The following is a 57,671-nucleotide window of genomic DNA, read 5'->3' as shown; positions in this document are numbered from 1 at the left end:
CCGAGATCCGCCGCCGGGTCGGCATCGTCTTCCAGGACCCCGACGACCAGCTCTTCATGCCGACGGTCCGCGAGGACGTCGCGTTCGGCCCGGCGGCGGCCGGGCTGCGCGGCCCGGAGCTGGCGGACAGGGTCGTACGGGCGCTGGAACGCGTCGGCATGGCGGCCTACGCGGCCCGGCCGCCGCACCACCTCTCCTTCGGCCAGCGGCGGCGCGTGGCGGTCGCCACGGTGCTCGCCATGGAGCCGGAGATCCTGGTCCTGGATGAGCCCTCCTCCAACCTCGACCCCGCCTCCCGGCGTGAACTCGCCGACATCGTGCGGTCGTTGGACGTGACGGTGCTGATGGTCACGCACGATCTGCCGTACGCGCTGGAGCTGTGCCCGCGCGCCGCCGTGCTCAGCGACGGCGTCATCGCGGCCGACGGCACCACCCAGGAGCTGCTGTGCGACGACGCCCTGATGCGTGCCCACCGCTTGGAACTGCCCTTCGGATTCGACCCGCGTTCGGTTACCGTGCCGGTGCGCTGACCCCGGTCCGCGAGGAGCCGCGGGCGCGTTGCACCATGGAGGTGTAAACAAGGCAACCAGAAGCAATCGACAGTAATCGGTACACGCGGTACGCGCACGGTCGTGCGGGCTGCTACCGGCACGGGCACAAGTGGGAGCGCGGTTCAGTGGTGGACGTCCAGGGCACGGTGGCGGACGGTTTCGAACCCGTCCGGGACGCCTTCGCGGCGAACTTCGCGCGGCGCGGCGAGCGCGGGGCCGCCGTCGTCGTCTACCGGGACGGCCGCAAGGTCGTGGACCTGTGGGGCGGGGCGCGGGACGCCGACGCCGAGCGGCCCGGCGCGGCGCCCTGGGAGCGGGGCACCGCCCAGGTCGTACGGTCCGCCACCAAGGGCGTCGCCGCCGCCGCGCCGCTCCTGCTGCACCAGCGCGGCCTCGTCGACCTGGACGCCCCGGTGGGCCGGTACTGGCCCGAGTTCAAGGAGAACGGCAAGGAGCGGGTGCTCGTACGGCACCTGCTCGCGCACCGCGCCGGGCTGCCCGTCCTCGACCGCCCGCTGGCCCTCGCCGAGGCCGTCGACGGCGTCAGTGGGCCGCGCGCCGTCGCCGCCCAGGCGCCCGCCTGGGCGCCGGGCACGGCGCACGGCTACCACGCCCAGACCTATAGCTGGCTGATCGGCGAGCTGGTGCGGCGGGTGACGGGCCGGACCATCGGCGGCTGGGTGGCCGACGAGATAGCAGGGCCGCTCGGCCTCGACCTGTGGATCGGGCTGCCGGAGGCCGAGCGCGGCCGGGTCGGCCGGCTCGCCCCCGTCGAGGCCCCGGCGCCCCCGGCCTCGCAGGGGCTGCGGGTGCGCCCCAAGAAGTCGGTGACCGACGCGTACGGCGACCCGGACTCGCTCACCCGCCGGGCGTTCGGCGCCATCGACCCGCCGCCGGACGAGAACGACCCCGCCTACGCCGCCGCCGAACTGCCCGCCTCCGCGGGCGTCGCCACCGCCGAGGCCCTGGCCCGCTTCTACGCGGCGCTCATCGGCCAAGTGGACGGCCGCCCAAGGCTGTTCGCGCCCGCGACGCTCACCCTGGCCCGTACGGAGGAGTCCGCGGGCCCGGACCGCGTCCTCGTCGTGAACACTCGCTTCGGCCTCGGCCACATGCTGCACGGCCCGGCCTGCCCGCTGCTGTCCCCCGGCTCCTTCGGCCACCCCGGCCGCGGCGGCTCCCTCGCCTTCGCCGACCCGGAGTCCGCCACCGCCTTCGGCTACGTCACCAACGGCATGCAACGCAACGTCACCGCCGACCCCCGCGCCCAGGCACTGGTACGAGCCGTCGCGACATCCCTGGAGGCCCAGCCGTAAACACCCCCTCCACGGGGGACACTGAGGACACCTCACGCAACACCCAGCAGCACTCATCACAGAGGAGTCCGCGGTGCACAGGTTCGAGGGACACGCAGTCATCGTCACCGGCGCCGGCCGCGGCATCGGCGCCGCCACCGCCGGCCGGTTCGCCGCCGAGGGGGCGCGCGTGCTGCTCACCGATCTCGACGGCGAACGCGCGGCGGGCGCGGCCGCCGCGCTCCGCGCGACCGGCGCCGACGCCGAGGCCCTGGCCTGCGACGTCGGGGACCAGGCGGCCGTGGACGCGGCCGTCGCGCACGCCGTGGACCGGTTCGGCCGGCTCGACGTCCTCGTCAACAACGCCATGTCCTGCCACCCCGACGCCCCGCTCATCGAGGACGAGGACGAGGAGCACTGGCAGCGGGACCTCGACACCACTCTGACCGGCGCGTTCCGCTGCGCCCGCGCCGCGATGCCGCATCTGGCCGCCGCCGGCGGGCGCGGCGCGATCGTCAACGTGGGCTCCGTCAACGGCGAGCAGGACTTCGGCAACCACGCCTACAGCGCCGCGAAGGCGGGCCTGGCCAGCCTGACCCGTACCCTGGCGGGCCGGTCGGCGGCGCGCGGCGTCCGCGTCAACCTCGTCGCCCCGGGCACGATCCGCACCCCCAACTGGCGTGGCCGGGAAGACGTGTTGGAGCGGGCGGCGCTGCTCTACCCGCTCGGCCGGGTCGGCGAGCCGGAGGACGTGGCGGCGGCGGTGGCCTTCCTCGCCTCACGGGACGCGTCCTGGATCACCGGCATCACGCTCCCCGTGGACGGCGGCATCCTCAGCGGCAACACCTCTCTGCGCGGCGTCCTCAAGGGGGAGTGAGCGGCGCGCCCCTCGCGAGGGCCCTCGAAAACGGTCCGCGAGGGGCCCTGCGCGACCCCCTGCGCACCCCCTCTGACCTGCGGAATCGGCTGCACCGATGGGGTCATCGTTTCTGTCCCCCAAGCGAGCGTGGACCCGGGGGTGCCGCGGCCCGTAACTTCATATGCGTCGGAGTTACCGAGGCAGGGATTCAAAATGGAAACGATATCCCTGGCACGCAGCGGACGATTCGTCGTCACCAGCGTGTCATCAGATGCCCATATGTGGAACCTGGTCTTTCTCCAGCTTTTGCTGGAAGAACGAGGAGGGGAGGTGATCAATCTCGGTGCCTGCGTTCCCGACGAGGTAATCCTCGCCGAATGCCGGCTCGCCAGACCTGATGCCTTGGTGGTGAGCACCGTCAACGGCCACGGCCACCTGGACGGGCTCCGTCTTATCCGAAAGATTCGGTCCGATGCCGAACTCGCCGACCTCCGCGTCGTCATCGGCGGGAAGCTCGGCGTACGAGGAGCGGCGAACGCGCAGTTCAGCGCCGAGCTGGTGGACGCCGGCTTCGACGCGGCCTTCGAGTCCGAGGCCGGACTCGCTGAATTTGATTCTTTTCTTGGTGCCTTGCCGAACAACGACACTCACCGGCGCGAGCTGGCCGGAGCGGCGGAAGGAGGTGCGAAATGAACGGCGTCACGGCGGCGATTACCGGAGCGGAGACCGTAGGCGTAGGACGGGGCCGGCGGATACAGGGCAGCCCGCAGGGACGCTTCTCCCGATTCGTCCGGCGCAACAGCGAACAGGGCAAGCTCGTCGTGCAGCCCCGCATGGGATTCGCGGACACGGCCACGATGCGCTCGGGCCTGGAGGCGGTGAAGGCCGCCCGCGGCGCCACCATCGGCACGGTCACGGTCGACAGCTACACCCGCGTCAACGACCACGACGCGGCCCGGCGGGCGCTGCGCGACGGCGACGACCTCAACGGCTTCCCCGTCGTGGCGCACGGCCGGGACACCACGCGGGCGCTGCTGGACGGCGTGGCGGGGGAGGACTTTCCCGTGCAGTTCCGGCACGGCTCGGCGCTGCCGCAGGAGCTGTTCCGGGCGCTGGTCGAGTCCGGCGCGGACGCCACGGAGGGCGGCCCCGTCTCGTACTGCCTGCCCTACAGCCGGGTGCCGCTGCCCGAGGCGACCGCCGCGTGGGCCGAGTGCTGCCGCATCCTGGCCGACCAGCCGGAACCGGTGCACCTGGAGACCTTCGGCGGCTGCATGCTCGGCCAGCTCTGCCCGCCCAGTCTGCTGGTCGCGCTCAGCGTCCTGGAGGCGATGTTCTTCCGGCAGCACGGGGTGCGCTCCATCTCCGTCAGCTATGCCCAGCAGACCCACCCGGACCAGGACCTGGAGGCCCTCGCCGCGCTGCGCAGGCTCGCCGGGGAGTGGCTGGGGCCCGTCGACTGGCACGTGGTCCTCTACACGTACATGGGCGTCTTCCCGCGCACCGTGATCGGCGCGTTCCGGATGCTGGAGGACAGCGCGCGGCTCGCCGTGAGCAGCGGCACCGAGCGGCTGATCGTGAAGACGGCGGTGGAGGCGCACCGCATACCGACGATCGCGGAGAACGTGGACGCGCTGGAGTTCGCGGCGGCGGTCGCCGAGGACGAGGCGCGCAACCCCCGGCCCGTCGCCGCGGTGGCCCGGACCGGCGTCTACGAGGAGGCGCGGATGCTCATCGCCTCGACGCTCCAGTTCGGCGACGACGTCGGCGCGGCCCTGGTGAACGCCTTCGCCCGCGGCCACCTCGATGTGCCGTACTGCCTGCACCGCGACAACGCCAACCGCTCGCGGGCCGGCATCGAGCCCGGCGGCGACCTGAGGTGGTCCAACCCCGGCTCGATGCCGGTCGCGGACACCGGCGGCGACCGGCGGCCGGTCAGCGCGCGCGGTCTGATCGACATGCTCGGCTACAACGAACGCCGTTTCGACCGGGAGCAGTTGGTCGGACCCACCGTGAGGAGCCTGCTGTGAACGCGATGTCCACGATGAATACGACGCACGCGATGCACACGACGGTGACCGACCCGATGACGACCGACCCGATGACACCGATGGCAACGGATGCGACGGCGACAGGCGCGGCGAACACGGCGGCGGTGCGGGAGCGGTCGAGGGCGCCCGGCCCCGATACGGCCGAGCGCGTCCGCCGCGAGGGGCGGCTGCGGGCCGTCGTCAGCCGGGGCATCCGCGGCCTGTCGGCGCTTGAGGCCGACGGCCGGTGGCGCGGCCTGGACGTGGACGTCAGCCGGGCGGTGGCCGCCGCGGTGCTGGGCGACGCCGACGCCGTGGACTGGCTGCCGACCGATCCGGCCGACCGGCTGGAGCGGCTGGCGGCGGGCGACGCGGACCTGGTGGCCTGCAACCTGTCCTGGACGCTCGGCCGGGAGACCGGCGGCCCGGTGCTGTTCGCCGGGGTCACCTGCTACGACGGCGAGGGCTTCCTGGTCCGTACGGCCGCCGGGTTCACGGACCCGGCCGAGCTGGCCGGCCGGCGGCTCGCGGTGCAGGCCGGCACGACCAGCGCGGCCAACCTGGCCGCCTGGTACGGGGCGCGGGGCCTGGCCGTCGAGCCCGTGGCCTACCCGACGCCGGGGGAGGCGCTGGCCGCCTACGCGGCGGGCGACTGCGCGGCCTACGTGCTCGACCGCATCGCCCTGGCCGGGGCCCGCGCCGAACTGGCCGACCCCTCGGCGCACTCGCTGCTGGAGACGACGATCTCGCGGGAGCCGATGGCGCTGGCCGTGCGGGACGACGACGCGGGGTGGTTCCGGATCTGCCGCTGGGTGTTCCAGTTCCTCCTCACGGCCGAACACGCGGCGCACGGCGCGGAGAACGCGGAGGCCGCGGCGGGCGCGAGCGCGGAGGCCGCCCGTACGGCGGACGCGCTGGGCCCCGCGCTCGGCCTCGACGACGGCTGGGCCACCCGCATCCTGCGGTCCGTGGGGACGTACGGCGACATCTACGAACGCAACCTCGGGCCGGCCTCCGGCCTGGCCGTGCCGCGCGGACTGAACGCGCTGTGGCTCGACGGCGGCCTGCACTACGCCATCCCCGCGTACTGACCGCGCGGACCCCAAATGTGACGCCCCGTCAGGCGAGGCACGTGACGCCCGCCGGGCCAGGGCCGCACCACCCGCACCACCACCCCTGAAACCCGCTGTTCCCCGACCCGTATCACCCCCAGAGAAGGAGTATGGCATGAGCACGTCAACCACGCCCTCCCCGGCGTCGACGGCGACACCGTCGGCACCGGCGGCGCCCGCACCAGCGTCCGCACCGGCCGCGTCCGCACCGGCCGCACCAGCATCGGCGTCGGCGCCCGCGCCCGCCGCCGCCCCGGCGCACAAGGAGTCGCGCGGAGCCATCGAGCTCACCGCCGCGATGCTCCTGTCCGGCACCCTCGGCGTCTTCGTCGTGCAGTCCGGCGCCTCACCGTTCAACGTGGTCTTCTTCCGCTGCGTCTTCGGCGCCGTCTTCCTCGGCCTCTACTGCCTGATCCGCGGCCTCTTCAAGAACCACGGCTTCACCCCCAAGAAGCTCGGACTCGCCGCGCTCGGCGGTGTGTTCATCGTCTTCAACTGGGCGTTCCTGTTCGAGTCCTACCAGGCCACCTCGATCTCGGTGGCGACCGTCGTCTACCACACACAGCCGTTCTTCGTGGTGCTCCTGGGCGCCATCCTCTTCCGCGACAAGATCACCGCGCACAAGGCCGGCTGGCTGGCCGTCGCGTTCATCGGACTCATCCTGGTCGCCGGCGTCTCCTCGTCCGACCTCCGCGGCGGCAGCACGTACATGATCGGCCTCGGCTACGCGCTCCTGGCGGCCCTCTTCTACGGCCTGTCCACCGTCATCACCAAGCGCGTCACCGGCGTCAAGCCGCACCTGATCGCCCTCGTCCAGGTCGTCCTCGGCATCCCGCTGCTGCTCCCCTTCGCCACCCTGAGCGAGAGCGCGCACTTCGGCAGCGGCTGGGCCTGGCTGGTCGGCCTCGGCCTCATCCACACCGGCGTCATGTACGTCCTGATGTACTCCGCCTACCAGAAGCTGCCCACCTCGAAGATCGCCGTCCTGGCCTTCATCTACCCGGCCGCCGCCATGGTCGCCGACTGGGCCGTCTACGGACACCACATCAGTTGGATCCAGGCCCTGGGCATCCCGCTCATCGTCGGCGCCTCGCTCGGCATCAACCTCGGCTGGCACCCCCGGCTGCGCCGCACCCCGGCCGGCTACGAGCCCGCCGCCGCCAAGGCCCTCCGGGCCGAGGCCCCCAGCACCCCCGCCGCCAGGCGCACCAACGGCTGAACGGGGCCCGCGGGCCCGGAGAAGGACCCGCAGGCGCCGCCCGCACCACCTGGCTCAGCAAACGCATCACCGCCCAAGAAACCCGCACTGCCCACCGATATCGCGCACCGCAGGCTGAGAGCCCGCACCCCCAGCCGAAAGCCCCGCACCCTCACCCGAAAGCCCCGCACCACCACCCGAAAGCCCCGCACCACCACCCGAAGACCCCCGCACCACCGTCTGAGAAGGACCCGCACAGAGCCCCACGCACCTCAGAGCCCCGACGTCCGAGGAGGACACCATGCCGCTCGTCAACGACACCACAGCCCCCCGCATCGCACTCGTCGGCGCCACCGGCGTCGTCGGCACCACCCTCATCCAGCTCATCGAGGAGCGCGGCTTCCGCTACCGCGCCATCGACCTCGTCGCCTCCGCCCGCTCCGCCGGCCGCGAGGTGAGCGTGGAGGGCCGCGACCACCGGGTGCACGACCTCGACGGCTTCGACTTCTCCCGCACCGACGTCGCCTTCTTCTCGGCCGGCGGCTCCGTCTCCACCACCTGGGTGCCCAAGGCGGTCGCCCAGGGGGCGCTGGTCATCGACAACACCAGCGCCTTCCGGATGGACCCGGCCACGCCCCTGGTCGTCCCCCAGGTCAACGCCCACGAGCTCGAACAGCGCCCGGCCAGCGGCATCATCGCCAACCCCAACTGCTCCACCATCCCCCTGGTCCGCCTGTTGCGGGCGGTGGAGGACCGCTGGGGCATCCGGCAGGCCGTCGTCAGCACGTACCAAGCGGCCTCCGGCGCGGGCTACTCGGGCATCGACGAGCTGCGCGAGGGCGTCCGGACCGTCCTGGAGGACCCCGACAGCCCAGGCGTCTCGAAGACCTTCAGCCCCTCGCTGGCCTTCGACGTCATCCCCAGCATCGACCGGAGACTCGACGACGGATTCACCTTCGAGGAACAGAAGATGCTCCAGGAGTCCCGGAAGATTCTGGGCCTGCCCCATCTGGACATCACCGCCACCTGCGTCCGCGTGCCCGTCGTCAACAGCCACTCGGAGGCCGCCTGGATCGAGTGCGACGCCCCCGTCGACCGCGACGAGCTGGTACGGGCCCTGGCCGCGCTCGACGAGGTCACCGTCCACGACCGGGAGGAGTTGGGCGCCTTCCCCACCCCGCGCACCGCGGGCGACCCCAACCGCGTCCACGTCGGACGAATCCGCGTGACCCGCACCAACCCGCGCGCCTTCTGGCTCTGGGCCGTGGCCGACAACGTGCGCATCGGGGCGGCGCTCAACGCCCTGCAGATCGCCGAGGCTCTCGTCGAGCGAGGTGTGCTGTGACCGCAGAGACGACCGACACCGCCGTGACCGTGAACGCTAGGAACCCCGTGAACGCCACACCCATCGCCCTGAAGTTCGGTGGCTCCACCTTCGCCACCCACCAGTCCTACCCGGAGCTCGCCCAGGCGCTCGCCGCCCGGTCGGCGAGCGAGCGCCGGCCGCTGGCCGTCGTCGTCAGCGCCATGCCGGGCGAGACGGAGCGGCTGCGCGAACGCCTCCACCAGGTCAACGAGCACCCCGAGGACGCGAGCGTCGCCGGACTGCTGACCCTCGCCGACACCGTCAGCGCCCACCTGCTGACCACCGCCCTCCACCAGCGGGGCCTCAAGGCCACCGTGCTGGCGGGCCACCAACTGGGCCTGACCACCGACAGCACGTACATGTGGGCCAAGGTCCGCGACCTCGACCCGCGGCCCCTGCGGCAGGCGCTGGAGGACCACGACATCGTGGTGGTGCCCGGCGGCCAGGCCGCCGACAGCGAGGGCCGGCCCACCTGGCTCGGCAAGAACAGCTCGGACCTCTCGGCGGTCCTCGTCGCCGCGGCCGTCGGCGCCGACCGGTGCGAGATCCACTCCGACGTCGACGGCGTCTACAGCGCCGACCCCAACCTGGTCACCGGAGTCCGGCTGCTGCGGGAGATGGCGTACGACGCCGCCTCGCTGATGTCTCTGCACGGCGCCAAGGTGCTGCACCGCCGCGCGGTGCGGACCGCCAAGAAGCACGGCATCACCCTCGTCTGCCGGCGCAACCGGGCCCCCTACGAGGAGGGCACCGTCATCGGCCCGGAGGGCGCCCCCGCCGCCGCCGTCATCCTCAACCGGCACTCCCGCGTCCTGGCCTACGCCGACGCCGCGGACGCCGACCGGGCGCACAGCATCTTCCACACCCAGGGCGTGGACACGGTGCGGCTGGAGGACGGCCCGCACCTGGCCCTGATCGGCGGCTATCTCGACCTCGACCACTTCCAGCGGCAGCACGGCCTGCCGGAGTCGCGGCCGGTGGGCATCCCCGTCGCCGAGATCACGGGCAGCCGGGTGACCACCCACATCGCCGCCGACGACATCGAGGCGCAGGAACTCGCCCAGAAGCTGCACGACTCGCTGCCCGTACCGCGGGAGGGCATCCGGGCGCTGTGAGCCCGGCCCCGCCGCCCCGTCCCCGTTCAGCCTTTAGCACCGCCCATTGAGCACCTCCCTCGCACGATCATCCGCACCGATCATCCGAACCGAAGGAGAACAGCCATGAGCACGCCCGTCGTCGACAACCGCCCCGCCGCCGAGAACCTGCCGAGCGCCCGTCCGGCCACCGCCGCCCAGCCGCCGGTCAAGACCCTCGGACACATGGTGCTGCCGGACGCGGTGCGCGATGCCATCGGCCGGCGACTGGCGGCCGAACCCGATCCGAACGAGAACATCGACCGGGCGATGGCCCGGTACCACCAGATCTTCGCCACCCTGCCGATCGACCTGCTCCAGGAGATCCTCGACTTCGGCCGGCACACCGACACCCCGGGCGTCGGCTACGTGCAGAACCTCCCCGTCGACGCCGCGCTCCCCGCGACGCCCGGCGACGGCGGCCCCTCCCGGGACAAGCCGACCTTCGTGGCCGAGGGCGTGCTGCTGGCGCTGTCGGGGCTGCTGGGCGAGCCGGTCGGCTTCCTCACCGAGAAGAACGGACAGCTCGTCCACGACGTCATCCCCGTGCCCGGCGGCGCCATGACGCAGACCAACCAGGGCTCCACCGTCTTCCTCAATTTCCACAACGACATCGTTCACGACCTCATCGGCCGCTATGACGTCAGCAACCCCGATTTCCTCGTCCTGAGCTGCCTGCGCGCCGATCACGAGGGGATCGCCGCCACCCATTACGCGGACGCCCGGGACATCGTCCGGGTGCTGGACGACCGCACCATCGAACTGCTGCGGAGCCCGCTGTTCCGGCTGAACGCGCCGGGCAGTTACGTACGGGACGTGGCCGGCGACGCCGAGGTGCTCTCCGATCCGGTGGCGATCATCAGCGGCCCCGAGGACACCCCGGAGATCTCCTCGTCGGCCAATGGAGTGCGCGCCATGACGAGTGCGGCGCAGGCGGCGCTGGACCGGGTGCAGTCGGCCTGCCGCGAGGTCGCCCACGAGGTCTTCCTGCGGCCCGGCGAGGCGCTGCTCATCAACAACCGCAAGGGGCTGCACGCCCGTACCCAGTTCACCGCCCGCTACGACGGCAAGGACCGCTGGCTCCAGCGCACGTACGTCCGCCGCAACCAGTGGAGCATCCGCTACCGCCAGACCCCGGAGAACCGCCGCGTCCACTACTGATACCGATTCGCCCTCTACACCCAGGCATTCATATTGACCACAGCGACAGGCCGAGGGGCCCTGGAACGGTCGGACCGACCGTCTCGGGGCCCCTCGGCCGTACGGGCGTGAGCCTGACCACTCCGAAAGCCACAGCGCGGCCGGCGGGCACGGGGCGCGGCGGCGGTCAGCAGGCCGTGGCGGACGGCTCCTCCTTCATGAGGCGGGCCGTCTGGTCGATGAACAGCTTCATCTCGCGCGACAGCCGCTTCCCGCGCCGCCAGGCGAGTTGGGTGAAGACCTTGAACGGCGGCTGCCAGGGCAGCACCGTCATCTCCCCGCGGGCCAGCTCGGCGGCCACCGTGATCTTCGGGAGCAGCGAGACCCCGAGCCCGGCCATCACCCCCCGCTTGATCGCCTCGATGGTCCCGAACTCCAGGAACGAGGCCATCTCCGCGCCCTTCAGCTCCTCCTCGAAGAGGTCGCGGTAGGCGCAGCCGGCCTCCGTCGCCACCACCGAGGCGCCCCGCAGGTCGTCCAGCGTCAGCTCGCGCATCGCGGTCATCGGGTGGTCGGGCGCGGCCACCAGCACCAGCGGCTCCTCAGCGAGCATCATCGTCTCCAGGCCCGGCCGGTCGGTCTCCTCCTCCATGAGGAAGCCGACGTCGAAGGTGCCCTGCCGCAGCGCGTGGCAGGTTTCCGCGCAGAGGCTGGGGCGCAGCGAGAGCTGGAGCCGGGGGTAGCGGTGGTGGAAGAGTTCCAGGAGCGGCGGCATACGGTAGGAGGTGATGCTCTCCATCGTGCCGATCACCAGCGTGCCGGCCGGTCCGTCGCGGCCCGCGACGTCCGAGCGGGCCTCGTCGGCGAGGGCGAGGATCTGCTCCGCGTACTCCAGCAGCCGCTCACCCGCCTCCGTCAGCCTGATCCGGCCGCCCAGCCGGTCGAACAGCTCGACGTCCAGCGACGTCTCCAGCGCGCGGATCTGACTCGTCACGCTCGACTGGGCGTAGCTCAACTCCTCGGCGGCGCGCGTGAAGCTCATTAACGACGCCACTTTTTGAAACGTGATCAGCTGACGGAATTCCATCGCACCCCCTGGCCCGAAACCTTCACCGGGATCATGCACACGGCATGTCTTGAAGTGAACTACTGCAACCCCGGCATTTCCCTCACCGGGTGGCGAGTTGCTCCGCAGGGTGTTGTGATACATGTCACCTTTTTGAAAAAAGGCGGGGTTCGGGCGGGCCCGCGCGGTGGTCGGGCCGCCACCGGGCTGATACGGGCACGAGCCTCAACTGGCGTGCAGCATAAGGCCGATGCCCACCACCATCAGCCCCGCCGCCGCGACCCGGGGCGCGCCGAACCGCTCCTTGAAGAAGAGCGCCCCGATGGCCGCCCCCACGATGATCGACGATTCCCGCAGCGCGGCGATCGGCGCCAGCTCCGCCCGCGTCTGCGCCCACAGCACCAGCCCGTACGCGAAGACCGACAGCAGTCCGCCGGCCAGCCCGCGGACCGCGTACGGCCGCAGTTGCGCCCTCAGCCCGCCGCGCCGGGAGGCCAGCGCGTACGCGGGTATCGCGACGCCCTCCAGGATCATCAGCCAGGCGATGTAGCCGAGCGAGGTGCCCGAGGCCCGTACGCCGACGCCGTCGACGACCGTGTACGAGGCGATGGCCAGGCCGGTGGCGACGGCGGCGGCGATCGCCGGCCAGTGCGGGCGCGCGCCGCGGATGCCCCACAGGGCGACGCCCAGCAGCCCGGCGGAGGCCACCACGACCCCGGCCGCCTGCCAGTCGTCCGGCATCTCCCCGACGAAGACGGCCGCGAGCACGGTCACCACCAGCGGCGCGGTGCCGCGCGCTATCGGATACACCTGCCCGAAGTCGCCGAGCGAGAAGGAGCGCATCAAGAGCGCCTGGTAGACGACGTGCAGCAGCGCGGAGGCGATGAGATACGGCCACGCCCCGGACGCGGGCAGCGGCGTGCAGCAGGCCAGTACGGCGCCGATGACCGCCCCGCCGCCGCTCACCAGGGTGAAGGCGACGAGCTGGTCCTTGATGCCGTGGGCGATGGCGTTCCAACTGGCGTGCGTGATGGCGGCCAGGAGCACCGCCGCCGCGATCAGCGGCGTCACGCGGCGCGCCCGCGGGCGTCCCCGGCGGCCCCGTTCGCGTACGGGGCGGGCGGCTCGAAGCGGAGGGCGGCGGCGTCGGCGGATCGGGCGCGGGCGGTGTCAGGTGTGCTCATATCCCGACGCTAGCGCCGGTCGTGACGGCCACGCGAGGCCGTCTTCGCACGTGGCGGGGGCGGGGCGGGGCGCACCGTCCGCACGCCCCGGCTCCCGGCACGTCACCCGGCGCGTCCCCGCCGCGTCACCCGGCGCGCAGTACGGCCGCGACGATCGGCCCGGCCGAGTCGCCGCCGTGGCCGCCCTTGGGGACGACGGCGGCGGCCGCGACATCGCCCCGGTAGGCGGTGAACCAGCCGTTGGGCCGGGACTGGTTGTCGACCTCGGCGGAGCCGGTCTTGGCCCCGACGTCCGAGCCGAGCCCGGCCATCGCGCCCTGGCCCGTGCCCTGGGTCGCGGTCAGCTTCATCATCGACCGCAGGTCCTTGGCGACCGGACCGGACAGCGACCGGGGGGCCTTGGCGAGTTCGCGGTCGTCGACGGAGGGCGCGACGATGTAGGGCTGGTGGAAGGAGCCGGTACGGGCGGTGGCGGCGACGGAGGCCATGGTGAGCGGGTTCATCTGCACCCGCCCCTGCCCGATCATCGCGGCGGCCTTGCCCGCGCCGCTGTCGCTCGGCACGCTGCCGTCAAAGGTCGCGAGGCCGGTCTTCCAGTTCAGCCCGATGCCGAAGACGTCCTTGGCGACGCTCGGCACCGCGTCGTCCGGGATGTCCTCGGCGAGCGAGATGAAGGCGGTGTTGCAGGACGCCGCGAAGTCCTGGGCGAAGGTCGCGCCGGGGTTCGCGGCGCCCTCCACGTTGTGGAACTTCATGCCGTACGTCTCGTACTTGGGGCAGGGCAGCGCCTTGTCGGGCGCCGTCTTGCCCCGCTCCAGCAGGGTCGCCGCCGTGATGACCTTCATCGTGGAGCCGGGCGCGGTCTGCCCCATCAGCGCCGGGTTGAACGCGGTCTTCTGGGAGTTGGCGATCGCCAGGATCTCGCCGGTGCTCGGCTGCACCGCGACCACAGAGGCTTCCTTCTGTGCCTTCACCGCCTTCTCGGCGGCCTGCTGGGCTGCCGCGTCCAGCGTGGTCCGGAGCTTGCCGGGCTTGCCCTTGGAGACCGTGAACAGGGTCGGGCCGAGGGTGTGCTGGCCGTCCGGCTCGATGGACACCTCCACCCCGGCCTCGCCGCCCGTCTTGTCCCCGAACTTCTCCCGCAACTGGGGGAGCACGGCGACGAGCGACGGATAGTCCTTGTCGTTCAGCTCCTTGCCGTGCCGGTCGACGGCGGTGATCCGGGGGTGGGAGCCGCCGGTCGTCAGGTGCTGGCCGACCTGGAGCTTGGGGTGGATCACGGCGGGCTTCCAGTCGACGAGCGCCCGCCCGCTGTTCTTGCCGCGGTGCACGGTGAGCGCGGAGTCGTACGTCCACGTGGCGTGGTGCTCCCCGGAGGAGACCTCGGCGGTCACCGTGAACGGCACCTTGGAGCCGACGACGGCGCCCGGTTTGAAGGACACCTTCTTCACATGGGCGTCCTCGCGGTATCCGGTGAGCGCGGTCACCGCCTGCGCCGCGTTGTCCGTGTAGTCCGCCGCCTTCTCCGGGTCGCCGGCCGCCCACGCGGCGAGGAAGTCCTTGGCGGTCTCGTGGATCTCGTCCGTGCTGGGCGGCCCGGTGCGCGCCGGTTCGCTGTGCGCCGCGTTCGAGCTGCCCGAAGCTCCCTCGATCATGTTGTAGGCGCCGTACCCGGCAACCCCGACCACCGCGGCGATTGTCCCGCCGACGGCGATCTTGACACCAGTGCGCAAATCCCAGCCCCCCTTAGGCCCCACGGGTTTTTAATCATGTGATTAAAACCTGACGGCGCGCACTCTACGCGACGTGAGAGGCGCGTGGTGTGAGTCGGTGCGGCCCCCGCGGACGGCCCTCAGATCCAACTGTCGAACCACATCCGATCGCGCCACGCGTCCAGCGGAAGCGCCTGCCCCGTATAGATCGGGAAGAAGTAGATGAAATTCCACACAATCAGCAGGACCAGCGCCCCCGCGCCCACCGCGCCCGCCACCCGCCGGCGCTCCGAGGAGCCGGCCGGCCCCAGCAGCGCCCCGATCATCATCGCCAGCGCCAGACACAGGAAGGGCAGGAAGACCACCGCGTAGAACAGGAAGATGGTCCGCTCCTGGTAGTTGAACCACGGCAGATAGCCCGCCGCGACCCCGCACAGGATCGCGCCCGCCCGCCAGTCCCGCTTGAACGCCCAGCGGTAGAGCAGATACAGCAGCGCGAAGCACGCCGCCCACCACAGCAGCGGCGTGCCCAGGGCCAGCACCTCGCGGGCGCACTTGCCCACCGCGTCCTTGGGACAGCCGTCCTGGCCGGGCCCCGGGGACTCGTAGAAGTACGACACCGGGCGGCCCTGGACCAGCCAGCTCCACGGGTTCGACTGGTACGTGTGCGGCGACGTGAGGCCGGTGTTGAACTTCCAGACCTCCGTCTCGTAATGCCACAGGCTGCGCAGCGGATTGAGCACCCCGGCCAGGAAACCGTCCGCGCTGTAGCCGCCCTCCGTCTCCGCCCAGTGCCGGAAATAGCCGCTGTGCTGCCAGCCGGCCGTCCTGCTGTACGTACCGCTCTTGGCGAACCAGCCCGTCCACGACGCCAGATAGACGCAGACCGAGACCACCACCGTGGACAGGAACGCCCACGGCACATCGCGCCGCAGCACCGAGCGGTACGGGCGATGGGCGCCCGCCAGCCGCCGCGAGCCGACATCCCACAGGACCACCATGAGGCCGAACGCCGCCAGATAGACCGCGCCGTTCCACTTCGTCGCGAACGCCAGCCCCAGGCACACCCCCGCCGCCAGCCGCCACGGCCGCCACCCCAGCTTCAGCCGGTCGCCGACCTCCGCGTCCGGGCGGGCCAGCCCGTCCGCGCCAACCGGCAGCGCCGCCGCGATCCGCGCCCGCGTCCGGTCCCGGTCCAGCAGCACGCAGCCGAAGGCCGCCACCACGAAGAAGACCAGCACCGAGTCGAGCAGCGAGGTGCGGCTCATCACGAACGCCAGCCCGTCCACCGCCATGAACAGGCCCGCCAGGCACCCCAGGAACGTGGAGCGCAGCAGCCGCCGCCCGATCCGGCACAGCATCAGCACACACGCCGTCCCCAGCAGCGCCACCATGCACCGCCAGCCGAACGGCGTCAGCCCGAAGACCTGCTCCCCGAGGCCGATGACCCACTTGCCGACCGGCGGATGCACCACGTACGACGCGGCGTCGCTGACCGGGATGTGCTGCGGCGACTGGAGGATCTGGTCATTGGCGTCCTTCGGCCAGGACGCCTCGAACCCGTACTTCCACAGCGACCAGGCGTCCTTCGCGTAGTACGTCTCGTCGAATATCACCGAGCGCGGCGACCCGAGCTGCCAGAACCGCAGCAGCCCCGCGAGGAGCGTGACGAGCAGCGGACCGCCCCAGCCCGTGCAGCGCGCCAGCCGCGCCGCGGCCCCGGGGCGGACGCCGAGCGCGGTCCACAGCCGCACCCCCGGCTCGGGGAACGGCGGCACGAGCCGCTCCCGCAGATCCGTCCGCGGCCGGCCCGCGTAGCCGAACCGGCGCAGCCCCCGCCGCCAGTTCCGCTGCTGTTCGTCGGCGGCCCGGCCCTGCTGGGCTTGCGTGGCGGTATCACTGGTCACCGCGCCATCGTAGGGAACTCGTCTGTGCGCGTCGCGGGGCGGCGCACGGCTCGGCGTGGGACGCCGCGGCACGGCGCGGAGGAGGTCGCCGCGGCCGGGCGGACCGAGAGCCCCTGCGAGGATGGAACGGTGAACGCCGCATCCACTGACACCCCCGCCCCCGCCGTGCTCGTCCTCGCCGGCACGCCCATCGGCGACGTCGCCGACGCCCCGCCCCGGCTGGCCGCCGAGCTGGCCGCCGCCGACGTGATCGCCGCCGAGGACACCCGCCGGCTGCGCCGCCTCACCCAGGCCCTCGGCGTCCACACCACCGGCCGCGTCGTCTCCTACTTCGAGGGCAACGAATCGGCCCGTACCCCCGAACTGATCGAGGCGCTGGCCGGCGGCGCGCGGGTGCTGCTGGTCACCGACGCGGGGATGCCGTCCGTCTCGGACCCCGGCTACCGCCTCGTCGCCGCCGCCGTCGAGCGCGGCGTCAAGGTCACCGCCGTCCCCGGCCCGTCCGCCGTGCTGACCGCGCTCGCCGTCTCCGGGCTGCCCGTCGACCGGTTCTGCTTCGAGGGGTTCCTGCCCCGCAAGGCGGGCGAGCGCCTCGGCCGGCTCCGCGAGGCCGCCGACGAGCGCCGCACCCTCGTCTACTTCGAGGCCCCGCACCGCCTCGACGACACCCTCGCCGCCATGGCCGAGGTCTTCGGCGACGACCGCCGCGCCGCCGTCTGCCGCGAGCTGACCAAGACGTACGAGGAGGTCCGGCGCGGCCCGCTGGGCGAGCTGGCCGCGTGGGCCGCCGAGGGCGTACGGGGCGAGATCACCGTCGTCGTCGAGGGCGCCCCGGCCGCCGGCCCCGCCGACCTGGACCCCGCCGAGCTGGTCGAGCGGGTGCGCGTACGGGAGGAGGCGGGGGAGCGGCGCAAGGAGGCCATCGCCGCCGTCGCCGCGGCCGCCGGGCTGCCGAAGCGCGAGGTGTTCGACGCGGTCGTCGCCGCGAAGAACGCCGCTCGCCAGGGCCCACCGGCAGGCAAAGGACTTTCGTAGAACCTTAAAGCTCAGGCATCGATGCCGGGCGTTTGCGATATCAAGTCGCCAATTTTTTCCCAATACGGGGAACGGCGCTCGCATCGCCGCCGGGAAAGGCGTTCTCTGGGAGGTGGGACGTCCGTTCCCGGAGAGACTTGTCTGCGGACAAGAGGAGCTGCCATGAGCGAGATCGCAGGAACCTCAAGTGGTGTCCACCCCATCGCCCACCCGAGGCATCCGTCCGACCAGAACGCGCATGAGGCGTATGCCTTCGCGTGCATGAAGTGCGGACACGGGTGGGAGCAGAGCTACGAGATAGAGCACCACGTGGACTCCCATGGGCGGACCTTCGTCGTCTACATCGCCGACGGCGCCCGGGTCCCGTCCCCGCTGACCACCCCGACCTGCACGAACTGCGGCGCGCACGTCGTGCGCATCATGGGTTCCGGCCGGGTCTCCATGGTCACCGAGGCCCTGCACAGCCCCCCGCACGCCGCGCAGGGCGCCGCCGTCGCGAGCGGTGCCGACGCCGCGCCGCTCGGGGGACTCGACGCGCCCGACGAGCGCCGCGAGCGCCCCGCCGAGCCCGCCGGCCACCCCGGCGACCACCACTGGCACCTCGCCGACCTGCTGAAGCCCTTCCACCACCGGAAGTGAGCCGAGCCGCGACCGGCGCGGGTGCCTGAGCGGCGGAATCGTAGAACCGTAGAATTACGATCATGGCGGCAACACCAGCGAAGAACGGCAAGCAGAGCGGCGACCGCAAGGATCAGGACGTCCCGCCGCCGCTCCCGGCCCCCCTCGACGTGCCCGTCGCCGACTCGCACACCCATCTGGACATGCAGCGGGGCACCGTCGAGGAGGCCCTGGCCAAGGCCGCGTCCGTCGGCGTACGGACCGTGATCCAGGTGGGCTGCGACCTGGCCGGGTCCCGCTGGGCCGCCGAGACCGCCGCCGCCCACGAGAACGTCCACGCGACCGTGGCGCTGCACCCCAACGAGGCGCCCCGCATCGTCCTCGGCGACCCCGACGGCTGGTCCCGCCAGGGCGCCCGGGAGGCGGGCGGCGACGCGGCCCTGGACGCCGCCCTCGCCGAGATCGACCGGCTCGCCGCCCTCCCGCACGTACGCGGCGTCGGCGAGACCGGCCTCGACCACTTCCGCACCGGGCCCGAGGGCAGGGCCGCCCAGGAACGTTCCTTCCGCCACCACATCGACATCGCCAAGCGCCACGGCAAGGCCCTCGTCATCCACGACCGCGAGGCCCATGCCGACGTGCTGCGCGTCCTCGACGAGGAAGGCGCCCCCGACACCGTCGTCTTCCACTGCTACTCCGGCGACGCCGAGATGGCCAAGGTCTGCACGGCGGCCGGGTACTACATGTCCTTCGCGGGGAACGTCACCTTCAAGAACGCGCAGCCACTGCGCGACGCCCTCGCCGTCGCCCCCGAGGAGCTGATCCTCGTCGAGACGGACGCGCCGTTCCTGACCCCCATGCCCTACCGGGGCCGCCCGAACGCCCCGTACCTCATCCCCGTCACGCTCCGTGCCATGGCCGCCGTCAAGGGCGTGCACGAGGGCGACCTCGCCGCCGCCGTGGCCCGGAACACCGCCCGCGCCTTCGGCTACCCGCAGTGACCGCGCCACACTGTGTGACCGGCCGACTTTGGTGAGTGACGCGGCGCTCCGCTAGATTCCCCGCCAGAGCCGGGACTGGAGCCGGGCCGGGAGCCGGACCAGCGGTCGGACCCAGTGGAGCGTCGCGTGAGTCAAGCACAGGGCAGCCACCGAGCCGCGTACCGCGGCGCCGAACCCCCCGCCCGCCCCTCCGAGCCGTACCTGCCCCGGCAGTCGGCGGGCGCGGCCGCCTACGGACAGCACTGGCCGCAGTGGCACGAGGAGCCCCACGGCCACGCCGGACCCGGCGGCGGCCCGGGGACCCCCGAGCCCCAGGGCCCCGGCCCGTACGAAACCCCGCACCCGGACCCGTACGCGCAGTGGACCGCGCCGCACCCCGGCCCGTACGACAACCCGTACGCCGCCCCGCACCCGGGCCCGTACGAGCCGCCCGCCGCCGACCCGGGGCCCGCCCTCCCCGGCGCGGGCGGCGGCGGGCGGGCCGCCCAGCGCCGCGCCGCCCGCCGCCGCAAGCGCTCCGCCGACCGCCCCCAGGGGCTGCTCCGCCTCGTGCCCCGCGCCCTCGTCGTCGCCTTCCTCGCCGGCGGCACCTCCGCTTTCGTCGCCAGCGACAAGGCCGTACGGATCGACGTCGACGGCGCGCCCCGCACCCTGCACACCTTCGCCGACGACGTCGACGAACTCCTCGCCGAGCAGGGCGTGCCCCTCGGCGCCCACGACGAGGTCGCGCCCGGCCGCGACCACGGGCTCGTCACCGGCGACGACATCACCATCCGCTACGGCCGGCCGCTGAGCCTCGACGTGGACGGCGAGCGCCGCCGGGTCTGGACCACCGCCCGCACCGTCGCCGGGGCGCTGCGCCAGCTCGGGGTGCGCGCCGAGGGCGCCCACCTCTCCGTCGCCGGGTCGCGCGCCATCGCCCGCGGCGGCCTCGACCTGGCCGTACGCACCGAGCGCACCGTCACCTTCATGGCCGACGGCCGCGAGCACACCGTCGTCACCAACGCGGCCACCGTCCGCGAGGCCCTCCAGGCGGCCGGCATCACCCTGCGCGGCCAGGACGCCACCTCCGTGCCCCCCGACAGCTTCCCGCGCGACGGCCAGACCATCTCCGTGCTGCGCATCACCGGCGGCGAGGAGGCGCGCGAGGAGCCCATCCCCTTCGCCACGGAGCGGCGCGAGGACCCGACGCTCTTCAAGGGCACCGAGACCGTCGAGGAGCCCGGCCGGCAGGGCGTCCGGCGCGTCACCTACGAGCTGCGCAGCGTCAACGGCGTCCGGCAGAAGCCGCGGAAGATCCGCACGGAGACCCTCCGGGCGTCCCGCGCCCAGATCGTGCGGGTCGGCACCAAACCCCAGCCCAAAGGCGTCGCCGGGGCCGATGGCCTCGACTGGCGCGGCCTCGCCCAGTGCGAGGCGGGCGGCCGGCCCGACGCCGTCGACCCCTCCGGCACCTACGGCGGCCTCTACCAGTTCGACACCCGCACCTGGCACTCGCTCGGCGGCAAGGGACGGCCGCAGGACGCCCCCGCCGACGAACAGACCTACCGGGCCAAGAAGCTCTACATCAGCCGGGGGGCGAGTCCCTGGCCCGTATGCGGCCGTAAACTCAAGGGGTGAGCTCCAGCCCCACCCCAGACGATCCCGGCCCCCTCCTGGGCCCCGCCGACATCCGCCGACTCGCCGCCGAACTGGGCGTCCGCCCCACGAAGCAGCGCGGCCAGAACTTCGTCATCGACGCCAACACCGTCCGCCGGATCGTCCGGGCCGCCGGCGTCCGCCCCGACGACGTCGTCGTCGAGGTCGGCCCCGGGCTCGGGTCCCTGACCCTGGCCCTGCTGGAGGCCGCCGACCGGGTCACCGCCGTCGAGATCGACGACGTGCTGGCCGCGGCGCTCCCCACCACGGTCGCGGCGCGCCTCCCCGAGCGCGCCGACCGCTTCGAGCTCGTCCACTCCGACGCCATGCGCGTCACCGAACTGCCCGGCCCCGCGCCGACCGCGCTCGTCGCCAACCTCCCCTACAACGTCGCCGTGCCGGTGCTGCTGCACATGCTCGCCACGTTCCCGACCATCGAACGGACCCTCGTCATGGTCCAGGCCGAGGTCGCCGACCGGCTCGCCGCGCGGCCCGGCTCCAAGGTGTACGGCGTGCCCTCCGTGAAAGCCGCCTGGTACGCCGACGTCAAGCGCGCCGGCGCCATCGGCCGCAACGTCTTCTGGCCCGCCCCCAACGTCGACTCCGGCCTCGTCTCCCTGGTCCGCCACCCCGAGCCGCGCGAGACCGGCGCCGCCCAGCGCGATGTCTTCGCCGTCGTCGACGCCGCCTTCGCCCAGCGCCGCAAGACGCTGCGCGCCGCCCTCGCCGGCTGGGCCGGCTCCGCCGCAGCCGCCGAGGCGGCCCTGCTCGCCGCGGGCGTCTCCCCGCGGGCCCGCGGCGAATCCCTCACCATCGAGGAGTTCATCGCCATCGCCGAACAGAAGCCCGCGGCGACCGGCTCGGACGGCGCCTGGACGGGCAGCCGCACATACGCCGCACCCGCCGCACCCGCCACAGCCACCGCCGACACCACCGCCGACGCCGACCCGGAGGGCGACCGATGAACACCCCCGCCCGCCCGGCCCCCGGCCCCGGCGTCACCGTGCGCGTCCCCGCCAAGGTCAACGTGCAGCTCGCCGTCGGCGGGCGCAGGCCCGACGGCTTCCACGGCCTCGCCAACGTCTTCCTCGCCGTCGGCCTCTACGACGAGATCACGGTGACGCCCGCCGACGCCCTGCGCGTCACCTGCTCCGGCCCCGACACCCACCACGTGCCCCTGGACGCCACCAACCTGGCCGCCCGCGCCGCGACCGCCCTCGCCCGGCGCCACGGGCGCGAGCCCGACGTCCATATCCACATCGCCAAGGACATCCCCGTCGCCGGCGGCATGGCCGGCGGCAGCGCGGACGCCGCGGGCGCCCTCGCCGCCTGCGACGCCCTGTGGGGAACGGGCGCGGACCGGGCCGAACTCCTCGGCATCTGCGCCGAGCTGGGCAGCGACGTGCCCTTCAGCCTGCTCGGCGGCGCCGCGCTCGGCCGCGGCCGCGGCGAACTCCTCACCCCCCTCGACGTCGGCGGCGCGTTCCACTGGGCCTTCGCCGTCGCGGACGGCGGCCTGTCCACGCCCGCCGTCTACGGCGAGTGCGACCGGCTCCGCGAAGCGTCCGGTACGGGCGCCACGACCGCCGACCTCCCCGCCGACCCCGACCCGTCCCCGGCCCTCCTCGACGCCCTCCGCGACGGCGACCCCGCCGCCCTGGCGGCGGCCGTCAGCAACGACCTCCAGCCCGCCGCCGTCTCGCTGCGCCCCTCCCTCGCCGCCACCCTCGCCGCGGGCACGGCCGCCGGCGCCCTGGCCGCACTGGTCTCCGGCTCCGGACCGACCACCGCGTTCCTGGCCAAGGACGCCACCGAGGCCCGTACGGTCGCCGACGCCCTGCTGGCCTCCGGCACCTGCCGCACGGCGCGCGTCGCCACCGGCCCCGCGCCGGGCGCCACCGTGCTGCGCACCGGCTGAGACGCCGGCCTCGGCCCCGCGGTGAGTACGGGTACTCAGCCGACTTGAGTACCCGCACCGTGCCGTACGGGCCCCCTGCCGGGCGATCGTGCCCGTATGAGAACCCGCAGGACCCCACGGGAACCGGCCGCGGACCGCACGGGCGTACGCGCACTCGCCGAGGCCACGCCCAGCGGCCGCGACCGCTACATCGACCTGCTCCGCGTCGCCTCGCTCGGCACGGTCGTCCTCGGCCACTGGCTGATGGCCGCCGTCACCGTCGACGGCAACGGCGCGGCCCAGGTGGGCAACCTGCTCGCCGTCGAACCCGGGCTCCAGCCGCTGACCTGGCTGCTCCAGATCATGCCCGTCTTCTTCTTCGTCGGCGGCTTCTCGCACGCCCTGTCCTACCGCTCCCTCGCCCGCCGCGCCGCACCCGGCGGCTCCCTCTACGCCGCCTTCCTGCGCGCCCGCCTCCAGCGGCTGCTCCGCCCCACCATGGTCTTCATCGGCGTCTGGGGCGCGGGCGCGCTCGCCGTCCAACTCCTCGGCGCGGACGGCTCGCTGACCGGCCTCGCCGCCCGGCTCGTCGCACAGCCCCTCTGGTTCATCGGCATCTACCTCGCGATGGTCGCCTTCACCCCGCCGCTGCTGCGCCTGAACGAACGCTACGGCTGGGGCGCGTTCGCCGCCCTCGTCGCGGCGGCCGCCGCCGTCGACGTCCTGCGCTTCGCCCTCGGCGTGCCGTATGTGGAGTTCCTGAACTTCGCCTTCGTCTGGCTCGCCGTCCACCAGCTCGGCTTCCTGCGCGCCGACGGCCGCCTCGCGGCGCGCGGCCCGCGGGTGCCGGCGGCGCTGGCCCTCACCGGGCTCGCGGGCGCCGTCGCCCTCGTCGCCGCCGGCCCGTACCCGCTGTCCATGGTCGGCATGCCCGGCGAGAAGATCAGCAACATGGCCCCGCCGACGCTGGCGCTGCTCTGCCACGGCCTGTGGCTCGTCGGCGCCGTCGAGCTGCTGCGCGGCCCGGCCGGGCGGCTGCTGGCCCGCCCCCGCGTATGGCGCGGCGTGATCGCCGCCAACGGCGTCGCGATGACGGCGTTCCTGTGGCACCTCACCGCGATGCTCGGCGTGTACGGGGCCCTCATCGCCCTGCGCGTACCGCTGCCCGCACCCGCGAGCGGCGCGTGGTGGGCCCAGGTCCCCCCGCGGCTCGCGGTCGCCGCCGCCGTCACGGCGCTGCTCGTCGCCGCCTTCCGGCGCGTGGAACGCCCGCCCGCCGCCCGCGGCCTCTCCGCCCCGGGTCCGGCCTCCGGCCCCCTGGCCGCCCTCGGCGTCACCCTCTGCCTCTTCGGCGTCCTCGGCCTGTCCATGGTCGGCTTCGGCGGCCTCCTGGAAGGCCGCACCGCCCTGCTCGTCGCCGTCCGCGTCTCCGCCCCGGTGGCCGTCCTCGCCGCCGTCGCGGGCTGGTTCCTGGTCGAGAGGGCCGGCGGTCCCGCGCGGACGCCGCGCCGCTGACGGCCGCGACCCTCCTGAAGGGCAGCGGCCCCCAGGCGGGTCGGGGGGTGCCCCCGCGGGCGATTACGCTGGGAAGCCGGTCGATCCGAGCAGCGGGAGTGAGATGGCAGTGGCAGCCAACCTGGTCAATCTGGAAGCCGTCGGCAAGGTGTACGGCACGCGTGCGCTGCTCGACGGCGTCTCCCTCGGCGTCAACGAGGGCGACCGGATCGGCGTGGTCGGCCGCAACGGCGACGGCAAGACCACCCTCATCCGCATCCTCGCCAAGCTGGAGGAACCCGACACCGGCCGCGTCACCCAGACCGGCGACCTGCGCCTCGGCGTCCTCACCCAGCACGACTCGCTCGACCCCGCCGCCACCATCCGGCACGAGGTCATCGGCGACCTCGCCGACCACGAGTGGGCCGGCGACGCCAAGATCCGCGACGTGCTGACCGGCCTGTTCGGCGGCCTCGACCTGCCCGGCTTCGGGCAGGGCCTGGACACCGTCATCGGCCCGCTCTCCGGCGGCGAGCGCCGCCGCATCGCCCTGGCCAAGCTTCTCATCGCCGAACAGGACCTCATCGTCCTCGACGAGCCCACCAACCACCTCGACGTCGAGGGCATCTCCTGGCTGGCCGGCCACCTGCGGGCGCGGCGCTCCGCGCTCGTCGTCGTCACCCACGACCGCTGGTTCCTCGACCAGGTCGCCACCCGCATGTGGGACGTGCAGCGCGGCGACGTCTACGAGTACGAGGGCGGCTACTCCGACTACGTCTTCGCCCGCGCCGAACGCGAACGGATCGCCGCGACGGAGGAGACCAAGCGGCAGAACCTGATGCGCAAGGAACTGGCCTGGCTGCGCCGCGGCGCCCCGGCCCGCACCAGCAAGCCGCGCTTCCGCATCGAGGCGGCCAACGAGCTGATCGCCGACGTGCCGCCGCCGCGCGACGACGCCGAGCTGATGAAGTTCGCCAGCAGCCGGCTCGGCAAGACCGTCTTCGACCTGGAGGACGTGACCGTACAGGCCGGCCCGAAGACGCTGATCGAGCACCTCACCTGGCAGCTCGGCCCCGGCGACCGGATCGGCCTGGTCGGCGTCAACGGCGCCGGCAAGACCTCGCTGCTCCGCGCCCTCGAACGGGCCGCCCGCACGGACGGCGACGAGCAGCCCGCCGCCGGCAAGATCGTCGTCGGCAAGACCGTGAAGCTGGCCTACCTCTCCCAGGAGGTCGCCGAACTCGACCCGGCCAAGCGCGTGCTGGAGGCCGTCCAGCAGGTGCGCGACCGCGTCGACCTCGGCAAGGGCCGGGAGATGACGGCCGGGCAGCTCTGCGAGAAGTTCGGCTTCACCAAGGAGAAGCAGTGGACGCCCGTAGGCGACCTCTCCGGCGGTGAACGCCGCCGCCTGCAGATCCTGCGGCTGCTGATGGACGAGCCCAACGTCCTCTTCCTCGACGAGCCCACCAACGACCTCGACATCGAGACCCTGACCCAGTTGGAGGACCTGCTCGACGGCTGGCCCGGCTCGATGATCGTCATCAGCCACGACCGCTACTTCATCGAGCGCACCACCGACCGCGTCTTCGCCCTCCTCGGCGACGCCACGCTGCGCATGCTGCCGCGCGGCCTCGACGAATACCTGGAGCGCCGCCAACGCGTCATCGACGCCGCCACCCCCGCCGCCGCCCCGCCCCCCGCCAAGCAGAAGCCGTCCGTCGACGCCCGCGCCGCCAAAAAGGAACTCCAGAAGATCGAGCGCCGCCTCGACCGCATCAGCGACTCCGAGTCCAGACTCCACACCCAGATCGCCGACCACGCCACCGACTTCGAAAAGGTCGCCGGCCTCGACGCCGAACTCCGCGAACTCGCCGCCGAACGCGACGAATTGGAAATGCGCTGGCTGGAACTGGCCGAAGACGCCTGACCGGCCGCGCGGCGCGAACGGGATGACCGAGGAGCCCCTGCCCGGCGGGGCCGTGCGCGAGGTGGTGCGGGTGGGCGACACCGTACGCCGCACCGCCTCGGCGAACACGCCGTTCGTGGCGGAGCTGCTGACGCTGCTGGAGGCGCGCGGCTGGACGGGCGCCCCGCCCTGGCTCGGCGTGGACGACGAGGGCCGGGAAACCCTCGGCCACCTCGACGGCCACGTCGCCTGGGAGCCGGCGCCCCGGCAGCCCGCCGCCGTGCACGCCGACGAGAGCCTGGTGCGGGTCGCCCGGCTCGTCCGGGAATTCCACGACCTGACGGCGGGTACCGCCCTGGCCGGCGACCGTGCCGTCGTGTGCCACAACGACCTCGCCCCCAAGAACACCGTCTACCGCGCCGTCGGCGGGGTCCTGCGCCCGGTCGCCTTCCTCGACTGGGACCTGGCCGCGCCCGGCGAGCGGAGCCACGACGTCGCCCATGTCTGCTGGCAGTACCTCGACCTCGGCCCGCGGACGCCGGACGTCGCCGAAGCGGCCCGCCGGATGCGGCTGATCGCAGACGCCTACGGCCTGGACGGGCGGGCGCGCGGCGAACTCGTGGCCACGGTCCGGTGGTGGCAGGACAGGAGCCTGCGCGGCATCGAGGCGGGCGCGGCCGCCGGTGACCCCGCGATGGTCCGGCTGCGCGCGGCGGGCGCGACGCGGGAGATCCGGGCCGCCCGGGAATGGGTCGCGGAGCAACGGGCGACGCTGGAGCGCGCGTTGTCCTGAGGGGCGGCCGGGCAGCCTCCGGGCGCCGCGCGATCCGCCCATGCACCCCGGCGCGTTGTCGCAAAACGTTCGGTGGGGCTGTGGGGCGAGGTGGGGGGGACGGGTCTGTCACGGGGTGGTCTCAGGTGGTTGTGGGGGGCTTTGTTGGGCGGTGGGGTGTCGGGGGCGGGTGGTAGAAAGAATGTCCGCTCGTCTGTCATCGACTGGCGGGTTTCGCGCCCGGTTCGCTCCTTCCCGGTGGATATTCAGTCGATATCCGGCCACCGGGAGTGCGGGGGAGACGGATCGGCGCCGCGGGCCCGCGTAAAGAGGAACGCTGATGTCCCAGCCGCCCCAACCGCCGAACGAGCCGCCGAAGGGCGGCTTCGGCCCGCCGCAGGACCCCTCGTACGGCTATCCGCCCGCCCAGCCGCCGCAGCCGCCCCAGCAGCCACCGCAGGGGCAGCCCGGCTACGGCTATCCGCAGGCGCCGCCCCCTCCGCCGCCCCTGCCTCCTGGTACGCCGCCCCCGCCGCCCGGTTACGGCTACCCGGCGCAGCCGGGGCCGCAGGACTTTCCGACCCAGCCGTACGGCACGGGGCCCGGACCGCAGCAAGGGCAGGGGCAGCCCGGTCCGTACGGGCAGCAGCCCTACGGCGCGTACCCGCCGCCGCCCGCGCGGTTCCCCGGCGGAGCGCCCGGCGGCGGCAGGTCCAAGCAGCGCCTGACCGTCATCGTCAGCGCGGTCGTGGTGCTCGCCCTCGCCATCGGCGGCGGCGTCTGGTTCGCCACGAAGGACGACGGCGGGAAGGACGGGAAGAGCCTGGCCAAGTCCGACGAGAAGGGCGACCGGGACAAGGACGGGAAGGACGGCGGCGGCGGGGCGAAGCCCGAGACCGTCGACGGCAAGCTGCTCTTCGGCAAGGAGCAGGAGCGCGTCCCCGACCTCGTCACGACCAAGGGCCTCTGGGCGACCGACAAGTACGTCGTCAAGTCCGACGTCTACAAGCTGGTCGGGTACGGGCTCTCCGGCGGCCGCAAGTGGGAGGTCCCGCTCGACGGGGAGATCTGCTGGGCGTCCCAGCGGACCACGGCCGACGGCAAGACCGCGGTGCTCTTCAAGAACGCCCGGCCGACCCCTGAGAAGAAGTACCCGAGCTGCGACCAGGTCGCCGCGATCGACCTCAACGCCGGCAAGAAGCTGTGGCAGCACACCGCCAAGCTCGGCGACGAGGACATCCGCTTCGACGAGGTCACCGTCGGCGGCGGCACCGTCGCCGCGGGCGGCACGTCCGGCGGCGCCGCCTGGTCCCTGGACGGCGGCAAGGAGCTGTGGAAGCCCAAGAGCGGCGACTCCTGCAAGGACGCCGGTTACGGGGGCGGCGACAAGCTCGTCGCGGTGCGGCGCTGCGGCGCGTACAACCGGCCGTCCCTGGAGGTCCAGACGCTGAACCCGGCGACGGGCGCGGTGAAGTCGGCGTTCCGGGTGCCCTCCGGCATCAGTTGGGCGCACATCGCCTCCACCGACCCGCTGGTCGTCGGCCTCGACGCGGCGGGCTCGGCGGGCAACGGCGTCTCCGACTTCATGGCCGTCGACGACAGCGCCAAGGCCGGCCGGCTGCGCAGCAAGATCTCGACGCAGGGCGGCGTCTACACGCCGAAGTGCGACGCGACGAACGTCGAGGGCTGCGTCAAGCTCGCGGTCTCCAAGGACACCCTGTACCTGCCGACCAAGGAGCACACGAGCGGCAAGTCCACCGTCTCGGGCGAGGTCAACGAGGTCGTCGGCTTCGATCTGGCCAGCGGCCGGTCCAAGGGCAAGGCGGAGGGCACGCCCGGCTCCCTGCTGCTGCCCCTGTCGATGGGCGAGGACGGCCACGTCATCGCCTACCAGCTCCCGACGTACCAGTCGGGCGGCTCGGTGGTGCGCATCGACCCCGCGACGTACGGCAAGGACGTGCTGCTGAGGAACCCGGCGGCCACGCACGAGGCGGAGAACGCGCTCTCGCCGGACTACCAGGAGGGTCTGTACGCTCAGGGGCGGCTCTTCCTCGGCAACCACTACGCCGACAAGCCGCGTTCCTCGCACAGCGGCAAGACGTACACGCTGCTGATCTTCGGCGGCAGTTGAACCCGTGCCGGACCGGCCGCCGCACCCGCGGCCCCGGCCCGGCGGCCCGCGCCCCGGCCCCGCTCGTACGCCCGTACGGACGGGGCCGCGGACGTGCTGGAACGTTCCACTCCGACCGCGAACTACGCGAGATGCGGCGGGATTTCGGCATTCCGGGGGACTTCTCGCCGGTAGGGGGCGCGCGATGGCGGGCGAGCGTGTAGCTTCCGGGGGCAAGGGGCTCAGGGAGACGTACGCAAACGACCAGGGGAGGGAGCCTGACAAGGCCGGAAGGGCCGGTACGTAGGTCTCTTGGGGGGACAGGGGGGTAGGTCATGGGCGTGCGGCTCATGGTGGTCGACGATCACCGTCTGCTGGCCGAGGCGCTCGCTTCGGCGTTGAAATTGCGCGGGCACAGGGTGCTGGCCGCGGCGGCTCCGAGCGCCGGGGCGGCCGAGCTGGTGGTGAGCAGGGCGCCGGAGGTCTGTCTGCTGGGCACGGCGACGCCCGCCGAGCCGGGCGTGTTCGAGCCGGTGGTACGGATCAAGCGCGAGCGGCCGCAGGTCGCGGTGGTGGTGCTCGGTCCGGTGCCGAGCCCGCACGGCATCGCGGCGGCCTTCGCGGCCGGCGCGTCCGGCTACGTACGGCACAACGAGCGCATCGAGGGCGTCGAGCGGGCCATGGTGAAGGCGCGCGCCGGGGAGTCCGCGATCGAACCGCAGCTCCTGCAGAACGCCTTCGCCGAGCTGCTCAATCCGGCGGCGCAGCCGGACGACGAGGGCGCGCGGCTGCTGCACATGCTGACGCCGCGCGAGGTGGAGGTGCTGATGCGGGTGGCGGAGGGGGAGGACACCCGGCTGATCGCGGCGGGCATGGGCATCGCCCCGAGCACGGCCCGTACGCACGTACAGCGGGTGCTGATGAAGCTGGGCGTGACGTCCCGGCTGGAGGCGGCGGCGCTGGCGGCCCGTACGGGGCTGCTGGACCGCGCCGCGACCAGCGCGTCGAACCACGCGGCGGAGCCGGGCGCGGCGCGGCCGTCCTGACTCCGCCGCTGGCCGTCCCGGCTCGGCCGTCTTGTCGGGGCGGTGGCCTCGGGCCGCGGTCAGCCCTGGTCGTCCGCGGGCTCGTCGGGCGCGGGCGGCACGGTCGGCCGCAGCTTGAGCCAGATCAGGAAGAGGAGGCCGAGGACGAGCATGCCCAGGCCCGTCCAGAGGTTGATGTTGATGTCCTGGGCCTTCTTGATGTCGGCGTCGGAGGCGGTGATCCCGGCGATGGTGACGATGACGCCGTAGACCACGAAGAGGCCGCCGATGATGCGCCGTACGTCGAAGAGGCGCGCGGCGGTGGTGGACTCGCGCTCCAGTTCTTCGACTTCGCGCTGGTAGTCGCTCATGGTGCGTGCTTCTTTCGCTCGGTCCGTCGGGGCTGGTGGTCGGTGCTCATGATGCGCGCGGTGCCGCTGGTGCGCTGCCCGGCGCTAGAAGGAGAACGGGACGTAGCAGGCGGCGGCGAGCACGATCGCGCCCCAGCCGAGCAGCGCGGGCCTGCGGTACCAGGCGTCGTCGCCCTCGCCGGGCAGCTCCGTCATGCCGGGAGAGCGGGTGCCGTAGACCAGGCCGGCCAGCGACTCGGCGGACTTGGACTTGGTGAACATCGTGACGACGACCATCACGGCGGCGCCGACGACGAACGCGACGATGGAGGAGACGAAGTTGGCGCCCTGGTCGGAGGGGATGGTGATGACGCCCTGCTTGTAGAACCAGAAGTAGTTGACCATCGCCGCGACGGTGCCCGACAGGAGCCCCCAGAACCCGGCCGCGGCCGTGGTGCGCTTCCAGAACATGCCGATGATGAAGACGACGAACAGCGGCACGTTGAAGAAGGAGAACAGGGTCTGGAGGTAGTTCATGATGTTGCTGAAGGAGGAGGCGATGAACGCGGTGCCCATGCCGATCAGCACGCCGACGGCCGTGACCCAGCGGCCGGTCTTCAGGTAGTAGGCGTCCTCGCGGTTCTTCTTCAGGTACGCGGCCCAGATGTCGTTGGTGAAGACGGTGTTGAAGGACGACACGTTGGCGGCCATGCCCGCCATGAAGGCGGCGAGGAGCCCGGTGACGGCGATGCCGAGGACGCCGTTGGGCAGCAGGTCGCGCATGAGGACCGGGATGGCGTCGTTGTATTGGAGCCCGTCCTTGCCGGCCTTGCCGAGCGAGGGCTCCATGACCAGGGCGATCAGGCCGGGGACGACGACGACCAGCGGGATGAAGATCTTGGGGAAGGCGGCGATGAGCGGGGTGCGCTTGGCGGCGCTGAGGTTCTTCGCGGACAGCGCGCGCTGCACCTCGGCGAAGTTGGTGGTCCAGTAGCCGAAGCTCATGACGAAGCCGAGCCCCAGGACGATGGTCAGCCAGTTGGCGCCCAGCGGGTTGGACTCGCCGATGCCGGTGCCCTTCCACGCGGTGAGGAAAGCGTCGCCGTGCGAGCCGGAGAGCGAGTCGGTGAGCCCGTTCCAGCCGCCGACCCGCTTGAGGCCGACGATGGTCAGCGGGATCAGGGCGGCGAGGATCACGAAGAACTGGAGGACCTCGTTGTAGATCGCGGAGGAGAGCCCGCCGAGGGTGATGTAGGCGAGGACGAAGAATCCGGCGACGACGATGGCGACCCACTGCGGCCAGCCGAGCAGCGCCTGCAGCACGATCGCCATCGCGTACAGGTTGACGCCCGCGATCAGCACGGACGATACGGCGAAGATGATCGAGGAGAGCAGGTGCGAGGACGGCCCGAAGCGGTGCAGCAGGAATTCGGGGACGGAGCGCACCTTCGAGCCGTAGTAGAACGGCATCATCACCAGGCCGAGGAAGACCATGGCGGGGATCGCGCCGATCCAGTACCAGTGCACGGTGTACGCGCCGTACTGCGCGCCGTTGGCCGCCATGCCCAGGATCTCGGTGGCGCCGAGGTTGGCGGCGACGAAGGCGAGGCCGGTGACCCAGGCGGGCAGTGAGCGGCCGGAGAGGAAGAAGTCGAGGCTGGTCTTCACGGAGCGCCGGGCCGCGAATCCGATGCCGAGGACGACGGCGAAGTAGATCCCGAGGATGGCGTAGTCGAGCCCGTTGGTGGGGAGCCGAAGCCCTTCGGCCAGATTCTGCATGGGGTGCTCTTTTCGGGTGGCACGGGGGTTGGGGTGACACGGGGGCTGCGCGGATCGCACAGCAACGTACGCTCAGCCGGTCCGAAAATGAACACTTCTGTTGGGTGTCTTTGTTGGATTGTGATGTTGACGGCGCTGTTGGCTCGTGGTTCATTATGTTTGGTTATGTTTGTTAGGTCGCGGCAGCGGCCATGCGCACGGACAGGGCGAGGAGCAGCCAGGTGAAGAAGACGGCGACCCGACTCGCGGACGGCAGGGAGCTCATCTACTACGACGCGCGCGACGACGCGGTCCGCGACGCCGTCGACCAACGACCCCTCGACCCCATCTCCACCACCTCCGAGATCCGCCGCGACCCGCTCCTCGGCGACTGTGTCGCCGTCGCCTCCCACCGCCAGGGCCGCACCTACCACCCGCCGGCCGACGCCTGCCCGCTCTGCCCCTCCCGCGACGGCAAACACACCGAGATCCCCGCCGCCGACTACGACGTCGCCGTCTTCGAGAACCGCTTCCCCTCCCTGGCCGGCGACTCCGGCCGCTGCGAGGTCGTCTGCTTCACCTCCGACCACGACGCGTCCTTCGCCGACCTCACCGAGGAACAGGCCGCCCTCGTCCTCGACGCCTGGACCGACCGCACCGCCGAACTCTCCCAGCTCCCCGGCGTCGAACAGGTCTTCTGCTTCGAGAACCGCGGCGCCGAGATCGGCGTCACCCTCGGCCACCCGCACGGCCAGATCTACGCCTACCCCTTCACCACCCCCCGCACCGAACGGATGCTCGCCTCCCTCGCCGCGCACCGCGAGACCACCGGCGGCCGCAACCTCTTCGACGACGTCCTCGCCGACGAACACGCCGACGGCCGCCGCATCGTCCTCGACGCCGAGCACTGGACCGCCTTCGTCCCGTACGCCGCCCACTGGCCGTACGAGGTCCACCTCTACCCCAAGCGGCGCGTCCCCGACCTCCTCGCCCTCGACGACGCCGCGCGCACCGAGTTCCCACAGGTCTATCTGGAAGTCTTGCGGCGCTTCGACCGGATCTTCGGCGAGGCGGAGCCCCCCACGCCGTACATCGCGGCCTGGCACCAGGCGCCCCTCACCGCCCCGGACCGCGCCGACTTCGCCCTCCATCTGGAGCTTTTCACCATCCGCCGCACTTCCGGCAAGCTGAAGTTCCTCGCGGGTTCCGAATCCGGCATGAATGTGTTCATCAACGACGTGCCGCCGGAACGAGCGGCCGAGCGACTGCGGGAGGTAGCGGGTAAGTGAGCAGCAAATACCTGGTCACAGGCGGAGCGGGCTATGTCGGAAGCGTCGTCGCGGCCCATCTGCTGGAGGCCGGGCACCGGGTGACCGTCCTCGACGACCTCTCCACCGGACACCGCGAAGGCGTCCCCGCCGGCGCCGAGTTCATCGAGGGCCGCATCCAGTCCGCCGCCGACCACCTCGACCCCACCTTCGACGCCGTCCTGCACTTCGCCGCGTACTCCCAGGTCGGCGAGTCCGTCACCGACCCCGACAAGTACTGGCGCAACAACGTCGGCGGCACCACCGAACTGCTCGCCGCCATGCGCGCCGCCGACGTCCGCACCCTCGTCTTCTCCTCCACCGCCGCCGTCTACGGCGAACCCGCCACCGTCCCCATCACCGAGGACGCCCCCACCGCCCCCACCAACCCCTACGGCGCCACGAAACTCGCCGTCGACCACATGATCAGCGGCGAATGCGCCGCCCACGGCCTCGCCGCCGTCTCCCTGCGCTACTTCAACGTCGCCGGCGCCCACGGAGCCCAGGGCGAACGCCACGACCCCGAATCCCACCTCATCCCCCTCATCCTCCAAGTCGCCCAGGGCAGGCGCGAGTCGATCTCCGTCTACGGCGACGACTACCCCACCCCCGACGGCACCTGCGTCCGCGACTACATCCACGTCGCCGACCTCGCCGACGCCCACCTCCTCGCCCTCGCCGCCGCCAAGGCCGGCGAACACCTCGTGTGCAACCTCGGCAACGGCAACGGCTTCTCCGTCCACGAAGTCATCGACACCGTCCGCCAGGTCACCGGCCGCCCCATCCCCCAGCACACCGCCCCGCGCCGGGCCGGCGACCCCGCCGTCCTCGTCGCCTCCGCCGAACGCGCCAAGCAGCGCCTCGGCTGGCGCCCCGCCCGCGCCGCCCTCACCGACATCGTCGCGGACGCCTGGGCCTTCGCCCAGAGCGCCGCACCACAGCAGGAGGAACGACAGCAGTGAGTGCCGAGCGCGCGGCCACGGCCTTCGCCGAGGTGTACGGAACCCCGCCCACCGGCGTCTGGGCGGCCCCCGGCCGGGTCAACCTGATCGGCGAGTACACCGACTTCAACGACGGCTTCGTGATGCCGCTCGCGCTCCCGCACACCACCCACGCGGCCGCCTCGCCGCGCACCGACGGCGTGCTGCGCCTGCACTCCGCCGACGGCGACGGCAAAGTCGTCGAACTGCGCACCGACGACCTCGCACCGGCCCGCACCACAGGCGGGGACGGCGGCGGCTGGGCCGCCTACCCCGCCGGCGTCCTGTGGGCCCTGCGCGAGGCCGGCCACCCCCTGCCCGGCGCGGACCTGCACTACGAGTCCACCGTGCCCACCGGCGCCGGCCTCTCCTCCTCCGCCGCCCTCGAAGTCGCCACCGCGCTCGCCCTCGACGACCTGTACGGGCTGGGCATCGAAGCGCCGCGGCTCGCCCGCATCGCCCAGCACGCCGAGAACGACTTCGTCGGCGTCCCCTGCGGGATCATGGACCAGATGGCCGCCGCCTGCTGCGCCGAGGGCCACGCCCTGTACCTCGACACCCGCGACCTCACCCAGCGCCACGTACCGTTCGATTTGGCGGCCCACGGGCTGACCCTCCTCGTCGTGGACACCCGCGTCAAACACGAACTGGGAGACGGCGCGTACGCGCGACGGCGCGCCGGCTGCGAGGCGGGCGCGCGGGCGCTCGGCGTACGCGCGCTGCGCGATGTGCCCTACGAGCAACTGCCCAACGCCCTCGACCAATTGGACGACGACACGATCCGCCGCTACGTACGCCACGTCGTGACCGAGGACCACCGCGTCGAGCAAGTCATCGCCCTCCTCGACGCCGGATACGCCCGCGCCGTCGGCCCCGTCCTGAGCGCCGGCCACGCCTCCCTCCGCGACGATCTCGGCGTCTCCTGCGCCGAGTTGGACCTGGTCGTCGAGGCCGCGTGCGACGCGGGCGCGCTCGGCGCCCGGATGACCGGCGGCGGCTTCGGCGGCTCCGCCGTCGTCCTGGCCGCCGAGAGCGACGCGGAGGCGGTCACCAAGGCCGTGCGCGACGCCTTCGCGACAGCCGGATACCGCGCGCCGCGCGTCTTCCCGGCGGTGCCCAGCGGGGGCGCGCGACGCGTCGCCTGACCGAGCCCCTCCGCGTGCGCTGTGCTCCAACTCGCTTGCTTCGGAAGCCTTTTGGCCTCGGGAACGGATCAATTCGCGTCGTTCTGCGCCCTGAACCGCCCCAGGACCGCACAGGAAACACACCGTGAACACGGGGAGCGGGCAGTTTTGTGAATCGCCTTCCGTTGTCGTACCCCCGCCGTACTCTGATGCACAGCGTCGGTGGGGGCCGACGCCGATCAGGGGGCGAGACAGGCAGGTACGACGCCCGGGGGCGGGTAGACGTCACAGCACGGCGGCGGCCGTGCGGCGGTGGCGACCCCTGAACCGGGCGCCGTACCCGCACTGGTTTCTCCGCGATCCACCGACATCTGGCCTGTCTGACATGGGGGTGGCTGTGGCACGTATTCGGGTACTGGTGGTCGACGACCACCGCATCTTCGCCGAGTCCCTCGCCGCAGCGCTCGCGGCCGAGCAGGACGTGGAGGTCGCGGCCGCGGGCAGCGGGCCGGCGGCGCTGCGCTCACTGGAGCGCGCCGCCGCGGAGGGCCGCCGCTTCGACGTGCTCCTCGTCGACGCCGACCTCGGCGCCGCGACCAGCGATGTCGCGCGCGTACCGGGCCCCGCGCACCTCCAGGGCCGGGACGCCGCGGACAGCGCCGTGGACGGCATCTCGCTGGTGGCGGGCGTCCGCTCCGGGCAGCCGGCCGTACGGACCGTGGTGCTCGCCGAGCGGGACGACGCGCGCCGGGCGGCGGCGGCGCTCCAGGCCGGGGCCTCCGGCTGGGTCGCCAAGGACTGCTCGCTCTCCCGGCTGCTCGCCGTCATCCGGGGCGTCCTGCGGGACGAGACGCACCTGCCGCCCGCGCTGCTGACCGGCGTGCTGCGGGAGCTGACGGCCGCCCGCAAGCACCGCACGGAGAGCGAGCGGCTGGTCGAGTCGCTGACCCCGCGCGAGCGCGAGGTGCTGCGCTGCATGGTCGCGGGGCTCGGCCGCAAGGCGGTCGCCGAGCGGCTCTACCTCTCCCCGCACACGGTCCGTACGCACATGCAGAACGTGCTGGGCAAGCTCGGCGTGCACTCCACGCTCGCCGCCGTGGCGCTGGCCCGCCGCGCCGGGGTGGGCCCGGTGGACCTAGCCGGGGATGTTGTCGAACGGGGCGGTCAGTTGGCGTAGCAGGTCGGCCAGTTCACGGCGCTGCGGCCGGGACAGTTCGACGAGGATCGCGCGCTCCTGCGCGAGCAGCCCGGCGAGCGCCTGGTCCGCCCGGTCGCGCCCCTCGGGGGTGAGCCGGACCAGCACGCCGCGCCGGTCGCTGGGGTCCGGCAGCCGCTCGACGAGGCCCTTCTTGGCGAGCCGGTCGATGCGGTTGGTCATCGTGCCCGAGGTGACCAGCGTCTGGGTGAGCAACTGGCCGGGGGAGAGCTGGTACGGGGCCCCGGCGCGCCGCAGCGAGGTCAGGACGTCGAACTCCCAGGGCTCCAGTTGATGCTCGGAGAAGGCGATCCGGCGCGCCCGGTCGAGATGGCGCGCGAGTCTGGAGACGCGGCTGAGCACCTCCAGCGGTTCCACGTCGAGGTCCGGGCGCTCGCGGCGCCATGCTGCGACCAGTCGATCGACCTCGTCCTCCATAGCGATCAGTGTAAAGGGTCTGTCGACATGAAGTCTCTTGACATCAAGATATATTTGCGGGGAAGCTGGGCATCGTTCGCGGGAAGCGCCGTCCCGCTTCGAACCGTCCGTACCTGCAAGGGGGCTCGAACATGCACCGCGCACCAACCTGGGATCCGCAGCAGTACCTCCGCCACGCCAGCCACCGGACCCGCCCCTTCCACGATCTCCTCGCCCGCATACCAGCCCTCCCCGCCGCCGGCCGCCCCGCCCGCATCGCCGACCTCGGCTGCGGCCCCGGCAACGTCACCGCGCTGCTCGCCGACCGCTGGCCCGACGCCCACATCACCGGCCTCGACAACTCCGCCGAGATGCTCGCCGAAGCCGCCACCCGCGAAGGCCCCACCCCCGGCGGCGGACACCTCGACTTCGCCCCCGCGGACGCCGCCGACTGGGTCCCCGACGAGCCCTACGACCTGATCGTCTCCAACGCCGCCCTCCAATGGGTGCCCAACCACCCCGACTCCCTCGAAACCTGGGTCGACGCCCTCCACCCCGGCGGCACCCTCGCCTTCCAGGTCCCCGGCAACTTCACCTCGCCCAGCCACGCCATACTCGGCGAACTCTGCGACACCCCCCACTGGCGCCGACGCCTCGACGGCCACGGCCGCCGCTTCGTCCACATCCTCGACCCCGCCGACTACCTCGAACGGCTCACCGGCCTCGGCTGCGAGGTCGACGCCTGGGAGACCACCTACGTCCAGCTCCTCACCGGCGCCGACCCCGTACTCGACTGGGTCAAGGGCACCGCGCTGCGGCCCGTACTGACCGCCCTGGAAGGCGACGACGAAGCCATCGAGGAATTCCTCGCCGAATACCGCGACCTCCTCCGCAAGGCCTACCCCACCGGCCCGCACGGCACCGTCTTCCCCTTCCGCCGCATCTTCGTCGTCGCCCGCAGCCTCGCCGGGAACCCGCAGTGATCACCGCACTCGACCACGTCCAGCTCGCCGCGCCGCCCGGCAGCGAGGACCAGCTCCGGACCTACTACGTGGACATCCTCGGCATGACGGAGACCCCCAAACCGCCGGCCCTCGCCCCACACGGCGGCTGCTGGTTCGCCTCCGGCGACGCCCAGCTCCACATCGGCGTCGAAACGGACTTCAAGCCCGCCCACAAGGCCCATCCGGGCCTGCGCGTCCAGCACATCGAGAGCTACGCCGCCCGGCTCGCCCAGCACGGCGCCCAGGTCAAGTGGGACGAGAACCTGCCGGGCCACCGGCGCTTCTACTCCCAGGACCCGGCGGGCAACCGCCTGGAATTCCTCGAACCCCTCACCTGACCCCGCCAGGCGGGGCGACACCACACCGCCCGGACGCTACGGCCCGTAGCGTCCGGGCTCCTTTGCACCTGGCACCGACGGCGCGGCGGCCGGGCGGTACCGGGACGGGCCGTACCGCCCGCCGACGCCCGGCAGCCGGGCGGCACCGGGATGGGCCGTGCCGCCAGCGCGCGGCGGCCAGGCGGCACCGGGACAGGCCGTGCCGTCAGCGCGCGGCGGCCGGGCGCGCGTCACGCCCGGCGATGGCCTATCAGCCGGGGCTTCGGCTCCAAACCATCCAGACCGTGCCACGCCAGATTCACCAGATGCGCCGCCACCTCAGCCTTCTTCGGCTTGCGCACATCCAGCCACCATTGACCCGTCAGCGCCACCATGCCCACCAGCGCCTGCGCGTACAGCGGCGCCAGCTTCGCGTCGAACCCCCGGGCCTTGAACTCCAGCCCCAGAATGTCCTCGACCTGTGTGGCGATATCACTGATCAGCGACGCGAACGTGCCCGTCGACTGCGCCACCGGCGAATCCCGCACCAGAATCCGGAAACCGTCCGTATACGACTCGATGTAATCCAGCAGCGCGAACGCCGCCTGCTCCAGCAGCTCACGCGGATGGCCCGCCGTCAGCGCCCCCGTCACCATGTCCAGGAGCTGCCGCATCTCCCGGTCCACCACCACCGCGTACAGCCCCTCCTTGCCGCCGAAGTGCTCGTACACCACCGGCTTGGAGACCCCGGCCTTCGCCGCGATCTCCTCCACCGACGTGCCCTCGAACCCCCGCTCGGCGAAGAGCGTGCGGCCGACGTCCAGCAACTGCTCGCGCCGCTCCTTGCCGGTCATCCGGACACGGCGAGTGCGGCGGGCCCCCGGCGCGGGGGTCCGGTCCTTGCCATTGCTCGTGCTGCTGTCGATCGCCACGCCTCAATCATGCCGCCTGCGCGGCACTGCCCTTCCCCGCCGCCCCGCCGGGCCCGGCGCCCCCGCCATCGCCCCCGCCGTCACCATCACCACGCGGCGGCTCACCAGCGGACCCGCCGGACCGGCCGGCGCCGTCCGCGCCCGTCTCGGCCGGCTTGCGGCGCGACGCGATACGGGCCGCGTCCGGCCAGCGCACGTCATACGCCCACCCCGCCCGCTCGCACCAGCGGATCAGCCGGGCACTGGAATCCACCTGCCCCCGCATCACACCGTGCCGCGCGCTCGTCGGGTCCGCGTGATGCAGGTTGTGCCACGACTCGCCGCACGACAGCACCGCCAGCCACCACACATTGCCCGACCGGTCCCGCGACTTGAACGGCCGCTTACCCACCGCGTGACAGATCGAATTGATCGACCACGTCACGTGGTGCAGCAGCGCCACCCGCACCAGCGAACCCCAGAAGAACGCCGTCGCGGCCCCCGCCCACGACCACGTCACCAGACCGCCGACCAGCGGCGGAATCAGCAGCGAGACCACCGTCCACAGCACGAACTGGCGCGAGATCCGACGGATCGCCGGGTCCTTGATCAGATCCGGCGCGTACTTGTGCTGCGGCGTCTGCTCCTCATCGAACATCCAGCCGATATGGGCCCACCACAGGCCCTTCAACAACGCCGGCACCGACTCACCGAACCGCCACGGCGAATGCGGATCCCCCTCCGCGTCCGAGAACCGGTGATGCCGGCGGTGATCCGCCACCCAGCGCACCAACGGCCCCTCGACCGCCAACGACCCCATCACCGCCAGCACGATCCGCAACGGCCGCTTCGCCTTGAACGCACCATGCGTGAAATAGCGGTGAAAACCGATCGTGATGCCATGGCAGCCGATGTAATACATCACCACCAGCAACCCCAGATCCAGCCACGACACCCCCCACCCCCACGCCAAGGGCACCGCGGCGACCAACGCCACGAACGGCACCGTGATGAACAGCAACAGCGCGATCTGCTCGATCGACCGCTTGTCGTCGCCACCGAGAGTGGCAGAGGCGGGCATCGGGTCCTGGGCCTTCGGCGCGTCTTCGATCACGTCGGGGCTTGCAGTCATGGCATCCCTCATGGGGGTTCGACACACGGCTACGGTTCCGTAACCTACGGCTACGTAAGTATGGCAGGGCTCGCGTATCGGGCAATAGGGCTGTGGATGACAGCGCGTCGCGGCCACCTATCCTGGGTCGCGGTCGGACAGCGCGGTCCGCAACCTCTCCAGACGTGCTCAGAACACTGCAAGGAGCCGCCCCCGTGAGCAGTGCCGACAACACCCGTCCCGCCGCCTACGGCGCCGTCACCGACACCACCGACGACACCGGCACCACCAACGGCGAAGCGACCAACGCCGCCCTGCGCGCCGACATCCGCCGCCTCGGCGACCTCCTCGGCGAGACCCTCGTCCGCCAGGAAGGCCCCGAACTCCTCGACCTCGTCGAACGCGTACGAGCCCTCACCCGCACCGACGGCGAAGCCGCCGCCGACCTCCTCGGCGCCACCGACCTGCCCACCGCCGCCAAGCTCGTACGGGCCTTCTCCACCTACTTCCACCTCGCCAACGTCACCGAGCAGGTCCACCGCGGCCGCGAGCTGCGCACCCGCCGCGCCGCCGAAGGATCGATCCTCACCCGCACCGCCGACCAGCTCAAGGACGCCGACCCCGAACACCTCAAGCAGACCGTCCACAACCTCGGCGTCCGCCCCGTCTTCACCGCACACCCCACCGAAGCCGCCCGCCGCTCCGTACTCAACAAACTCCGCCGCATCGCGGAACTCCTCGACACCGTCGCCGCCGACGACAAGCGCCGCACCGACCTGCGCCTCGCCGAGAACATCGACCTGCTCTGGCAGACCGACGAACTCCGCGTCGTCCGCCCCGAACCCGCCGACGAAGCCCGCAACGCCATCTACTACCTCGACGAACTCCACACCAACGCCGTCGGCGACGTCCTCGAAGACCTCGCCGCCGAACTCGCCCGCGTCGGCGCCCCCCTCCCCGCCACCACCCGCCCCCTCACCTTCGGCACCTGGATCGGCGGCGACCGCGACGGCAACCCCAACGTCACCCCCCAAGTCACCTGGGACGTCCTCCTCCTCCAACACGAACACGGCATCACCGACGCCCTCGACGTCCTCGACCACCTCCGCGCCGCCCTCTCCAACTCCATCCGCAACTGCGGCGCCACCGAAGAACTCCTCACCTCCCTCCAGCACGACCTCGAACTCCTCCCCGAGATCAGCCCCCGCTACAAGCGCCTCAACGCCGAAGAGCCCTACCGCCTCAAGGCCACCTGCATCCGGCAGAAACTCGTCAACACCCGCGAACGCCTCGCCGCCGGAGCACCCCACCAAAACGGCCGCGACTACCTCGGCACCCCCGAACTCCTCGCCGACCTCCAACTCCTCCAGGACTCCCTGCGCGCCCACCGCGGCGAACTCATCGCCGACGGCCGCCTCGAACGCGCCATCCGCACCCTCGCCGCCTTCGGCCTCCAACTCGCCACCATGGACGTACGCGAACACGCCGACGCCCACCACCACGCCCTCGGCCAGCTCTTCGACCGACTCGGCGAGGAAACCTGGCGCTACACCGACATGCCCCGCGACTACCGGCGCAAGCTCCTCGCCAAGGAACTCCGCTCCCGCCGCCCCCTCGCCCCCAGCCCCGCCCCCCTCGACGCCGCCGGCGCCAAAACCCTCGGCGTCTTCCAGACCATCCACAAAGCCATGGAAAGCTTCGGACCCGACGTCATCGAGTCCTACATCATCTCCATGTGCCAAGGCTCCGACGACGTCTTCGCCGCCGCCGTCCTCGCCCGCGAAGCCGGCCTCCTCGACCTCCACGCCGGCTGGGCCAAAATCGGCATCGTCCCCCTCCTGGAAACCACCGACGAACTCAAAGAAGCCGACCGCATCCTCGACGAAATGCTCGCCGACCCCTCCTACCGACGCCTCGTAGCGCTCCGCGGCGACGTCCAGGAAGTCATGCTCGGCTACTCCGACTCCTCCAAATTCGGCGGCATCACCACCTCCCAGTGGGAAATCCACCGCGCACAACGCCGACTGCGCGACGTAGCCCACCGCTACGGCGTCCGCCTCCGCCTCTTCCACGGCCGCGGCGGCACCGTCGGCCGCGGCGGCGGCCCCACCCACGACGCCATCCTCGCCCAGCCCTGGGGCACCCTCGAAGGCGAAATCAAGGTCACCGAACAAGGCGAGGTCATCTCCGACAAATACCTCGTCCCCTCCCTCGCCCGCGAAAACCTCGAACTCACCGTCGCCGCCACCCTCCAGGCATCCGCCCTGCACACCGCCCCCCGCCAGTCCCAAGAAGCCCTCGCCCGCTGGGACGCGGCCATGGACACCGTCTCCGACGCCGCCCACACCGCCTACCGCCGACTCGTCGAAGACCCCGACCTCCCCGCCTACTTCTTCGCCTCCACCCCCGTCGACCAACTCGCCGAACTCCACCTCGGCTCCCGCCCCTCCCGACGCCCCGACAGCGGCGCCGGCCTCGACGGACTCCGCGCCATCCCCTGGGTCTTCGGCTGGACCCAATCCCGCCAGATCGTCCCCGGCTGGTACGGCGTCGGCTCAGGGCTCAAAGCCGCCCGCGAAGCCGGCCTCGACACCGTCATCGACGAAATGCACGAACACTGGCACTTCTTCCAGAACTTCCTGTCCAACGTCGAAATGACCCTCGCCAAAACCGACCTGCGCATCGCCCGGCACTACGTCGACACCCTCGTACCCGACAACCTCAAGCACGTCTTCGCCACCATCGAAGCCGAACACGAACTCACCGTCCGCGAAGTCCTGCGCATCACCGGCGAAAACGACCTCCTCGACGCCAACCCGGAACTCCGCCAGACCTTCCGCGTCCGCGACGCCTACCTCGACCCCATCTCCTACCTCCAAGTCACCCTCCTGCACCGCCAGCGCGAAGCCGCCGGCCGCGGCGAAGAACCCGACCCCGTACTCGGCCGCGCCCTCCTCCTGACCGTCAACGGCGTCGCCGCCGGCCTCCGCAACACCGGCTGACCCCCACCCTCCGCACAACACGACGGCGGCCCCCCACCGAAGGATCGGTGAGGGGCCGCCGCCATGAAAGCGCTCAGGAGTCGTACGTACTCCGCGCCCGCCTGCTCAGGAGTCGTACGTACGCCGCGCCCGCCCGCTCAAGAGTTGTACGTACTCTGCGCCCGCTCCAGACCATCCACGACCAGCGACTCCACCGCATCCGCCGCCCGGTCCACGAAATAGTCCAGCTCCTTGCGCTCCGCCGACGAGAAATCCTTCAACACGAAATCCGCCACCTGCATACGACCCGGCGGACGCCCGATCCCGAACCGCACCCGGTGATAATCCGGCCCCAACGACTTCGTCATCGACTTCAACCCGTTGTGCCCATTGTCACCACCGCCCAACTTCAGCCGCAGCGCCCCGTAATCAATGTCCAACTCGTCATGAACCGCGACGATCCGCTCCACCGGCACCTTGTAGAAATCACGCAGCGCGGTCACCGGACCACCCGACAGATTCATGAACGACATCGGCTTCGCCACGATCACCCGACGGTTCGACGGACCCGGCGCACCGATCCGCCCCTCCACCACCTGCGCCCGCGCCTTGTGCGCCTTGAACTTCGACCGCATCCGCTCCGCGAGCAGATCCGCGACCATGAAACCCACATTATGGCGATTGGCCGCGTACTCCTGGCCGGGATTGCCCAGCCCCACGATCAGCCAGGGCCCCACTGCATCCGTCATCCGCATGTCTCCTTGAAGCCACTCAGCCGCCGTCCCGGCGCCTACGGCGCGGAACGACGGCTGAAGGAAGAGGTTACCGGCGCGAGGAACGCCCCGAAGCGCCCCTCACCAGGCGACCGCTCAGGCCTCGGCGCCCTCGGCGTCCTCGGCCGACTCCTCGACGGCCTCGGCCTGAGCCGCGACGACCTGGAGCACCACGGTGTCCTCCTCGACGGCCAGCGTGCTGCCGGCCGGCAGGGTGATGTCCTTCGCCAGCACGGAGTGACCGGCGTCCAGACCCGCGATGGAGACCGTCACCGACTCCGGGATGTGCGTGGCCTCGGCCTCGACCGGCAGCGTGTTGAGGATGTGCTCCAGCAGGTTGCCGCCCGGCGCCAGGTCGCCCTCGGTGTGGATCGGGATCTCGACGGTGACCTTCTCACCCTTCTTGACCGCCAGGTAGTCCACGTGGACCAGGAAGCCGCGGATGGCCTCACGCTGCACGGCCTTCGGGATGCACAGCTCGCTCTTGCCGTCGATGTCCAGGTTCAGCAGCGCGTTCGGGGTCTTCAGCGCCATCATCAGAGCGTGGCTGTCGATCGCGACGTGCTTCGGCTCACCGCCGTGACCGTAGATGACACCGGGAACCTTGTCCTCGCGGCGCACACGGCGCGCGGCGCCCTTGCCGAACTCGGTACGGACCTCGGCGGTCAGCTTGACCTCAGCCATGGTGACTCCTCGTAGTAGATGTATCCAGCGGGCGTCACCCGGCCCACGACAGACCTGCTACGAAGAGCGCGTCGATAACGGACCGCCGCACCTTACGGATGCGGCCTCCCTCGCCGAGCAACTCCACGAGTCTACCCGGCGGGGGAGGCCGCCCAGAAATCGATCAAGCGATCCGATCAGCGAAGCCGATCAGCGGAACCGATCAGCAGGACCGATCAGGCCGCATGCCGGACCGGCATTCTCACGCGTGCTCCTCGAAGAGGCTCGTCACCGAACCGTCCTCGAACACCTCACGCACCGCCCGCGCGATCGTCGGCGCCATCGACAGCACCGTGATCTTGTCGAGCTCCAGCTCACTCGGGGTCGGCAGGGTATTCGTGAAGACGAACTCGCTCACCTTCGAATTCTTCAGCCGATCCGCCGCCGGACCCGACAGCACCCCATGCGTGGCCGTCACGATGACGTCCTCCGCACCATTCGCGAACAGCGCGTCCGCCGCCGCACAGATCGTGCCGCCCGTGTCGATCATGTCATCGACCAGGACACAGACCCGGCCCTTCACATCACCGACGACCTCATGCACCGTGACCTGATTGGCCACGTCCTTGTCCCGCCGCTTGTGCACGATCGCCAGCGGCGCGCCCAGCCGGTCGCACCACCGGTCCGCCACCCGCACCCGGCCGGCGTCCGGCGACACGATCGTCAGCTTCGAACGGTCCACCTTCGCGCCCACGTAATCCGCCAGCACCGGCAGCGCGAACAGGTGGTCCACCGGCCCGTCGAAGAAGCCCACGATCTGGTCCGTGTGCAGGTCGACCGTCACGATGCGGTCCGCGCCCGCCGTCTTCAGCAGATCCGCGATCAGCCGCGCCGAGATCGGCTCACGGCCACGGTGCTTCTTGTCCTGCCGGGCATAGCCGTAGAACGGCAGAATCACGGTGATGCTCTCCGCGGAAGCCCGCTTCAGAGCGTCGACCATGATCAACTGCTCCATGATCCACTTATTGATCGGAGCCGTATGGCTCTGCATCACAAAGCAATCAGCGCCACGCGCCGACTCCTGAAAACGGACGTAGATCTCGCCATTGGCGAAGTCGAAAGCCTTCGACGGGACCAGGTGCGCCCCCAGCTGATGAGCGACCTCCTCCGCAAGCTCGGGGTGGGCGCGGCCGGAGAAGAGCATCAACTTCTTCTCGCCCGTCGTCTTGATCCCGGTCACAGCACGGTCTCCTTGCCAGCTCAATGGAATGGTGGGCACATTCTGCGCGCCTATCACGGTACGCCCCGCACGACGCACCCCTTCGCGGTCACTACTCGGACTCAGGCTCCGAACGAGCCACAGAAGCAGCCTGCGCGGCGGCGCTCCCCGGGCGCTTACGAGCCACCCAACCCTCGATATTCCTTTGCTGGCCCCGGGCCACCGCCAACGAACCCGGCGGCACATCCTTCGTGATGACCGACCCCGCCGCCGTGTAAGCCCCGTCCCCGATCGTGACAGGCGCCACAAACATGTTGTCCGAACCGGTACGGCAATGAGCCCCCACCGTCGTGTGATGCTTCGCCTGCCCGTCGTAATTCACGAACACGCTCGCCGCACCGATATTGGTGAACTCACCGATCGTCGCGTCCCCCACATACGACAGATGCGGCACCTTCGTGCCCTCACCGATCACGGCATTCTTCATCTCCACATACGTACCGGCCTTCGACTTCACACCCAGCCGCGTACCCGGCCGCAGATACGCGTACGGACCCACACTCGCCCCCGCACCGATCACCGCGCCATCCGACACCGTGTTCGTCACCACCGCGCCCGCACCCACCGACGTGTCCTTCAACCGCGAATTCGGCCCCACCTCACAACCGGCCGCCAACCGCGTCGAACCCAGCAACTGCGTACCCGGATGAACCAAAGCGTCCGGCTCGAACTCCACCGACACATCGACCCACGTCGTCGCCGGATCCACGACCGTCACACCGGCCAGCATCGCCTCACGCAGCAACCGCTCGTTCAGCAACCGCCGCGCCTCCGCCAACTGCACCCGGTTGTTGATCCCCAGAATCTCCCGGTGATCACCGGCCACCGACGCACCCACCCGGTGCCCCGCCTCCCGCAGAATGCCGAGCACATCCGTCAGGTACTCCTCACCCTGACTGTTGTCCGTACGCACCTTGCCCAGCGCGTCCGTCAGCAACTGCGCGTCGAACGCGAAGACCCCGGAATTGATCTCCTTGATCGCCCGCTGCGCCTCCGTGGCGTCCTTGTGCTCCACGATCGCGGTCACCGCGCCGCTCGCCCCGTCGCGCACGATCCGCCCGTACCCGGTCGAGTCCGGGACCTCGGCGGACAGCACGGTCACGGCGTTGCGGTCGGCGGCGTGCGTCTCGGCGAGCTGCCGCAGCGTCGCACCGGTCAGCAGCGGAGTGTCGCCGCAGACCACGACGACCGTGCCGTCGAGCGCGACACCCCCGTCGCTCAGCGTCTCCAGTCCGATGCGCACGGCATGGCCGGTGCCGTTCTGCTCGTGCTGCACGGCGGTGTGGACGGCGGGATCGATCTCGGCGAGATGCGCGGAGACCTCCTCGCGGGCATGGCCGACCACCACGACAAGGTGCTCGGGATCCAGCTCACGGGAGGCGGCGGCGACATGTCCGACGAGAGATCGACCGCAGATCGCGTGCAGGACCTTGGGGGTAGCCGACTTCATGCGGGTGCCCTCACCCGCTGCGAGGACGACGACGGCTGCCGGGCGGTTGGCGCTCACGGGTGTGCCCTTCGGCTTCGGGTGGTGGACAACCGAAGGATACCGGTGCGTATGTGACCTGAAACGAGGAAGGGTCCTGACCTGGGGGTCAGGACCCGAACTCAGCTTGCTCCCCTGCCAGGACTCGAACCCGGACAGATGGCACCAAAAGCCACAGTGCTACCAATTACACCACAGGGGACCATAAGGGTCGAAATCGGACATTGCGTCAGGCTGTCGACCCGGCCCCCAATACTATGCCGTACCACCAGCCCTCGATGCGACGGTATAGGTCGGCGCTTTGCCGCACACGGACCACCAGGCAGCCTCGATAGGCCTCGCCCACGTTCTTCCGGACGGTCTTGGGGTTGTGCTTCTTGATCACGGTTTTACCCAGAGCCTCTGGGGAGAGGCCTGCTAGCTCGGCCCAGTACCGCTCCGCCGACGGGATGTCGGCTGACTCGTGGATTGAGACGTGGCAACGGAGCCGGTCCGGCTCGACGCCCAGTAGTGCGAGCCAGCGGAGGAACAGCCGGATGACGTCCGGATCACTGTTGATGAACTGGACCAGTTCGCGCCGCGCGTGAGCTTTGTCCTTCGTGCCCTCGGCCCAGTAGAGGACCACTCCGGCGACGAGCAGTTCTTGGTCGCTCAGGGTGCCGATCTCGCGAGAGGCGTCCAGCTTGACCTCCTGCCGCTCCGCCTCCCGCCGGGCCAGTGTCGCCTCCCAGCCTCGGCGGGCGATCGCCGAGGCTTCTTCCTTGGTGCGGGGAGGCGGCTTGGGGAGGTCGCGGACCCAGAGGGAGATGGAGCTCTTCGAGCAGCCGAGTTCGAGTTGGATCTGGTCGTAGGTGAGGCCGCGGGTGCGCAGTTCGCGGGCGGTGGCGCGGAGGTCGTCCTTGGCGTTGGGGCGCTTGGTCCACTCCGGCGGGGGTTCGCCTTCGAGGAGGCGGTTGAGGAGGTCGTTGTTGCCGACCTTGAGGCGGTCGCGTATCTGCCGGCGGCTGAGACCTTCCTTGCGGAGGGTGAGGGCCGCTTCGCGCAGTTGGTCGAAGGAGGCCGTGCCGTGGCGGAGGCCGCCCACTCCGTCGCCTTCTCGGCGTCGTACATCGGTCATGGCGGCAGCCTTGTCGTTCGTGTGGACAGAGGTGTCGAAAACGTGGTCGATTCAATAGTTCGGATGAATGCGGTGCTTTTCGTGTGCGTTCGAGCCCGTCGCGTGCTGTCGCAGGCAACGGATAACCGGTGGCGCCCCCCTTTACGCTGGAAGGCATGACCACAACGGGGGAAGCCGCAGGAATGGGCGTGCGAGGCGCGCCGACGGGGCCGTGGTGGTGGGCGCGGCGCCGGTCTCTGGTGCTGGATGTCTGCCTGGCTCTGGCGTCGGTGCTGGAGTGCGTGGGGGAGGGGGCTCGTTTCGCGGACGAGGCCGCGCTGCCGGTGTTGCTCGGCGTGCTGGCGGGCGTGCTGGCGGGGTCGGTGATGCTGGTGCGTCGGCGGTGGCCGGTGGCGGCGGTGTTGGTGTCGATCGCTGTGACGCCCGCGCAGATGGGTTTTCTGTTGGGCGTGGTGGGGCTTTATACGCTCGCCGCGTCGGATGTGCCGCGTCGGATCATCGCGGTGCTGGCGGGGATGTCCGTGCTGGGGACGCTGGTCGTGGTCTTCGTGCGGTTTGACCGGGACATGGCGCAGGACGGTTATACGCCGGGCGCGTGGCTGATCGTGGCGATCTCGGTGCTGGTGGCGTTGGGGCTGGCGGGTCCGCCGGTGTTGCTGGGGATGTATGTCGGGGCGCGGCGGCGGTTGGTGGAGAGTCTGCGGGAGCGTGCGGATGGGCTGGAGCGGGAGTTGTCGCTGTTGGCCGATCGTGCGGAGGAGCGGGCGGAGTGGGCGCGTAGTGAGGAGCGGACGCGGATCGCTCGGGAGATGCACGATGTGGTGGCGCATCGGGTGTCGTTGATGGTGGTGCATGCGGCGGCGTTGCAGGCGGTCGCGGTGAAGGATCCGGAGAAGGCGTCGCGGAACGCGGCTCTGGTGGGGGATATGGGGCGGCAGGCGCTGACCGAGTTGCGGGAGATGCTCGGGGTGTTGCGGCGGACGCCTGAGGGGCAGGTGGCGGAGAGACCGTCGGCCGCTGAGCCGGTTCGGTTGGCGGCTGCGATGGCGGCGGCTTCGGGCGGTCCGGCGGAGGGCGCGGTGGAGGCGCCGGCCGGGGCCGCGCCGGGTGTGACGTTGGTTACGGCCGAGGGGGGCGAGGGTCCGGGCCTCGCTGACCTGGAGGATCTGGTCGGGCAGTCGCGGGCGGCCGGGATGGTCGTGGAGCTGTTGGCGGAGGGGGAGGAGCGGTCGTACGCGGCGTCGGTGGAGCAGACGGCGTACCGGGTGGTCCAGGAGGCGCTGACCAATGTGCACAAGCACGCGTCGGGGGCGAAGACCTGGGTGCGGCTGGCGCGTCGGGAGGCGGAGGTCGCGTTGCAGGTGGAGAACGGGCCGTCGGACGGGGGTGCGGATGTGCGGCTGCCGAGCGGGGGCAATGGGCTGGTCGGCATGCGGGAGCGGGTGTCGGCGCTGGGCGGGGTGTTCGTGTCGGGGCCGACGGACGCGGGCGGTTTCCGGGTGTCGGCGGTGATCCCGGGCGCTTCGTCGTGAGCGTGGCGGGGTCGGGGGCCGCGGGTTTTCGTCGTGGCTGTGGCTGTGGCTGTGGCCGTGGCTGCGGGTGCCGCGTCGTGGGCGTGGGGCCTGCCGGTCTGTGCCGTGGTTCCCGTACTTCTCGTGCTGTGGGCGCGTCGCGGGTTTCGTGAATTTCTGTCGTCGGCTGTCAACCGGCGGCTGGGTCTCGTGCGTATGGGGTGTGAGACCGAACGGATTTGGAGCCCGGTTTGACCGTCGAGGAGTTCGAGGAGTTCTACGAGCACGCGGTCAGACGGCTCACGGGTCAGCTCTACGTCATGCTCGGCGATCTGCACGAGGCTCAGGACGTGGTGCAGGAGGCGTTCGTCCGGGGGTGGAGCCGGCGGCGGCAGTTGGCTCGGGACGGGGCTCCGGAGGCGTGGATCCGGAAGGTCGCGTGGCGGCTCGCGGTGAGCCGGTGGCGTGGGCTGCGGCGGGCGGAGGACGCCTGGCGGCGGCATGGGGGGCCGCCGGAGGTGGCGGGGCCGGATACGGGTTCGGTGGAGCTGGTGGAGGCCCTGCGGGGGCTGTCGCCGCAGCAGCGCCGGACCGTGACGCTGCACTACGTGTGTGATCTGTCCGTCGAGCAGATCGCCGCCGAGACGGGGCTGTCCGGCGGGACGGTCAAGACCCATCTGTCGCGGGGTCGGGCGGCGCTCGCCGGGCGGTTGCGCGATTCGTACTCCGAGGAGGCTCCCGGTGTCTGACGGTTCCGACCGGCGCGGTGCGACTGGTCCTGCTGGGTCTTCTGGTCCTGCTGGGGCTGTTGGTTTCGACGGGTTGGCGGCCGGGCTGAAGGGGCTGGCGGCCGCCGGGCAGAGCGGTGCGACGCCGGTGCCGGCGGCGGTGGTGGCGGCGCGCGGCCGGCGGTTGCGGCAGCGTCGGCTGGCGGCGTTCGCGGCGGTGGCGTGTCTGGTCGTGGGCGGGGGGAGCGGGACGCTGGCCGCGGTGTTGTCGCGGGCCGGCGGGGGCGGGGACGGTGGTACGTCGCCTGCCGGGGTGCCGTCGGGGGTGCCGGTGCCGTCGTCCACGGATCGTGGGGGCAGGGGCGAGACGGGGCCGCCGGACGGGTCCGCGGGGTCGTCGAGTCCGTCGTATCCGCCCTCGTATTCGCCGTCCTCCACGCGCAGCTCGACATCAACATCCACATCCACATCCACATCAACGTCGACTTCGACGTCCGACGCGTCCGGTGGGCGGGCGGGCCTCGGCTCGTCCTCCGCCGATTCCTCCACTGATTACTCGACTGATTCGTCGATCGATTCCTCGGCTGATTCCTTGGGCGGCGCTTCTCCTGACGGCGAGCCGCCGTAGTCCGGGTTTCGGCCATCGGCTCTTCGTGGGTCCTGTTCTCGCCCTTGCCCGTTTCCTTCGTTCGCACTTGTGTCCTTATGTTCTTTGTCCGTACCTCGGCGGTGGTCTTCCGCCGGGTGGTTTCCGCGCCCTTCGGGCGCCGCGTCAGGAGTAGTTCACCCATGGTCACTGCACCGTCGTTGGAGGCGCTGCGGCCCGCTGGTCCGCCTGAGTCCGGGGCCGGGTCCTGGCGTCGTCCGTGGCGCCGGCTGGCTCCGGCGGACTGGTCGGTGCTGCGCGTCTACGCGCTGAGCCGGATCGGTGTCTGGATCGTCGTGTACGGCGCGGCGTGGATATTTCCCGGTGATCCGTCGGCGAAGCAGCCGACTCCGTGGGTTTCCCGCTGGGACCGGTGGGACTGGGGGCATTTCAAGCGAATAGCGGAGTTCGGCTATTTCACCGGGCAGGGGGCGGCGGGGAGTGCGCAGCCGGATAACCGGGAGGCGTTCTTCCCGGGTTTTCCGATGCTGGTGCGGCTGCTGCATTCGCTGGGCATGGGGTGGACGTTCTCGGGGCTGTTGATCTCGTTCGTGGCGGGGGCGGTCGCGGTGGTGGCGCTGGCCCGTATCGCGCGGCTGTATCTGAGCCGTCGCGGGGGGAGCGGCGGCGTGGCGGCCGGGGCGTCGGCCGGGCTCCCGGCCGCGGAGGGGGGCCCGGACGTGGGGCGGCGGGCCGCGCTTTTCCTGCTGCTGTCGCCGTGTGCGGTGTTCCTGGCGGCGGGCTATACGGAGGCGATCTTCCTGGCGTTCGCGCTGCCTGCCTGGCTGGCGGCGAAGCGGGGGCGGTGGCCGTTGGCGTCGCTGCTGGCGATGGGGGCGACGGTCACCCGGATAAGCGGTCTGTTCCTGCTGGCGGCGCTGGTGGTGGAGTTCTTCCTGGGGAGCGGTGGGCTGCGGGAACGGCTGCGGTCCCTGCCCTGGCTGGCGCTGCCCGCGGTTCCCGTCGTCGGCTATTTCGGCTATCTCTACGCGCGTACGGGCGACCTGATGGCGTGGAAGCACGCGGAGGAGCGCGGCTGGAACCGTGAGTTCCACGCGCCGTGGGAGGCGTGGCACAACACCTGGGTGGCGGCGTTCGGCCATGTGCAGTCCACAGGGTTCGCGGTGATGTTCCAGGCGGAGCTGGTCGCGATGGTGCTGGGGGTGGTGCTGCTGGGCGTACTGGCGTGGCGGCGGCGCTGGTCGGAGACGGCCTATATGGCGCTGAGCCTCTGGGCGTTGGGAACGTCGTACTGGTACGTGTCCGTGCCGCGCGCGACGTTGCTGTGGTGGCCGCTGTGGATCGGGCTGGCGTTGTGCAGCCTGCGGTGGCGGTGGGTGAAGGACGCGTATGTGTGTGTGGCGGGGCCGTTGATGGCGTTGATGGTGGTCGCGTTCACGACGGGGCGGTGGGCGGGCTGAGGGCGCTCGTCCTGCCCGCGCGAGCCCCCTCCTGGCCGCGAGAGCCCCCCCTGCCCGCGCGGGCCTCGACCTCACCGCGTGAGCCTTGCCCCCGAGCCGCCCCCGTTCCCCCGTTCCCCCGTTCCCCCGCTCCTTCCGCCCCCCCGCCTGCCGTCGTGTCAGGCGCGGCTGAGGCGGGCGGGCTGGGCGCCGCTGAGGAGGGTGCCGATGGCGTGGTCGATGTCGCTGCCGAGGTACCAGTCGCCGGTGTGGTCGAGGCTGTAGACGCGGCCTTCGGCGTCGACGGCGAGGAGCGCCTGGGTGTGCGGTTCCTGGCCGAGGGGGCTGACCTCGACGCCCAGGGCGCGGCCGAGGTCGGCGAGGGTGCGGGCGAGGTGGAGGCCGTGCAGGGGGTCGATGTGGAAGGGGGTCGGGGCGATCTGCCGGCCCTGGCCGGCGGCGGCGATGTGCAGGCCGCCGAATTCGGCCCAGGCCTCGACGGCGGCGGGGAAGACGGAGTGCCGGTGTCCGGCGGGGGAGACGTGGGCGCGGAGGGCGTCGGCCCACTGTTCGGCCTGTTTGATGTCCCAGCGGCCGGGCTGCCAGCCGGCTTCGCGGAGGGCGGCGTCGACGGCGGCGGGGAAGCGGGTGGCGGCGGTGCGGTCGAAGGCGCGCATGTCCGTCATGTCGGGGTTCAGCCCCTGCCGTTGTCGTGGGTGGGGGCGGCGAGGTCGATGGCCCGTACGCCGAAGTGGGCGAGGAGCGCGTCGCAGGAGCGGCAGGGCGCGGCGTAGCTGCCGTGCCGGGGGTCGCCGTCCTCCCGGATGTGGCGCGCGGTGAGGCGGGCGTGCTTGAGGGCGCGGCGGGCCTCGCCCTGGGAGAAGGGTTTGCGGGATGCGCGTTTGCTGCGGCCCGCTTCGGCGCCGGTCAGGAAACGGGAGAGGAGTACGGCCTCCGGGCAGCGGCCGGTGAAGCGTTCGCGCTGCGCGCTGGTGAGGGTGTCGAGGTAGTCCTGCACCAGGGGGTGGAGCGTGGGCGGCTGTTCTCCTCTGCCCGCGGTGCAGGTGAGGGTCTTGCCGCGGACGGAGAGCGCGGCGGCGACGGCGGGCAGGATGCCGTCGCGGCGGTGCAGCAGCGGGGGCGCCTGTACCGAGTCGTCGGTGGCGCTCCAGCTCAGCCGGGGGTCGCCCGGCGGGGGCGCGGCGTCGGAGCCGCGATCTTGCGTCGTGTGCATGTGGTGCTCTTCCCTCCCGTGCAATCCCCCTGTTGCGGGGATCAGATTGCCAAATGGGATGCCGGGTGCGGAAGTCAGGTGTGCGTTGTGCGCGAGTTGTGTGGCGGGCGGTCACCGTGAGGTAACGGGTCGTCGTGATGGATGGGGTGGATGGGACGCTGGTGGCGGGTCTGTCGCCGTCGTTCGCGCCTGCGTACAGATTTTCCGCGGGTGACGCGGGAGGCTGCGGCTTTTCCGCGGGCGTCGCGGGAGGCTGCGGTGTACGCGCGCGGCTGCGGCGTTCTGGACGTTCTGGACGTTCTGGACGCGGAGGCGCCGGGTGGGGTCCGCCAGTACGTCCCGAGCCGAGGTCGAGACCGTACGAGCCGGGGTCGCGACCGTACGGACCGGGTGCGCCGGAATCGTACGGGCTGGGGGAGCCGGGATCGTACGAGCCGGGGGGCGCGGGCGTAGCGGCCGGGCGCACGGGCCGTACGGGCGCACGGGGCGTACGGGCCGGGGAGACCGGGGCCGGGCGTACGGCGCGTACAGGCCGGAGGGTCCGGGGCCGGGCGGGCGGCGGATGCGGGTCGTCGCCGCTCAAGGCCGTGCTCGGCGGGCGTACGGCGGGCGTACGACGGGGGCGGGGGCCCAGTCCGGGCAGCGCTTAGGCTGTCCGCAACACCCATACGCAGCAGGGGGCATCCGCCATGACGACAGGTCGGCTCGGGCAGCAGGCCGCGCCACCGAACACGGCCTATGCCGGGCAGGTCGTGCACTTCCCGGACCCGGTCCGGGCCGCGCGCCACCCCAAGGGCGTATGGGTGGACCGGGACGGTTTCCCGGACTTCTCGCCGTACGCGCGGGCCGCCGCCGAGATCGCGGAGCCGCCGGAGGGGTTCGGCGTGGACGAGCTGCGGCTCACCGACTACGTGTCCGCGAACGCCGCCCTGCACGCGGCCGGCCACGAACTGTGGGCCAGCCTGCCGTCCGTCGCGACGCCGCACGGCTGGACCTGGCACCACGTGGTGGGCACGCGCCGGCTGGAGCTGATCCCGGTCGAGGTCAAGGCGCTGCTGCGGCACCACGGGGGGCTGGCGACGGCCGCCGTCGATCACGCCAAGCGCGGTACGCGGCCGTTGCAGGAGACCCGGCCGGTGCACTTCGCGCTGCCGCAGCGGGATCTCGCGGTGGCGGAGGACGACGTGCTGGGCGTCGAGGAGGACCTGGGGTACCGGCTGCCGGGCGCCTACCGTTCGTTCCTGAAGGCGGCGGGCGGCTGCGCGCCGGTCGGCGCGGCGCTCGATCCGGAGCTGGGGCTCCTGGTGGACCAGCCGTTCTTCACGGTGCGCGGCGAGGCGGCGGTCAATGACCTCGTCTACATCAACAAGTGTCTGCGCGACCACTTCACCAAGGACTACCTGGGCGTCGGCTTCATGCAGGGCGGTGTACTGGCCGTGAAGGTGAAAGGCGATGCCATCGGCTCGGTGTGGTTCTGCGCGTACGACGACGCGCGGGACCGGGACGGCTGGTCGGTCCAGGAGCGCGTCGAGCGGCTGCTGCTGCCCTGCGGTGAGGACTTCGACGCCTTCCTGCTGCGGCTGGCGGGCGGCCCGCCGGAGCTGGAGACCGTGGCGAACCTGATGGTGGACGGTGGCTTCGCGTCCGCCGTCCCGGTGGAGGGGTGAGCGCGATGGTGACGTTCGCGCAGGCGCAGGAGCGCGCGGAGGGCTGGGTCAACGGCGATGTGCCGGCGTACCAGCACCGCGAGGTGCGGGTACGCGAGTTCGACCTGGGCTTCGTCGCCTGGGCCGAGGACCGTGAGGACGGCCCGGCGGTGGACGGCGGCAGCGCCCGGCTGGTGATCGCGCGGGACAGCGGCGAGACGACGCTGTGGCCGGGGCTGCCGGTGGGCGAGGTGATCCGGCGGTACGAGGAGGAGTACGGGGCCGCTCCGGCACCGGAACCGGCCGAAGCGGGGCCGCCGAAGCGCGTCGACCTTGAGGTCACATCGTTTCTGCTGACTCCGCCGGAGTGGCTGCAGCAGGCCGCGGACGAGATCGGGATTCCGGACCGGCGGCCTGCGGGTGCGGCGGGGTCGGCTGGGTCGGCGGGCGCGGCTTCTTCGCCTGCGCCGGAGCGTTCGGCTTCTTCGGGTTCTTCGGCTTCTTCGGGTGCGGCGGCTGCCGGTGGGGCTGGGGCTGGTGCCGCTGCGGCTGCGCCTGTGGCGCCGGGCGGGCCGGACGCGTGGCCCGCGCCTGCTTCGTCCGTGCCGATGGACGAACCCGCCGGTTCCGGTTCCGGCGACGCCCCCGGCCCGGTACCGCCCGCCGCGTCGCCCGCGTCCGCCGGGGCCACTCCGTGGGCCGGGGCCGACACCAACGCGGGTCGCGGCGACGGCGACGACCGTTCCGTCGCCCCTCCCGCCACGGTCTTCGCGCCGCCGCTCAGCGGTACGGACGGCGACGACACCCCGCCGTCCGGGGTGCGGCCCGAGGCCAAGACGGAGCTGCTGAGCAGGGGTGGCTCGCTGCCGCCGACGGCGGTCGCGCCGGCGCAGCCTTCTTCGGGTTCCGCGCCCGCGCCCGCGTCAGGGCCCGGTGCGCCGGGTGCTCCGGCGGGTGGGTACGTGCCGACGCAACTGGTCGCCTCGCCCGACGCCGAGGCCGGTGGCCCGGGCGCGGGTGCGGCGGGTGCCGCTCCGCCCCGCCCGTCGGCCGCGCCGGGCGTTCCCGGCACGCCTGCCGGTCCCGGGCCGCAGCCGCCGGCCGCGCCGGGTGCTTCCGGTTCTGCGGCGGGCGGGACGCCGCCGCCCGCAGGCGCTCCGAGTGGGCCGGGCGGACCAGGCGGACCGGCCGCGGGCGCCCCCCAACCGCCGGCCGGGCCGGCGCACCCTCCCACGGTGTTCGCAGGCCCCGGAGCCCCGGAAGCCCCGCCGTACCCGGCCGCGCCGGGACAGGCCGGGCACCCGAGCCCGTCGCCGAACCAGCCGTCAGCCGGCCCCACGCCACCCGCGCCCCCCGGCCGGCCCGCCCCGGCGGGCATGCCGTCCGGTGCGCCGGGCGCCGCCGGTTCCAACTACCCGGTCGCGTCCGGCGCTCCGGGCCGGTCCGGTGCTCCGGGGGCCGCCCAGGGGCAGCCCGGCGCGCCCGGTGCCGCCGGACCTAACGTCCCGGGTCAGCCCGCCGCACCCGGTGCCGCCGGTTCCAACTACCCGGCCCCGCCCGGCGCTCCGGGCCAGTCCGGCGCGCCTAGCGCCTCGGGTCGGCCCAACCAGCCCAGCGCCTCCAATACCCCCAGCCACCCCGCGCCGCCCGGGGCACCCGGAGCCCCCGGCACCCCGCCCCCCGG

Annotated in this window: 48 protein-coding genes and 1 tRNA gene (1 of these 49 running past the window's edge); 32 read left to right on the top strand and 17 right to left on the bottom strand. The window is 72.0% G+C overall.

Translation table 11 applies throughout. From position 1 onward, the window contains the following. The 10 genes from IF55_RS31495 to IF55_RS31450 form a co-directional block, all read left to right on the top strand. Nucleotides 1-530 carry the 3' portion of an energy-coupling factor ABC transporter ATP-binding protein gene (locus IF55_RS31495; RefSeq protein WP_398245126.1) on the top strand. Its footprint begins 247 nt before the window's first position, so only the last 530 of its 777 coding nucleotides appear in the window; its start codon lies beyond the left edge, outside the window; it ends in the stop codon at nucleotides 528-530. Nucleotides 531-676: 146 nt separating this feature from the next. Then, nucleotides 677-1,867 (top strand): serine hydrolase domain-containing protein, encoded by a 1,191-nt coding sequence (locus IF55_RS31490; protein WP_030888525.1) that lies wholly within the window; start codon nucleotides 677-679, stop codon nucleotides 1,865-1,867. 73 nt (nucleotides 1,868-1,940) lie between these two features. Then, a complete protein-coding gene (locus tag IF55_RS31485) occupies nucleotides 1,941-2,723 on the top strand; it encodes an SDR family NAD(P)-dependent oxidoreductase (protein ID WP_030888522.1) in 783 nt (260 codons plus the stop codon). Nucleotides 2,724-2,918: 195 nt separating this feature from the next. Then, nucleotides 2,919-3,398 (top strand): cobalamin B12-binding domain-containing protein, encoded by a 480-nt coding sequence (locus IF55_RS31480; protein ID WP_048832870.1) that lies wholly within the window; start codon nucleotides 2,919-2,921, stop codon nucleotides 3,396-3,398. Then, nucleotides 3,395-4,735: a methylaspartate mutase gene (locus IF55_RS31475; RefSeq protein ID WP_078645579.1), complete on the top strand. Its 1,341-nt coding sequence runs from the start codon at nucleotides 3,395-3,397 to the stop codon at nucleotides 4,733-4,735. Before IF55_RS31480 ends, IF55_RS31475 begins: the two co-directional genes overlap by 4 nt. A 5-nt stretch (nucleotides 4,736-4,740) precedes the next feature. Further along, the gene (locus IF55_RS31470) at nucleotides 4,741-5,826 is read left to right on the top strand and encodes a transporter substrate-binding domain-containing protein (RefSeq protein ID WP_245661551.1); all 1,086 of its coding nucleotides are present in this window, start codon (nucleotides 4,741-4,743) and stop codon (nucleotides 5,824-5,826) included. Between the two features lie 319 nt (nucleotides 5,827-6,145). Beyond that, nucleotides 6,146-7,066: a DMT family transporter gene (locus IF55_RS31465; RefSeq protein WP_030888508.1), complete on the top strand. Its 921-nt coding sequence runs from the start codon at nucleotides 6,146-6,148 to the stop codon at nucleotides 7,064-7,066. Nucleotides 7,067-7,346: 280 nt separating this feature from the next. Continuing rightward, a complete protein-coding gene (locus tag IF55_RS31460; RefSeq protein WP_030888504.1) occupies nucleotides 7,347-8,390 on the top strand; it encodes an aspartate-semialdehyde dehydrogenase in 1,044 nt (347 codons plus the stop codon). A 47-nt stretch (nucleotides 8,391-8,437) separates the two neighbouring features. Further along, nucleotides 8,438-9,526, top strand: coding sequence for an amino acid kinase family protein (locus IF55_RS31455; protein WP_030888502.1), 1,089 nt, complete (start codon nucleotides 8,438-8,440; stop codon nucleotides 9,524-9,526). Between the two features lie 105 nt (nucleotides 9,527-9,631). After that, complete coding sequence (locus IF55_RS31450; RefSeq protein ID WP_211270066.1) at nucleotides 9,632-10,705, top strand: TauD/TfdA family dioxygenase; 1,074 nt, start codon at nucleotides 9,632-9,634, stop codon at nucleotides 10,703-10,705. Nucleotides 10,706-10,871: 166 nt separating this feature from the next. Here IF55_RS31450 and IF55_RS31445 read toward each other — a convergent pair whose 3' ends face one another. The 4 genes from IF55_RS31445 to IF55_RS31430 all read right to left on the bottom strand — a co-directional run bounded on the left by IF55_RS31445 (nucleotide 10,872) and on the right by IF55_RS31430 (nucleotide 16,553). Then, complete coding sequence (locus IF55_RS31445; RefSeq protein WP_030888493.1) at nucleotides 10,872-11,771, bottom strand: LysR family transcriptional regulator; 900 nt, start codon at nucleotides 11,769-11,771, stop codon at nucleotides 10,872-10,874. Nucleotides 11,772-11,975: 204 nt separating this feature from the next. Continuing rightward, entirely contained in the window at nucleotides 11,976-12,821 is an 846-nt protein-coding gene (locus IF55_RS31440; RefSeq protein WP_030888491.1) for a DMT family transporter, read from the bottom strand. Between the two features lie 238 nt (nucleotides 12,822-13,059). Continuing rightward, the gene (locus tag IF55_RS31435) at nucleotides 13,060-14,667 is read right to left on the bottom strand and encodes a penicillin-binding transpeptidase domain-containing protein (RefSeq protein WP_030888488.1); all 1,608 of its coding nucleotides are present in this window, start codon (nucleotides 14,665-14,667) and stop codon (nucleotides 13,060-13,062) included. Between the two features lie 119 nt (nucleotides 14,668-14,786). Beyond that, the gene (locus tag IF55_RS31430; RefSeq protein WP_030888485.1) at nucleotides 14,787-16,553 is read right to left on the bottom strand and encodes a dolichyl-phosphate-mannose--protein mannosyltransferase; all 1,767 of its coding nucleotides are present in this window, start codon (nucleotides 16,551-16,553) and stop codon (nucleotides 14,787-14,789) included. Between the two features lie 129 nt (nucleotides 16,554-16,682). On the opposite strand from IF55_RS31430, the gene rsmI reads away from it, so the two are divergent. The 11 genes from rsmI (at nucleotide 16,683) to IF55_RS31375 (ending at nucleotide 30,070) form a co-directional block, all read left to right on the top strand. Next, on the top strand, nucleotides 16,683-17,588 hold the full coding sequence (gene rsmI / locus IF55_RS31425) for a 16S rRNA (cytidine(1402)-2'-O)-methyltransferase (protein ID WP_245661547.1): 906 nt from the start codon (nucleotides 16,683-16,685) through the stop codon (nucleotides 17,586-17,588). Nucleotides 17,589-17,750: 162 nt separating this feature from the next. Then, nucleotides 17,751-18,227 (top strand): hypothetical protein, encoded by a 477-nt coding sequence (locus IF55_RS31420; protein WP_030888478.1) that lies wholly within the window; start codon nucleotides 17,751-17,753, stop codon nucleotides 18,225-18,227. 62 nt (nucleotides 18,228-18,289) lie between these two features. Continuing rightward, nucleotides 18,290-19,207 carry a TatD family hydrolase gene (locus tag IF55_RS31415; protein WP_037966516.1) on the top strand — a complete coding sequence of 306 codons (918 nt, stop codon included), beginning with the start codon at nucleotides 18,290-18,292 and terminating at the stop codon, nucleotides 19,205-19,207. A gap of 126 nt (nucleotides 19,208-19,333) precedes the next feature. Next, a complete protein-coding gene (locus tag IF55_RS31410) occupies nucleotides 19,334-20,827 on the top strand; it encodes a resuscitation-promoting factor (protein ID WP_030888473.1) in 1,494 nt (497 codons plus the stop codon). Then, a complete protein-coding gene (gene rsmA, locus IF55_RS31405) occupies nucleotides 20,824-21,810 on the top strand; it encodes a 16S rRNA (adenine(1518)-N(6)/adenine(1519)-N(6))-dimethyltransferase RsmA (RefSeq protein ID WP_078645575.1) in 987 nt (328 codons plus the stop codon). The genes IF55_RS31410 and rsmA overlap by 4 nt, the downstream gene beginning before the upstream one ends. Beyond that, entirely contained in the window at nucleotides 21,807-22,763 is a 957-nt protein-coding gene (locus IF55_RS31400) for a 4-(cytidine 5'-diphospho)-2-C-methyl-D-erythritol kinase (RefSeq protein ID WP_048832864.1), read from the top strand. Before rsmA ends, IF55_RS31400 begins: the two co-directional genes overlap by 4 nt. 96 nt (nucleotides 22,764-22,859) lie before the next feature. Beyond that, complete coding sequence (locus tag IF55_RS31395; protein WP_048832863.1) at nucleotides 22,860-24,257, top strand: acyltransferase family protein; 1,398 nt, start codon at nucleotides 22,860-22,862, stop codon at nucleotides 24,255-24,257. Nucleotides 24,258-24,366: 109 nt separating this feature from the next. Further along, nucleotides 24,367-26,163 carry an ABC-F family ATP-binding cassette domain-containing protein gene (locus IF55_RS31390; protein WP_030888462.1) on the top strand — a complete coding sequence of 599 codons (1,797 nt, stop codon included), beginning with the start codon at nucleotides 24,367-24,369 and terminating at the stop codon, nucleotides 26,161-26,163. A 22-nt stretch (nucleotides 26,164-26,185) separates the two neighbouring features. Then, nucleotides 26,186-26,935, top strand: coding sequence for a phosphotransferase family protein (locus tag IF55_RS31385; protein WP_030888459.1), 750 nt, complete (start codon nucleotides 26,186-26,188; stop codon nucleotides 26,933-26,935). Nucleotides 26,936-27,254: 319 nt separating this feature from the next. Next, nucleotides 27,255-29,045 (top strand): flagellar basal body-associated FliL family protein, encoded by a 1,791-nt coding sequence (locus tag IF55_RS31380; protein WP_030888457.1) that lies wholly within the window; start codon nucleotides 27,255-27,257, stop codon nucleotides 29,043-29,045. 314 nt (nucleotides 29,046-29,359) lie between these two features. Continuing rightward, nucleotides 29,360-30,070 carry a response regulator transcription factor gene (locus tag IF55_RS31375; protein WP_030888454.1) on the top strand — a complete coding sequence of 237 codons (711 nt, stop codon included), beginning with the start codon at nucleotides 29,360-29,362 and terminating at the stop codon, nucleotides 30,068-30,070. Nucleotides 30,071-30,129: 59 nt separating this feature from the next. On the opposite strand, the gene IF55_RS31370 is transcribed toward IF55_RS31375, so the two are convergent. Next, nucleotides 30,130-30,420, bottom strand: coding sequence for a hypothetical protein (locus IF55_RS31370; RefSeq protein ID WP_030888451.1), 291 nt, complete (start codon nucleotides 30,418-30,420; stop codon nucleotides 30,130-30,132). Between the two features lie 84 nt (nucleotides 30,421-30,504). After that, the gene (locus tag IF55_RS31365) at nucleotides 30,505-32,178 is read right to left on the bottom strand and encodes a sodium:solute symporter family protein (RefSeq protein WP_030888448.1); all 1,674 of its coding nucleotides are present in this window, start codon (nucleotides 32,176-32,178) and stop codon (nucleotides 30,505-30,507) included. Nucleotides 32,179-32,399: 221 nt separating this feature from the next. On the opposite strand from IF55_RS31365, the gene galT reads away from it, so the two are divergent. From galT to IF55_RS31345, 4 genes are all read left to right on the top strand, one after another. Next, nucleotides 32,400-33,446 (top strand): galactose-1-phosphate uridylyltransferase, encoded by a 1,047-nt coding sequence (gene galT, locus IF55_RS31360; protein ID WP_030888446.1) that lies wholly within the window; start codon nucleotides 32,400-32,402, stop codon nucleotides 33,444-33,446. Continuing rightward, complete coding sequence (gene galE, locus IF55_RS31355) at nucleotides 33,443-34,426, top strand: UDP-glucose 4-epimerase GalE (RefSeq protein ID WP_030888443.1); 984 nt, start codon at nucleotides 33,443-33,445, stop codon at nucleotides 34,424-34,426. The genes galT and galE overlap by 4 nt, the downstream gene beginning before the upstream one ends. Next, on the top strand, nucleotides 34,423-35,589 hold the full coding sequence (gene galK, locus IF55_RS31350; protein WP_030888440.1) for a galactokinase: 1,167 nt from the start codon (nucleotides 34,423-34,425) through the stop codon (nucleotides 35,587-35,589). The genes galE and galK overlap by 4 nt, the downstream gene beginning before the upstream one ends. A 376-nt stretch (nucleotides 35,590-35,965) precedes the next feature. Then, nucleotides 35,966-36,745, top strand: a complete 780-nt coding sequence (locus IF55_RS31345) for a response regulator transcription factor (RefSeq protein WP_030888437.1) — start codon at nucleotides 35,966-35,968, stop codon at nucleotides 36,743-36,745. Here the strand turns inward: IF55_RS31345 and IF55_RS31340 are convergent. After that, nucleotides 36,704-37,201, bottom strand: a complete 498-nt coding sequence (locus IF55_RS31340; RefSeq protein WP_030888435.1) for a MarR family winged helix-turn-helix transcriptional regulator — start codon at nucleotides 37,199-37,201, stop codon at nucleotides 36,704-36,706. The two genes, IF55_RS31345 and IF55_RS31340, sit on opposite strands and share 42 nt — an antisense overlap. Before the next feature lie 131 nt (nucleotides 37,202-37,332). Between IF55_RS31340 and IF55_RS31335 the strand changes: the two genes are divergently transcribed. Both IF55_RS31335 and IF55_RS31330 read left to right on the top strand, forming a co-directional pair. Continuing rightward, a complete protein-coding gene (locus tag IF55_RS31335; RefSeq protein WP_030888433.1) occupies nucleotides 37,333-38,163 on the top strand; it encodes a trans-aconitate 2-methyltransferase in 831 nt (276 codons plus the stop codon). Beyond that, nucleotides 38,160-38,522, top strand: coding sequence for a VOC family protein (locus tag IF55_RS31330; RefSeq protein WP_030888430.1), 363 nt, complete (start codon nucleotides 38,160-38,162; stop codon nucleotides 38,520-38,522). Before IF55_RS31335 ends, IF55_RS31330 begins: the two co-directional genes overlap by 4 nt. Before the next feature lie 230 nt (nucleotides 38,523-38,752). On the opposite strand, the gene IF55_RS31325 is transcribed toward IF55_RS31330, so the two are convergent. Both IF55_RS31325 and IF55_RS31320 read right to left on the bottom strand, forming a co-directional pair. Next, nucleotides 38,753-39,433, bottom strand: coding sequence for a TetR/AcrR family transcriptional regulator (locus IF55_RS31325; protein WP_030888427.1), 681 nt, complete (start codon nucleotides 39,431-39,433; stop codon nucleotides 38,753-38,755). Between the two features lie 7 nt (nucleotides 39,434-39,440). Further along, nucleotides 39,441-40,544, bottom strand: coding sequence for an acyl-CoA desaturase (locus IF55_RS31320; protein ID WP_211270065.1), 1,104 nt, complete (start codon nucleotides 40,542-40,544; stop codon nucleotides 39,441-39,443). A gap of 293 nt (nucleotides 40,545-40,837) precedes the next feature. On the opposite strand from IF55_RS31320, the gene ppc reads away from it, so the two are divergent. After that, nucleotides 40,838-43,525: a phosphoenolpyruvate carboxylase gene (ppc, locus tag IF55_RS31315; RefSeq protein WP_048832876.1), complete on the top strand. Its 2,688-nt coding sequence runs from the start codon at nucleotides 40,838-40,840 to the stop codon at nucleotides 43,523-43,525. Between the two features lie 137 nt (nucleotides 43,526-43,662). Here the strand turns inward: ppc and pth are convergent, their stop codons facing one another. The 6 genes from pth to IF55_RS31285 all read right to left on the bottom strand — a co-directional run bounded on the left by pth (nucleotide 43,663) and on the right by IF55_RS31285 (nucleotide 48,822). Further along, on the bottom strand, nucleotides 43,663-44,253 hold the full coding sequence (gene pth, locus IF55_RS31310) for an aminoacyl-tRNA hydrolase (protein ID WP_030888421.1): 591 nt from the start codon (nucleotides 44,251-44,253) through the stop codon (nucleotides 43,663-43,665). Nucleotides 44,254-44,373: 120 nt separating this feature from the next. Then, the gene (locus IF55_RS31305) at nucleotides 44,374-44,961 is read right to left on the bottom strand and encodes a 50S ribosomal protein L25/general stress protein Ctc (RefSeq protein WP_030888418.1); all 588 of its coding nucleotides are present in this window, start codon (nucleotides 44,959-44,961) and stop codon (nucleotides 44,374-44,376) included. A 241-nt stretch (nucleotides 44,962-45,202) separates the two neighbouring features. After that, nucleotides 45,203-46,180, bottom strand: a complete 978-nt coding sequence (locus IF55_RS31300; RefSeq protein WP_030888415.1) for a ribose-phosphate diphosphokinase — start codon at nucleotides 46,178-46,180, stop codon at nucleotides 45,203-45,205. Nucleotides 46,181-46,271: 91 nt separating this feature from the next. Then, a complete protein-coding gene (gene glmU / locus IF55_RS31295) occupies nucleotides 46,272-47,726 on the bottom strand; it encodes a bifunctional UDP-N-acetylglucosamine diphosphorylase/glucosamine-1-phosphate N-acetyltransferase GlmU (RefSeq protein ID WP_030888412.1) in 1,455 nt (484 codons plus the stop codon). Nucleotides 47,727-47,835: 109 nt separating this feature from the next. Then, nucleotides 47,836-47,907, bottom strand: a tRNA-Gln gene (locus IF55_RS31290). 27 nt (nucleotides 47,908-47,934) lie between these two features. Next, on the bottom strand, nucleotides 47,935-48,822 hold the full coding sequence (locus tag IF55_RS31285) for a hypothetical protein (protein WP_211270064.1): 888 nt from the start codon (nucleotides 48,820-48,822) through the stop codon (nucleotides 47,935-47,937). A 155-nt stretch (nucleotides 48,823-48,977) separates the two neighbouring features. Here IF55_RS31285 and IF55_RS31280 point away from each other — a divergent pair, with 155 nt between their 5' ends. The 3 genes from IF55_RS31280 (at nucleotide 48,978) to IF55_RS31265 (ending at nucleotide 53,128) form a co-directional block, all read left to right on the top strand. Next, nucleotides 48,978-50,354, top strand: a complete 1,377-nt coding sequence (locus IF55_RS31280) for a sensor histidine kinase (protein ID WP_030888406.1) — start codon at nucleotides 48,978-48,980, stop codon at nucleotides 50,352-50,354. A gap of 230 nt (nucleotides 50,355-50,584) precedes the next feature. Further along, nucleotides 50,585-51,082, top strand: coding sequence for a SigE family RNA polymerase sigma factor (locus IF55_RS31275; RefSeq protein WP_030888404.1), 498 nt, complete (start codon nucleotides 50,585-50,587; stop codon nucleotides 51,080-51,082). A gap of 768 nt (nucleotides 51,083-51,850) precedes the next feature. Further along, nucleotides 51,851-53,128 carry a glycosyltransferase family protein gene (locus tag IF55_RS31265; protein WP_245661545.1) on the top strand — a complete coding sequence of 426 codons (1,278 nt, stop codon included), beginning with the start codon at nucleotides 51,851-51,853 and terminating at the stop codon, nucleotides 53,126-53,128. A 158-nt stretch (nucleotides 53,129-53,286) separates the two neighbouring features. Here the strand turns inward: IF55_RS31265 and IF55_RS31260 are convergent, their stop codons facing one another. Together IF55_RS31260 and IF55_RS31255 are read right to left on the bottom strand one after the other, a co-directional pair. Continuing rightward, nucleotides 53,287-53,784, bottom strand: coding sequence for an SUKH-3 domain-containing protein (locus tag IF55_RS31260; protein WP_030888394.1), 498 nt, complete (start codon nucleotides 53,782-53,784; stop codon nucleotides 53,287-53,289). 17 nt (nucleotides 53,785-53,801) lie between these two features. Further along, a complete protein-coding gene (locus IF55_RS31255; protein ID WP_030888390.1) occupies nucleotides 53,802-54,341 on the bottom strand; it encodes a YwqJ-related putative deaminase in 540 nt (179 codons plus the stop codon). A gap of 689 nt (nucleotides 54,342-55,030) precedes the next feature. On the opposite strand from IF55_RS31255, the gene IF55_RS31250 reads away from it, so the two are divergent. After that, nucleotides 55,031-56,008 (top strand): HNH endonuclease, encoded by a 978-nt coding sequence (locus tag IF55_RS31250; RefSeq protein ID WP_030888387.1) that lies wholly within the window; start codon nucleotides 55,031-55,033, stop codon nucleotides 56,006-56,008. The last annotated feature ends 1,663 nt before the right edge of the window (nucleotides 56,009-57,671 follow it).

The organism is Streptomyces varsoviensis (assembly GCF_000718635.1).
Classification (GTDB): Bacteria; Actinomycetota; Actinomycetes; order Streptomycetales; family Streptomycetaceae; genus Streptomyces; species Streptomyces varsoviensis.
This window is presented reverse-complemented; position numbering and strand designations above follow the sequence as displayed.

What these genes read in the sequence shown, in the direction of transcription:
- IF55_RS31380 (WP_030888457.1), top strand. Translation starts at nt 27,255, where the DNA reads ATGTCCCAGCCGCCCCAACCGCCGAACGAGCCGCCGAAGGGCGGCTTC.
- IF55_RS31385 (WP_030888459.1), top strand. Translation starts at nt 26,186, where the DNA reads ATGACCGAGGAGCCCCTGCCCGGCGGGGCCGTGCGCGAGGTGGTGCGG.
- IF55_RS31255 (WP_030888390.1), bottom strand. Translation starts at nt 54,341, where the DNA reads ATGCACACGACGCAAGATCGCGGCTCCGACGCCGCGCCCCCGCCGGGC.
- IF55_RS31260 (WP_030888394.1), bottom strand. Translation starts at nt 53,784, where the DNA reads ATGCGCGCCTTCGACCGCACCGCCGCCACCCGCTTCCCCGCCGCCGTC.
- IF55_RS31445 (WP_030888493.1), bottom strand. Translation starts at nt 11,771, where the DNA reads ATGGAATTCCGTCAGCTGATCACGTTTCAAAAAGTGGCGTCGTTAATG.
- IF55_RS31475 (WP_078645579.1), top strand. Translation starts at nt 3,395, where the DNA reads ATGAACGGCGTCACGGCGGCGATTACCGGAGCGGAGACCGTAGGCGTA.
- IF55_RS31265 (WP_245661545.1), top strand. Translation starts at nt 51,851, where the DNA reads ATGGTCACTGCACCGTCGTTGGAGGCGCTGCGGCCCGCTGGTCCGCCT.
- IF55_RS31465 (WP_030888508.1), top strand. Translation starts at nt 6,146, where the DNA reads ATGCTCCTGTCCGGCACCCTCGGCGTCTTCGTCGTGCAGTCCGGCGCC.
- IF55_RS31335 (WP_030888433.1), top strand. Translation starts at nt 37,333, where the DNA reads ATGCACCGCGCACCAACCTGGGATCCGCAGCAGTACCTCCGCCACGCC.
- IF55_RS31480 (WP_048832870.1), top strand. Translation starts at nt 2,919, where the DNA reads ATGGAAACGATATCCCTGGCACGCAGCGGACGATTCGTCGTCACCAGC.
- IF55_RS31370 (WP_030888451.1), bottom strand. Translation starts at nt 30,420, where the DNA reads ATGAGCGACTACCAGCGCGAAGTCGAAGAACTGGAGCGCGAGTCCACC.
- IF55_RS31340 (WP_030888435.1), bottom strand. Translation starts at nt 37,201, where the DNA reads ATGGAGGACGAGGTCGATCGACTGGTCGCAGCATGGCGCCGCGAGCGC.
- IF55_RS31320 (WP_211270065.1), bottom strand. Translation starts at nt 40,544, where the DNA reads ATGACTGCAAGCCCCGACGTGATCGAAGACGCGCCGAAGGCCCAGGAC.
- IF55_RS31470 (WP_245661551.1), top strand. Translation starts at nt 4,741, where the DNA reads ATGTCCACGATGAATACGACGCACGCGATGCACACGACGGTGACCGAC.
- IF55_RS31305 (WP_030888418.1), bottom strand. Translation starts at nt 44,961, where the DNA reads ATGGCTGAGGTCAAGCTGACCGCCGAGGTCCGTACCGAGTTCGGCAAG.
- IF55_RS31365 (WP_030888448.1), bottom strand. Translation starts at nt 32,178, where the DNA reads ATGCAGAATCTGGCCGAAGGGCTTCGGCTCCCCACCAACGGGCTCGAC.
- IF55_RS31280 (WP_030888406.1), top strand. Translation starts at nt 48,978, where the DNA reads ATGACCACAACGGGGGAAGCCGCAGGAATGGGCGTGCGAGGCGCGCCG.
- pth (WP_030888421.1), bottom strand. Translation starts at nt 44,253, where the DNA reads ATGACGGATGCAGTGGGGCCCTGGCTGATCGTGGGGCTGGGCAATCCC.
- IF55_RS31460 (WP_030888504.1), top strand. Translation starts at nt 7,347, where the DNA reads ATGCCGCTCGTCAACGACACCACAGCCCCCCGCATCGCACTCGTCGGC.
- IF55_RS31415 (WP_037966516.1), top strand. Translation starts at nt 18,290, where the DNA reads ATGGCGGCAACACCAGCGAAGAACGGCAAGCAGAGCGGCGACCGCAAG.
- IF55_RS31250 (WP_030888387.1), top strand. Translation starts at nt 55,031, where the DNA reads ATGACGACAGGTCGGCTCGGGCAGCAGGCCGCGCCACCGAACACGGCC.
- IF55_RS31285 (WP_211270064.1), bottom strand. Translation starts at nt 48,822, where the DNA reads ATGACCGATGTACGACGCCGAGAAGGCGACGGAGTGGGCGGCCTCCGC.
- IF55_RS31395 (WP_048832863.1), top strand. Translation starts at nt 22,860, where the DNA reads ATGAGAACCCGCAGGACCCCACGGGAACCGGCCGCGGACCGCACGGGC.
- IF55_RS31420 (WP_030888478.1), top strand. Translation starts at nt 17,751, where the DNA reads ATGAGCGAGATCGCAGGAACCTCAAGTGGTGTCCACCCCATCGCCCAC.
- IF55_RS31450 (WP_211270066.1), top strand. Translation starts at nt 9,632, where the DNA reads ATGAGCACGCCCGTCGTCGACAACCGCCCCGCCGCCGAGAACCTGCCG.
- IF55_RS31375 (WP_030888454.1), top strand. Translation starts at nt 29,360, where the DNA reads ATGGGCGTGCGGCTCATGGTGGTCGACGATCACCGTCTGCTGGCCGAG.
- IF55_RS31400 (WP_048832864.1), top strand. Translation starts at nt 21,807, where the DNA reads ATGAACACCCCCGCCCGCCCGGCCCCCGGCCCCGGCGTCACCGTGCGC.